At 44.6% G+C, this 56,941-nt stretch carries 59 protein-coding genes and 4 tRNA genes (2 of these 63 running past the window's edge); 40 read left to right on the top strand and 23 right to left on the bottom strand.

Annotation, left to right across the window (positions count from 1 at the left end; genetic code table 11):
* Both N746_RS0106140 and N746_RS0106135 read left to right on the top strand, forming a co-directional pair.
* On the top strand, positions 1-1,112 hold the 3' portion of the coding sequence (locus N746_RS0106140) for an ammonium transporter (RefSeq protein ID WP_029934853.1). Its footprint begins 106 nt before the window's first position; the window shows 1,112 of its 1,218 coding nt (coding positions 107-1,218); its start codon lies off the left edge, out of view; it ends in the stop codon at positions 1,110-1,112.
* A 79-nt stretch (positions 1,113-1,191) separates the two neighbouring features.
* Positions 1,192-3,600 carry a Lon protease family protein gene (locus N746_RS0106135; RefSeq protein ID WP_029934850.1) on the top strand — a complete coding sequence of 803 codons (2,409 nt, stop codon included), beginning with the start codon at positions 1,192-1,194 and terminating at the stop codon, positions 3,598-3,600.
* A 70-nt stretch (positions 3,601-3,670) separates the two neighbouring features.
* On the opposite strand, the gene N746_RS0106130 is transcribed toward N746_RS0106135, so the two are convergent.
* From N746_RS0106130 to dksA, 5 genes are all read right to left on the bottom strand, one after another.
* Positions 3,671-3,892 carry a hypothetical protein gene (locus N746_RS0106130; RefSeq protein WP_029934849.1) on the bottom strand — a complete coding sequence of 74 codons (222 nt, stop codon included), beginning with the start codon at positions 3,890-3,892 and terminating at the stop codon, positions 3,671-3,673.
* A gap of 102 nt (positions 3,893-3,994) precedes the next feature.
* Positions 3,995-4,606: a hypothetical protein gene (locus N746_RS0106125; protein WP_162173031.1), complete on the bottom strand. Its 612-nt coding sequence runs from the start codon at positions 4,604-4,606 to the stop codon at positions 3,995-3,997.
* Between the two features lie 5 nt (positions 4,607-4,611).
* Positions 4,612-6,267: a bifunctional aminoglycoside phosphotransferase/ATP-binding protein gene (locus N746_RS0106120; protein WP_051678546.1), complete on the bottom strand. Its 1,656-nt coding sequence runs from the start codon at positions 6,265-6,267 to the stop codon at positions 4,612-4,614.
* A complete protein-coding gene (gene gluQRS / locus N746_RS0106115) occupies positions 6,264-7,151 on the bottom strand; it encodes a tRNA glutamyl-Q(34) synthetase GluQRS (protein ID WP_029934843.1) in 888 nt (295 codons plus the stop codon). The genes N746_RS0106120 and gluQRS overlap by 4 nt, the downstream gene beginning before the upstream one ends.
* 8 nt (positions 7,152-7,159) lie before the next feature.
* Positions 7,160-7,588 (bottom strand): RNA polymerase-binding protein DksA, encoded by a 429-nt coding sequence (gene dksA, locus N746_RS0106110; protein WP_029934842.1) that lies wholly within the window; start codon positions 7,586-7,588, stop codon positions 7,160-7,162.
* Positions 7,589-7,850: 262 nt separating this feature from the next.
* On the opposite strand from dksA, the gene N746_RS0106105 reads away from it, so the two are divergent.
* A complete protein-coding gene (locus N746_RS0106105; RefSeq protein ID WP_029934840.1) occupies positions 7,851-8,612 on the top strand; it encodes an HAD family hydrolase in 762 nt (253 codons plus the stop codon).
* Between the two features lie 318 nt (positions 8,613-8,930).
* Complete coding sequence (locus N746_RS0106100; RefSeq protein ID WP_029934838.1) at positions 8,931-9,602, top strand: outer membrane beta-barrel protein; 672 nt, start codon at positions 8,931-8,933, stop codon at positions 9,600-9,602.
* A gap of 56 nt (positions 9,603-9,658) precedes the next feature.
* Here N746_RS0106100 and N746_RS0106095 read toward each other — a convergent pair whose 3' ends face one another.
* Together N746_RS0106095 and N746_RS0106090 are read right to left on the bottom strand one after the other, a co-directional pair.
* Positions 9,659-9,997, bottom strand: a complete 339-nt coding sequence (locus N746_RS0106095; RefSeq protein ID WP_029934837.1) for a HopJ type III effector protein — start codon at positions 9,995-9,997, stop codon at positions 9,659-9,661.
* Positions 9,994-11,283, bottom strand: a complete 1,290-nt coding sequence (locus tag N746_RS0106090; protein WP_051678545.1) for an FGGY-family carbohydrate kinase — start codon at positions 11,281-11,283, stop codon at positions 9,994-9,996. The genes N746_RS0106095 and N746_RS0106090 overlap by 4 nt, the downstream gene beginning before the upstream one ends.
* Before the next feature lie 74 nt (positions 11,284-11,357).
* Between N746_RS0106090 and N746_RS0106085 the strand changes: the two genes are divergently transcribed.
* The 5 genes from N746_RS0106085 (at position 11,358) to yjgA (ending at position 19,277) form a co-directional block, all read left to right on the top strand.
* Positions 11,358-12,257: a GGDEF domain-containing protein gene (locus N746_RS0106085; RefSeq protein ID WP_029934833.1), complete on the top strand. Its 900-nt coding sequence runs from the start codon at positions 11,358-11,360 to the stop codon at positions 12,255-12,257.
* Between the two features lie 135 nt (positions 12,258-12,392).
* The gene (smc, locus tag N746_RS0106080) at positions 12,393-15,887 is read left to right on the top strand and encodes a chromosome segregation protein SMC (RefSeq protein ID WP_029934831.1); all 3,495 of its coding nucleotides are present in this window, start codon (positions 12,393-12,395) and stop codon (positions 15,885-15,887) included.
* Complete coding sequence (locus tag N746_RS0106075) at positions 15,884-16,684, top strand: cell division protein ZipA C-terminal FtsZ-binding domain-containing protein (protein ID WP_029934829.1); 801 nt, start codon at positions 15,884-15,886, stop codon at positions 16,682-16,684. The genes smc and N746_RS0106075 overlap by 4 nt, the downstream gene beginning before the upstream one ends.
* A gap of 6 nt (positions 16,685-16,690) precedes the next feature.
* Positions 16,691-18,739 (top strand): NAD-dependent DNA ligase LigA, encoded by a 2,049-nt coding sequence (ligA, locus tag N746_RS0106070; protein ID WP_029934828.1) that lies wholly within the window; start codon positions 16,691-16,693, stop codon positions 18,737-18,739.
* Positions 18,732-19,277 (top strand): ribosome biogenesis factor YjgA, encoded by a 546-nt coding sequence (gene yjgA, locus N746_RS0106065; RefSeq protein ID WP_029934826.1) that lies wholly within the window; start codon positions 18,732-18,734, stop codon positions 19,275-19,277. The genes ligA and yjgA overlap by 8 nt, the downstream gene beginning before the upstream one ends.
* Before the next feature lie 22 nt (positions 19,278-19,299).
* Here the strand turns inward: yjgA and N746_RS0106060 are convergent, their stop codons facing one another.
* The 5 genes from N746_RS0106060 to N746_RS0106040 are packed head-to-tail and all read right to left on the bottom strand — an operon-like array spanning position 19,300 to position 22,127.
* A complete protein-coding gene (locus N746_RS0106060) occupies positions 19,300-20,205 on the bottom strand; it encodes a DMT family transporter (protein WP_029934825.1) in 906 nt (301 codons plus the stop codon).
* A gap of 31 nt (positions 20,206-20,236) precedes the next feature.
* A complete protein-coding gene (locus N746_RS0106055) occupies positions 20,237-20,740 on the bottom strand; it encodes an asparaginase domain-containing protein (protein ID WP_029934823.1) in 504 nt (167 codons plus the stop codon).
* A complete protein-coding gene (gene lexA, locus N746_RS0106050; protein ID WP_029934820.1) occupies positions 20,737-21,198 on the bottom strand; it encodes a transcriptional repressor LexA in 462 nt (153 codons plus the stop codon). The genes N746_RS0106055 and lexA overlap by 4 nt, the downstream gene beginning before the upstream one ends.
* A 20-nt stretch (positions 21,199-21,218) precedes the next feature.
* A complete protein-coding gene (locus N746_RS0106045; RefSeq protein WP_029934818.1) occupies positions 21,219-21,506 on the bottom strand; it encodes a YciI family protein in 288 nt (95 codons plus the stop codon).
* Between the two features lie 18 nt (positions 21,507-21,524).
* Positions 21,525-22,127 (bottom strand): septation protein A, encoded by a 603-nt coding sequence (locus N746_RS0106040; protein ID WP_029934817.1) that lies wholly within the window; start codon positions 22,125-22,127, stop codon positions 21,525-21,527.
* 100 nt (positions 22,128-22,227) lie between these two features.
* Between N746_RS0106040 and N746_RS0106035 the strand changes: the two genes are divergently transcribed.
* From N746_RS0106035 to pgl, 22 genes are all read left to right on the top strand, one after another.
* The gene (locus N746_RS0106035; RefSeq protein WP_029934815.1) at positions 22,228-23,052 is read left to right on the top strand and encodes a PHP domain-containing protein; all 825 of its coding nucleotides are present in this window, start codon (positions 22,228-22,230) and stop codon (positions 23,050-23,052) included.
* A gap of 97 nt (positions 23,053-23,149) precedes the next feature.
* A complete protein-coding gene (locus N746_RS0106030) occupies positions 23,150-23,773 on the top strand; it encodes an L-threonylcarbamoyladenylate synthase (protein ID WP_029934813.1) in 624 nt (207 codons plus the stop codon).
* Entirely contained in the window at positions 23,770-24,435 is a 666-nt protein-coding gene (locus N746_RS0106025; protein ID WP_029934811.1) for a site-2 protease family protein, read from the top strand. The genes N746_RS0106030 and N746_RS0106025 overlap by 4 nt, the downstream gene beginning before the upstream one ends.
* 1 nt (position 24,436) lies before the next feature.
* Positions 24,437-25,228 carry a segregation and condensation protein A gene (locus N746_RS0106020; protein WP_029934809.1) on the top strand — a complete coding sequence of 264 codons (792 nt, stop codon included), beginning with the start codon at positions 24,437-24,439 and terminating at the stop codon, positions 25,226-25,228.
* Positions 25,229-25,287: 59 nt separating this feature from the next.
* Positions 25,288-25,881 carry an SMC-Scp complex subunit ScpB gene (gene scpB / locus N746_RS0106015; protein WP_051678544.1) on the top strand — a complete coding sequence of 198 codons (594 nt, stop codon included), beginning with the start codon at positions 25,288-25,290 and terminating at the stop codon, positions 25,879-25,881.
* A 71-nt stretch (positions 25,882-25,952) separates the two neighbouring features.
* Complete coding sequence (gene rluB, locus N746_RS0106010; RefSeq protein WP_051678543.1) at positions 25,953-26,786, top strand: 23S rRNA pseudouridine(2605) synthase RluB; 834 nt, start codon at positions 25,953-25,955, stop codon at positions 26,784-26,786.
* 84 nt (positions 26,787-26,870) lie between these two features.
* Complete coding sequence (locus tag N746_RS0106005) at positions 26,871-27,101, top strand: MreC domain-containing protein (protein ID WP_029934806.1); 231 nt, start codon at positions 26,871-26,873, stop codon at positions 27,099-27,101.
* Between the two features lie 2 nt (positions 27,102-27,103).
* Positions 27,104-27,916 (top strand): hypothetical protein, encoded by an 813-nt coding sequence (locus N746_RS0106000; protein WP_029934805.1) that lies wholly within the window; start codon positions 27,104-27,106, stop codon positions 27,914-27,916.
* Entirely contained in the window at positions 27,909-28,706 is a 798-nt protein-coding gene (locus N746_RS0105995) for a hypothetical protein (protein ID WP_156018280.1), read from the top strand. The genes N746_RS0106000 and N746_RS0105995 overlap by 8 nt, the downstream gene beginning before the upstream one ends.
* A 55-nt stretch (positions 28,707-28,761) precedes the next feature.
* On the top strand, positions 28,762-29,664 hold the full coding sequence (locus N746_RS0105990; protein WP_029934803.1) for a prenyltransferase: 903 nt from the start codon (positions 28,762-28,764) through the stop codon (positions 29,662-29,664).
* Positions 29,665-29,712: 48 nt separating this feature from the next.
* A complete protein-coding gene (gene cysM, locus N746_RS0105985; RefSeq protein ID WP_029934801.1) occupies positions 29,713-30,609 on the top strand; it encodes a cysteine synthase CysM in 897 nt (298 codons plus the stop codon).
* A 2-nt stretch (positions 30,610-30,611) separates the two neighbouring features.
* Positions 30,612-31,400: a 3'-5' exonuclease gene (locus N746_RS0105980; protein WP_029934799.1), complete on the top strand. Its 789-nt coding sequence runs from the start codon at positions 30,612-30,614 to the stop codon at positions 31,398-31,400.
* A 7-nt stretch (positions 31,401-31,407) separates the two neighbouring features.
* Entirely contained in the window at positions 31,408-31,905 is a 498-nt protein-coding gene (locus N746_RS0105975; protein WP_029934798.1) for a CYTH domain-containing protein, read from the top strand.
* Positions 31,892-33,217, top strand: a complete 1,326-nt coding sequence (locus N746_RS0105970; protein WP_029934797.1) for a TolC family outer membrane protein — start codon at positions 31,892-31,894, stop codon at positions 33,215-33,217. Before N746_RS0105975 ends, N746_RS0105970 begins: the two co-directional genes overlap by 14 nt.
* 1 nt (position 33,218) lies before the next feature.
* Positions 33,219-34,733, top strand: coding sequence for an ABC transporter substrate-binding protein (locus tag N746_RS0105965; RefSeq protein ID WP_029934796.1), 1,515 nt, complete (start codon positions 33,219-33,221; stop codon positions 34,731-34,733).
* 107 nt (positions 34,734-34,840) lie between these two features.
* Positions 34,841-34,916 (top strand) — tRNA-Ala (locus N746_RS0105960).
* 27 nt (positions 34,917-34,943) lie between these two features.
* Positions 34,944-35,019 (top strand) — tRNA-Glu (locus N746_RS0105955).
* 2 nt (positions 35,020-35,021) lie between these two features.
* Positions 35,022-35,097, top strand: a tRNA-Gly gene (locus N746_RS0105950).
* A gap of 88 nt (positions 35,098-35,185) precedes the next feature.
* Positions 35,186-35,261: transfer RNA gene (locus tag N746_RS0105945), tRNA-Glu, on the top strand.
* Positions 35,262-35,472: 211 nt separating this feature from the next.
* Positions 35,473-36,921: a decarboxylating NADP(+)-dependent phosphogluconate dehydrogenase gene (gnd, locus tag N746_RS0105940; protein ID WP_029934795.1), complete on the top strand. Its 1,449-nt coding sequence runs from the start codon at positions 35,473-35,475 to the stop codon at positions 36,919-36,921.
* Positions 36,922-36,923: 2 nt separating this feature from the next.
* Positions 36,924-38,405: a glucose-6-phosphate dehydrogenase gene (zwf, locus tag N746_RS0105935; protein ID WP_029934794.1), complete on the top strand. Its 1,482-nt coding sequence runs from the start codon at positions 36,924-36,926 to the stop codon at positions 38,403-38,405.
* Positions 38,398-39,093: a 6-phosphogluconolactonase gene (gene pgl, locus N746_RS0105930; RefSeq protein WP_029934792.1), complete on the top strand. Its 696-nt coding sequence runs from the start codon at positions 38,398-38,400 to the stop codon at positions 39,091-39,093. The genes zwf and pgl overlap by 8 nt, the downstream gene beginning before the upstream one ends.
* A 29-nt stretch (positions 39,094-39,122) precedes the next feature.
* Here pgl and N746_RS0105925 read toward each other — a convergent pair whose 3' ends face one another.
* From N746_RS0105925 to N746_RS0105910, 4 genes are all read right to left on the bottom strand, one after another.
* Positions 39,123-39,656: a DUF2062 domain-containing protein gene (locus tag N746_RS0105925; protein ID WP_029934791.1), complete on the bottom strand. Its 534-nt coding sequence runs from the start codon at positions 39,654-39,656 to the stop codon at positions 39,123-39,125.
* The gene (locus N746_RS0105920) at positions 39,643-41,805 is read right to left on the bottom strand and encodes a RelA/SpoT family protein (RefSeq protein WP_029934785.1); all 2,163 of its coding nucleotides are present in this window, start codon (positions 41,803-41,805) and stop codon (positions 39,643-39,645) included. The genes N746_RS0105925 and N746_RS0105920 overlap by 14 nt, the downstream gene beginning before the upstream one ends.
* Before the next feature lie 99 nt (positions 41,806-41,904).
* Positions 41,905-42,726: a 23S rRNA (guanine(745)-N(1))-methyltransferase gene (rlmA, locus tag N746_RS0105915; protein ID WP_029934784.1), complete on the bottom strand. Its 822-nt coding sequence runs from the start codon at positions 42,724-42,726 to the stop codon at positions 41,905-41,907.
* 12 nt (positions 42,727-42,738) lie between these two features.
* Positions 42,739-43,023, bottom strand: a complete 285-nt coding sequence (locus N746_RS0105910) for a peptidylprolyl isomerase (RefSeq protein ID WP_029934783.1) — start codon at positions 43,021-43,023, stop codon at positions 42,739-42,741.
* 225 nt (positions 43,024-43,248) lie between these two features.
* Between N746_RS0105910 and dusA the strand changes: the two genes are divergently transcribed.
* From dusA to arsC, 4 genes are read left to right on the top strand one after another with little or no spacing between them, the layout of a single operon-like run.
* Positions 43,249-44,286, top strand: a complete 1,038-nt coding sequence (gene dusA, locus N746_RS0105905) for a tRNA dihydrouridine(20/20a) synthase DusA (RefSeq protein ID WP_029934779.1) — start codon at positions 43,249-43,251, stop codon at positions 44,284-44,286.
* Positions 44,273-45,892 (top strand): exodeoxyribonuclease VII large subunit, encoded by a 1,620-nt coding sequence (xseA, locus tag N746_RS0105900; RefSeq protein WP_029934777.1) that lies wholly within the window; start codon positions 44,273-44,275, stop codon positions 45,890-45,892. Before dusA ends, xseA begins: the two co-directional genes overlap by 14 nt.
* A 21-nt stretch (positions 45,893-45,913) precedes the next feature.
* Entirely contained in the window at positions 45,914-46,144 is a 231-nt protein-coding gene (gene xseB / locus N746_RS0105895; RefSeq protein ID WP_029934776.1) for an exodeoxyribonuclease VII small subunit, read from the top strand.
* A gap of 29 nt (positions 46,145-46,173) precedes the next feature.
* Positions 46,174-46,536, top strand: a complete 363-nt coding sequence (gene arsC / locus N746_RS0105890) for an arsenate reductase (glutaredoxin) (protein ID WP_029934774.1) — start codon at positions 46,174-46,176, stop codon at positions 46,534-46,536.
* A 271-nt stretch (positions 46,537-46,807) separates the two neighbouring features.
* On the opposite strand, the gene N746_RS0105885 is transcribed toward arsC, so the two are convergent.
* Positions 46,808-47,251 carry a hypothetical protein gene (locus N746_RS0105885; protein ID WP_029934768.1) on the bottom strand — a complete coding sequence of 148 codons (444 nt, stop codon included), beginning with the start codon at positions 47,249-47,251 and terminating at the stop codon, positions 46,808-46,810.
* 178 nt (positions 47,252-47,429) lie between these two features.
* Between N746_RS0105885 and N746_RS0105880 the strand changes: the two genes are divergently transcribed.
* Genes N746_RS0105880 through N746_RS0105865 form a run of 4 tightly spaced genes read left to right on the top strand, consistent with a single transcriptional unit; the run spans position 47,430 to position 52,256 of the window.
* Entirely contained in the window at positions 47,430-48,962 is a 1,533-nt protein-coding gene (locus N746_RS0105880; protein ID WP_051678541.1) for an RNA polymerase factor sigma-54, read from the top strand.
* Between the two features lie 48 nt (positions 48,963-49,010).
* Positions 49,011-49,943 (top strand): cupin domain-containing protein, encoded by a 933-nt coding sequence (locus N746_RS0105875; RefSeq protein ID WP_029934764.1) that lies wholly within the window; start codon positions 49,011-49,013, stop codon positions 49,941-49,943.
* Between the two features lie 15 nt (positions 49,944-49,958).
* A complete protein-coding gene (locus N746_RS0105870) occupies positions 49,959-50,687 on the top strand; it encodes a response regulator transcription factor (protein ID WP_029934762.1) in 729 nt (242 codons plus the stop codon).
* 33 nt (positions 50,688-50,720) lie between these two features.
* Positions 50,721-52,256 carry an ATP-binding protein gene (locus N746_RS0105865; protein WP_029934760.1) on the top strand — a complete coding sequence of 512 codons (1,536 nt, stop codon included), beginning with the start codon at positions 50,721-50,723 and terminating at the stop codon, positions 52,254-52,256.
* Here the strand turns inward: N746_RS0105865 and N746_RS0105860 are convergent.
* Complete coding sequence (locus N746_RS0105860) at positions 52,236-53,339, bottom strand: SPOR domain-containing protein (RefSeq protein ID WP_029934758.1); 1,104 nt, start codon at positions 53,337-53,339, stop codon at positions 52,236-52,238. The genes N746_RS0105865 and N746_RS0105860 overlap by 21 nt on opposite strands.
* A gap of 85 nt (positions 53,340-53,424) precedes the next feature.
* Between N746_RS0105860 and N746_RS10840 the strand changes: the two genes are divergently transcribed.
* Positions 53,425-53,586 (top strand): hypothetical protein, encoded by a 162-nt coding sequence (locus N746_RS10840; RefSeq protein WP_156018278.1) that lies wholly within the window; start codon positions 53,425-53,427, stop codon positions 53,584-53,586.
* Between the two features lie 8 nt (positions 53,587-53,594).
* On the opposite strand, the gene N746_RS0105850 is transcribed toward N746_RS10840, so the two are convergent.
* The 5 genes in view from N746_RS0105850 to alr are tightly spaced (at most 17 nt apart) and all read right to left on the bottom strand, a layout consistent with a single transcriptional unit that may run on beyond the window.
* Positions 53,595-54,011, bottom strand: coding sequence for a YchJ family protein (locus N746_RS0105850; protein WP_029936334.1), 417 nt, complete (start codon positions 54,009-54,011; stop codon positions 53,595-53,597).
* Positions 53,992-55,350: an MATE family efflux transporter gene (locus N746_RS0105845; protein WP_029934757.1), complete on the bottom strand. Its 1,359-nt coding sequence runs from the start codon at positions 55,348-55,350 to the stop codon at positions 53,992-53,994. Before N746_RS0105845 ends, N746_RS0105850 begins: the two co-directional genes overlap by 20 nt.
* Before the next feature lie 6 nt (positions 55,351-55,356).
* Entirely contained in the window at positions 55,357-55,695 is a 339-nt protein-coding gene (locus N746_RS0105840; protein WP_156018276.1) for a hypothetical protein, read from the bottom strand.
* Between the two features lie 17 nt (positions 55,696-55,712).
* Positions 55,713-56,312 carry an NUDIX domain-containing protein gene (locus tag N746_RS10835; protein WP_029934755.1) on the bottom strand — a complete coding sequence of 200 codons (600 nt, stop codon included), beginning with the start codon at positions 56,310-56,312 and terminating at the stop codon, positions 55,713-55,715.
* Positions 56,313-56,941, bottom strand: partial view of an alanine racemase gene (alr, locus tag N746_RS10830; protein ID WP_029934754.1) — the 3' portion only. 451 nt of this gene lie beyond the right edge of the window; only the last 629 of its 1,080 coding nucleotides appear in the window; the start codon falls outside the window, past its right edge; the stop codon is at positions 56,313-56,315.

Raw genomic sequence — 56,941 nt, 5'->3', positions numbered from 1 at the left:
AGCATAAAAACCAGGTAAACGCGCTAGTAAAAATTATGAGTGATTTGGGTGTGTCCACTATCGCTTATTTCTTTATTGGTTATGGTTTGGCCTATGGCGTGTTTTTAGGGTTTAATCTTGAGAATCAATTAACCCTAGCGATGACGGAAAAATCGGGCTATGACTTGGTTAAGTTTTTCTTTTTAATGACGTTTGCGGCGGCTATTCCGGCGATTGTGTCAGGTGGTATTGCGGAAAGAGCGCGTTTTTATCCACAATTATTGGCGACGTTTTTTATTGTTGCGCTGATTTATCCCACCTTTGAAGGCATAGCCTGGAATGGTAACTGGGGTGTGCAAGGTTGGCTAGAGATGCAGTTTGGTGCGCCATTTCATGACTTTGCTGGTTCGGTTGTGGTGCATGGTGTGGGCGGTTGGATTGCGTTGGTAGCGGTGCTTTTATTGGGCGCGCGTCTAGGGCGATATGATCGTCAAGGTCAACTTAAAAACGCGCATCCGCCATCCAGTATTCCATTTTTAGCCTTAGGCGCTTGGATTTTAACGGTGGGTTGGTTTGGCTTTAACGTCATGTCTGCGCAATCGGTCGCCGGTATTCAGGGGCTTGTAGCGGTCAACTCATTAATGGCGATGGTGGGTGGTATTTTGGCGGCGACCTTTATCGGTAAACAAGATCCGGGGTTTGTGCATAACGGTCCTTTAGCAGGCCTGGTGGCAATTTGTGCGGGTTCGGATGTTATGCATCCATTAGGCGCGCTAGCGACCGGTTTAATTGCGGGCGCGTTATTTGTTAAAGCTTTTGTTTGGACGCAACAGCGTTTGAAAATTGATGATGTATTAGGTGTGTGGCCGTTACATGGTTTGTGTGGTGCTTGGGGTGCGATTGCGGCTGGGATTTTCGGTTCGGCCGCCTTGGGTGGTTTAGGCGGTGTTTCCATCTTCTCGCAAATTATCGGAACCCTATTAGGTTTAAGTTTAGCCGTGATTGGTGGCTTGATTGTTTATGGCTTAATTAAGCTATTTATTGGTATTCGTCTAACGCCTGAACAAGAATATGAGGGCGCAGATATCAGTATCCACCGAATCCGTTCAAACCCGCATCATGATCAAATGTAGTTTATTGCACTTTTTTTGATTTTTTAGTACCAGGGCGGCGCTCGCTCCCTGGTTATTTTTTGGTTTTTTCGGAATAACTATGCGCAAACTTTCTGCAGATCAGCTTTATCGTTTTACTCACATCGATTCTTCGGCTTTTGCCAGCCACTCGTCGGATATTTATAACTTTATGCAACGCTTTCATCCGCGTGCTTATCAGTCATTAAATTTCGGACTTCATTTAAAACGTAATCATAATCACATCTTTATTATGGGCGAGCCGGGCGTAGGTCGTATCGGTATGACCAAAGCGATGCTAATGAAAGCAGCTGAAAATAAGCCAATGCCGGATGATGTGGCACTGGTGGCGGATTTTAAAGAAAGTCCGAAAACCAAGTATTTATATTTTCCAGCTGGGAGTGGTTTTAAGTTTAAAGCCGCCATTGAAAGCTTTATTACGCAGCTAAAGAATCAATTGCCAGTGGTTTTTGATGGTCACGCCTACCAATTACGCTCGCAACAATTGGAACGTAAACTTAGCGCGCGCCAAGAAGAAGTATTAGCGCCTGCATTTGAGTTAGCCGAATCGCTTGGTGTGGATGTTCAGCAGACTGAAAATAATTTCGTTTTACATGCGATTGTCGACGGCGAAAAAATGCGTTTGAGTGAACTTAAATCTTTGGATGATAAGGTGCAAAAGCATTTTACCGAGGCTTTGGATAAGGTGGAGGCGGCTTTAAATGAAGGCTTAACACGTTTTCCGACCATTCAGCATGAGTTTATGGATGCGGGTAAAGAACTCAACACGCAGGTGGCGAGCGAACACATTGAACCCTTGATCCTTAACTTGAAAAAAGACTTTGGTGTGAATGACGAAGTAAACCAGTATTTGGATGAGCTTGAACAAGCCGTGGTCGCCAAGTTGCACTTGTTCTGGGATCAAAGCGCTGACCAGGTTACCACCAGCGGGTCGGCACAAATGACCATGGATGAGATTTTGGCCGAGCAGCAGGGTATGAGCCAGTTCGGGGTCAACTTATTGGTGGATCACCGTGGTTTGAATCACGCGCCGGTGATTTATGAGCAAAATGCCGCGATGCCAAAATTATTTGGTTATGCAATCAACTCGGCGGCCTCAAGTGCATCTGGCGATACTTTGAGTTTGGCGATGAATCATCAGGCCGGTTTGCTCCAAAAAGCAAATGGCGGCTATTTAATTTTAAGTATTCAAGCGATTTTGAAAGACCCTGAAATCTGGTCGAGTTTGAAAGCTTCCCTCATGTCGCGCCAATTGAGTTTTGAGATTCCATCTTCAAACAGCGTCGTGCCTTATCATCTACCGGATTTCCCGCTTGGATTAACCTTAGTGTTAGTCGGCCAGTCGGCGCATTTTTATGCGCTACAAGAAATTGACGCCCAGTTTGGTCGTTTGTTTAAGGTCCAAGTGGAGTTTGAGGTTGAGTTGGAACGTACGCCGGATCATGAGTTGGCTTTGGCGCAGCAGTTAGCGAGTGAAATCGAATCTTGGGAAGACTTGCCAGTCGATTTATCCGCGTTTGAGCGTTTGATTGAATACGCATCACGCATGGCGGAAGACGAAAACCGTCTTTACACCAATAAAGCCATTTTGCGTGATGTATTGGCGGAAGCGAATGCGTTTGCACGCGCGAATAATGAAGACAAGGTTACGCGCGAAACGATTGAATCAACACTAGCGCAGCATGAGTTTCATACCGGTTTAATGGAAGAATATTACCACCGTGCGATTGTTGAGCAGCAAGTGTTGATTTCAATGCAAGGCGAGCATATCGGGCAGGTGAATGGTTTGACGGTATTAACCGTTGGGCGTCAGTCATTTGGTCAGCCGGTTCGTATTACCTCGCAAGCTTCTGCGGGTGATGAAGGTGTGGTGGATATTGAGCGTGAAATTGAAATGGCCGGACCTATCCACTCCAAAGGTATGTTGATTTTATCAGGCTATGTGCGTGGCCGTTATATGCGTTATCGCGCGCTAGGCTTTAGTGCTTCAATTGTCATTGAGCAGAGTTATGAAGGCATCGAGGGTGATAGTGCGTCGTCAGCCGAGTTATATGCGCTATTGTCTGCGATAGCTCAAGTGCCGATGCGTCAAGATTTGGCGATGACGGGTTCGGTTAACCAGTTTGGCGAGATTCAGCCAGTTGGCGGCATTAATGAAAAAATTGAAGGCTTCTACAAAGTTTGCGCCGCGCGCGGTTTAACCGGCCAACAAGGTGTGGTAATTCCTGAAGCGAATGCGCGACATTTAATGTTGAATGATGAGGTCCGATTAGCCGTCGAGCGTGGCGAGTTCCATATTTATGCGATCAGTCACGTAGATGAAGGTTTGGCGTTATTTAGTAACTTACCTGTGGGCGAAGCCGACGAGCAGGGTGAATTCCCAGATGGCAGCTTTAATGCCAAAGTGATGCATGCATTAGAGCGGATGAATGAAAAAGATCGAGATGAGCACCGCGATGATCATCGCTAATTCGTTTTGTTGGGTTGAAGACTAAAGCACCAGGCCTGGTGCTTTAGATGATTAAGCAGGGTTTTAAGCGTTAAGCCATGACATCAATTAAGCTGCCGAGCATTTCATCACTGGTTTTGATTACTTTAGCGTTGGTTTCAACTAGGTTGGCATCCAGCTTATGCATAATCAAAGGTTCAGCTTTATCCGGCACATTTGGGCTGGCAATTTTTTGACTGTTTAACTCAAGGTTTTTAAGTCCGGTTTGTATGCCTGTGTAGGCATTGTGCATTGCCGATCCAGAAATATTCATATCAATATCCTTAATTTCATGCCTGTATAATCCTATCTTAAAACCGCTTAGGCTAGAAAACAAGTCATTATTTAGTTGCCGCTTTAGTTGGGTTAAGCCAACTTAGAGTGCATTGTTTAATGGGTTCGCGTTTTCAGCATCGTCTTCGTTTTCTTGTTTGGCTACGTAAGGATCCGTGCTAATTTCATATTCAATAAAAATAGGCGCATATCGATCACTACCGACTCGATCTACTGTAATGCGAACCTCGTCATCTTGCCAAACAAACGAAGCATAACTTGGTAAGCCGTTCAAACTTTTTCGAATCACTTGGTTTGGCTGACCATAGGTTTCGATGAGTTGGCGTGCGACCTGTTGGGTTTCCACGTCTCGATAATCGTTATTAAAGTGGTTGCCAGAGCGGCGTAAAAGTCGTTTAGCGGAGACCACCTTGCCATTCGCATCATAGCGAAACTGCACATAATAGCTGTCACGCAAATTGGAGTAAGCAAAAAATTTGTCCATGTTATGGTGGTCTGCCGTCGCTCGATCCTGTTTAAAACCACCTAGGTTATTCAAATGCGCACGTACTGATTTCATATCGGCTTCGGTTAGCTTAATGCCTAATAGTTCAGCTTGTTCAGGTGGGGTTTGGGCTAGCGCAATAGGAGACATTAACCAGCCCAGCCAGCCCAGATTAAAAACCAATGCCCATTTAAATGAATTTAAAAACATGCGACTCATCCACTAATTTCTTTAACTAAAGACGTTATCGGCTGATCTAGATAATCCTTAAGCAAGGGTAACGCGTCACCCATTTTAATCCTGAGAGATTTTTCGCTGGCTAAGGGCGCTTCGTACTGGTGAAGTTGATGACGCATGACAGCCGCATTGGCATCAGAAGGATCTTGGTTGAGTTGTTCGCGCTCTGCAATCCGCTGTTCAGCTAAATCTTCATCCGGTTCTAGGCTGATAATTAAATAAGGGCGTTGAGCTGATTCAGCCATTTCGATAAAACGTTCACGGTGTTTGGCTTGCAAAAAGGTCGCGTCGGCCACCACGCTTAATCCCGATTGTAAAGCTGATTGGCAGGCCTGGTATAAGGCTTGATGAGTGGCTTGATTCATATGCGGACTGTATAAAACGGATTTTTCAGCATCTGAAACTCGTGTAGTGTTTTGGATGCCATATAGGCGTTTACGTTCGCGATCCGAACTGATCACCAAGGCGCCGAGTTGCTGATGAATTTGTTCGGCATAGTAACTTTTGCCCGAGCCCGATATGCCTTGCATAATAAACAGGGTGGGGTTAGCTTGGTGCAAATAGGCATAGTGTTCGGCTAAATCAATATAAGCCACCATGGTGTTTAAAACATAACGCGCTTCGGCGGATTCTGGATCGAGTTGTTGATAACGTAAACCGGTGATTTTGGCACGCACTAACGCGCGATAGGTTTGATAAAAACGCAAAAGCACCAGGCCTGCATAATCGCCAGTTTGTTGTAAGTAGCGATTTAATATTGATAAGGCCAGCGCGGGTTTTTGACGATAATCCAAATCAATCAACAAGAAAGCCAGGTCACTTAAGGTATCAATCCAACGAAATTGATCGTTAAATTCGATGCCGTCAAATAACACGGGTTGATCGTCAATCAGCGTAATGTTGTCGAGGTGCAAATCGCCATGACAAGCACGCACATGGCCTTGTTGTTGACGTTGCTCAATCATTGGGGCTAATAGCGTGTGCTGGTTGCGAGTCCAAAGTTCTAATTGGTTGAGTCGGTTGCGTAAGGCTAGGCAGTCGAAATCAGCCTGTGTGGTTTTAAGGTGCGGGCAATCCAACAAAGCCATAAGAGAAGGGAAGTTATCCGTCATGGGTTCCAATACACAAGCTGGCGAGCCTAAAAAATCGCCCGCCGGGATAGATTCAGCTTGTTGGTGGAGTCGAGCGATGGCCAAGGCTAATTGACTGACTTGTGAATTCGATAAGGCCGTGTGTAGCAAATAACGGCTGAGCACTTTTTCGGGATCAAATTGATTCATCTTGACCAAGTAATCGGCTACCACCAGGCCTGGTTGTTGTGTCCAACTGATTTGATCGGGTTGTTGCGGGTGTTGATAAACTGGAACCACGCCTAAATAAAGCTGAGGTGCGGTGCGACGATTTAGTTCGACCTCCATCTCACAAAATCGTTGGCGCTGTGCCAGCTGAGTAAAATCTAAAAAACCAAAGTTGACGCGTTTTTTGAGTTTATAGGCATATTGACCGGTTAAAAACACACAGGAAATATGAGTTTCAATGCGCTGCACCTGTTCGCAATTTTCTGAAAAATTCGTGGGCTCACTCAGCCAATTAATTAGGGCTTGGTTAGCCTGGTTTATTGAGGTAATGCTCATACTTCGATCATGCCTTTTGCGGGAACCTTATGTAAATCCCAGTGGGTTATCGCCCAGCGCCAAATTTCATTTAAGCTGGCGTATTTTAATTCTAAAGGCGGGGATTGATTTAAAAAGTCTAATACTTGCCATATTTGCATAACCGCTTGGTTTGTATCAATCGCTGGGCTGTGTGCCGATTTGCTATATTTTATCTGCTGTGGCGTAACCGCAACCGGGTGGTGGCCGTACTTTAGTGATTTGTCAGCCAAGGCTTGGCAAATTAAGGTTTGGGCGAAACAGCTTTGCAATAAATCCGAACCGCGAATCACATGCGTCACGCCTTGCGCCAAATCGTCCACTGCACAGGCCAAATGATAACCCATATAACCATCGCGGCGCTTTAATACAAAATCGCCCAAGTCTTTTGAAGGATTGATGCTTCGATCGCCCTGAATTAAATCCGTTAGGCTCATAACATCATTTGGCACTTTAAACCGAACCGCATATTGATCGGATGGCGTTAAGCCACGATCACGGCAATAACCGTCATACAGGCCGTCTGGGTTGCGCGCGAAAATTTGTTTGCGTGTGCAATCGCAACAAAAGGCGTGTTGTTGCTGAATGAGTTGGTCTAATGCCTGAACATAGCGGGATTGAGATTGGGATTGGGATTGAGACTGGTATAAAACATCACGATCCCATTCAAACCCAAAGGCGTCAAGTTGATGCAGGATCTGCGATATGGAAGCGGTCACAACTCTAGGTGTATCGACATCGTCAATACGGACTAACCATAAACCCTGATTCGATTTAGCATCCAGAAAACTGGCGGTGGCGGCAATGAGTGAACCAAAATGAAGCGGCCCCGATGGGGTCGGGGCAAACCGTCCGACATACGTCATGAGGCGATTTATGCAACGCCTTGTTTTTCACGAATCTCTTGTTGACGCTTCATTTCAACAGTCATATCAGCGGTAGGGCGCGCTTCCATGCGGCCTAAACCAATTTCGTCACCACTGATTTTGCAATAACCGTAATCACCAGTTTCAATTTCTTTCAGCGATTTATCAATTTTGGAAATCAATTTACGTTCACGATCACGTGTACGCAATTCCAACGCAAATTCTTCTTCTTGGGTCGCACGATCGTTAGGATCGGCTGGGGTGGAAGAATCACTTCGCAAATGGGTTACGGTTGTTTCCGCTTCATTAATTAATTGTTTTTTCCACGCTAAAAGCTTGTTACGAAAATGCGCTTTCATGTTCGCACTCATGTATTCTTCACCTTCCTCTGGAACATAGGGAGGATAATCTTCAATAAAGCTGCTTGACTGTTCCATAGAACTCTCCAAATTTTCTTATTTTTATATCAAGTTTAATCGATGTGACTACTAATAAATATCGGCAATCAAGCCAACTTTTAAACTTGACGACGTTTTATATCAGGTTTTTTTCGTCACCACAAGCTTAAAAAATTCCAAAAATTTCAATTAAGTGGTAGAGGATTGGTTGCTTTCGTTTGCCAAGCTATTAATAAAGCTTGAATTTAAGGTGTTTTTAACGCAAAATCCGGGCGTTTTAATCAAAATAGAGGAATATTTTATGGCTACATTAGAAGCCTTATTGTTTGATGTGGACGGAACCCTAGCGGATACCGAAAAAGACGGGCACCGTGTCGCCTTTAATATGGCCTTTAAAGATGAAGGACTGGATTGGGAATGGAGCGAAGCTTTATACGGTGAACTGTTAGCGGTGACCGGCGGTAAAGAGCGTATCAAGTATTATCTTGAAAAATTTAATACCGACTTTGAAAAGCCCGCTAACTTTGACGAGTTTGTTAAAGGTTTGCATGCCTCTAAAACCAATTTTTACACCCTGTTAATGGCCGAAGGCAAGATTCCTTTACGTCCAGGTGTCGAGCGATTAATTAACGAAGCACGTGACGCGGGTATGCGTATTGCGATTGTTACCACTACCACACCCGAAAACGTCACCGCTTTGTTATCAAATACTTTGGGTGGCGAATCGATCAAGTGGTTTGAAGTGATTGCGGCAGGCGATATCGTACCAGCCAAAAAACCAGCGCCAGATATTTACGATTGGGCATTAGAACAAATGAATTTAAAGCCAGAGCAGGCGATCGCGTTTGAAGATTCACGTAATGGCATATTGTCTTCTAAAGCTGCAAATTTGAAAACGATTATTACCATTAATGGCTACACCGCCGAAGATGATTTCTCAGAAGCCGAATTGGTACTAGATCAAATGGGCGAGCCAGATCAACCTTTTCAAGTGTTGTCGGGCGATGCAAATGGCCAAACTTATCTAGACTTAGCCCTAGTCAAGTACGTCCACCAAGCTTAATCCTGCCTAACCACCAGGCCTGGTGCTGCTACCAGGCCTGGTTCTTTATATTTTTTTTGTAAAAACTCATTGAACTTCCTATCAAATTCGTCTACTTCGACCTAAATTGGCTTCAAAAGATAGTTCAGCAATGACAGAGACCTTTTCAGCTTTATTATTTGAGTGTCAGTGCGCAGGCGTTGCGAGTCCTATGATGACCAGTATAAGAGAAGTTTGACTAGTAAATTTTGTCAAATCAGGCATAATGCCCGCCTGAATATATGCTTTAGTATTTATGCCTATATTCTGTATAAAATTTATAATATACGAGGAAGATAGATGAAAAGTAATTTGATTTTGGGTGGTGTTTTGTCTCTTGGCTTAATAATCTCGGCTCCTGTGTTAGCTGCTGAAAAATGGTATGTTGGTTTGGGTTTAGGTTCTGCCGGGTATGAAGATAATGCTGAGAAGAATTTAGATAGTATGTGGACATATCATGAAAGCAATTTAGAGTCTCTAGGTATAGCGGAAATTGAGCAAAAGCCTTCTGGAGTTTTTAACATCTATGCTGGTCAATGGTTAACAGACTCACAAGGATTTGAGTTTGGCTATTTGGGGGTTAATAGTGTTGAATCTGATGGTACAACTGAAAGCTGGAATTACGCTGTTCGGTACGATCTAGATGGCTCTACGGATGTCTTTTATGCGGCTGCACTGCTAGCCAGCAAATTTGAAAATAAGTCTAGGTTATACGCGAAGTTAGGGTTTTATCATGCAACCACAACTGAAAAAGTAAAAATTAGTGGCCGTGATACAGGCATTCAAATTTATAGTAATTCAGAGAATAATAGTAACCTTGGTTTTTTACTTGGGTTTGGTTATAACTATGAGATAAATGAGAAGTTTGGCTTTAGAGCAAATTACGACTATTTTCCTTCAGCGCTTGATGGTGATTTGTACGAAGGCAACATTTCAGCCTTAACACTTAGTTTGAACTACAAGCTTGATTAACCCCCGCCTATAACTACCAGGCCTGGTGCTTCTACTAGGCCTGGTTTTTTATATGTTTACTTCTTTTCCAGTGCTTGTCCTTTAAATTCAATACCTTGCCAGCCGGTTTTCATAAAGTTACGAATGTTTTGATGATCTTCGCCATTTGGATGGAGTAGCACATCTTGGGTGTAAAAATCACCAAATGCATTTAAGGTGTCGGTTTCACATAGTTGATGAAGTTTAGCGAAAGCGAAAATTTTGCACGAGCCGTTATTGGTGTCGGCTTCATTTAATAATTCGCCATTTTTGAAAGCGGTGGGAGTGAAATTGTATTCAGAATCAATAACATCCATCACTTGTTTAAAATCCACAGGGTGTCGATTCAGCGCGGCGATTAAGTCTTCAAGCGTCATAGTGTGTTTCCTTGAATGGTAGTAGGGTTAATCAAACAGGTCACGCCAAAAGCGGCCGACTGTGAAATTGGTTTAGCGATTGTAGCGGGCAATCTTAAAGCGCGCAACTGGCACCAGGCCTGGTTGTGTGTGCCACCGCCCACCGCATAGAGTCGGTTGAGCTTCGGTGCGCCGAGTGATTTGAGCTTGCGATAGGCCAGGGATTCGACTGAGACTAGGCCTTCTATTAAAGCCTGTAAAAGTTGTATGTCGGTATGGGTTTTGGGGATGATGGGTTGTAAATTGGGGTCTGCAATTGGAAAACGCTCGCCCGGTTGGTTGAGTGGATAGCAGGCTAAACCGGTTGGTTTTTGTAGGTTTAACTGTGGAATTAGTTGTTCTAACTGGTCTAAACTAAAATGCGCTAATAATACCGCGCCGCCGGCATTGGATGCGCCGCCAACTAACCATTTATTTTTTAGTTTGTGGCTGTAAATGCCATATTCCGCCGTAAATAAAGGCGTATCCGACAATTGTTTAATGGCCAGTGTTGAACCCAGTGCAGTGACCGCGTCGCCAAGTTGATTGGCACCCGAGGCCAAAAAGGCCGCGATGCTGTCTGTCGTGCCAGCAAACACCTGACAATTTTGCTTGAAGTTCCAGCGTTTAACCAGTTGTTCCGTGACTTGGCCGATGAGTGTACCGGCGGGTACAACGTTTGGTAACTCAAATGGACACAAATCCTTCACCCAATCCGGCCAAGCTTGTTGAATGGAGTCATAGCCAAGTTTTAGCGCATTATTTTCATCGGTGACACCGAGCAGACCGCACAGTTGGAAGTTGACCCAATCAATTTGGTGTTGAATTTGTGCTGTATGAGGATGATGATCGGCCAACCATAATGCTTTACTCAAGCTGCTATTGGCACCCTGTGCAGCCGAGTTTTTGGGCGCGTGTTTTTGAACGATTTCAGCTTTAATTTGCGCTCGGCTGTCGTCGTACATCAAGGCATTGCATAGGGTTCGTCCTTGTGTATTGCTTAATAGTACGGTGGAAGAGGTCGCATCGGCAATGACTTGATTTATATATGGTGTGTAGCCCGCTTGATTGATCTGGTCAAGCAAGTCGTTAAAGGCGTTTAGCCAAGCCGATGGATTTTGCTCACTTTGCCTGTCTTTACGTTCTGGAAAGGGAAGCGTTACATTAAATTGGTGGATTTGAGTCTGGTCGCGCACGATCGCTGCCCGAATACCACTGGTACCCAGGTCAATACCGAGTATTAAATTGTCATAAATGGCATTTTTCATATGAGGCTAAATTTGAGTATTGGCATCCAATAAGCGTATTATCAATACAGAGGGTTGTGTAAAAGGAGTTTAGCATGAATGCACATTCTCAGCCGTTGGGTTCGTTGCTACGAAAACGCGTTATTTTCGCTTTTATTATCTCGTTGATCGTGTCTTTGAGCGTGACGGGACTGATTTCCTTTGGCTTGATTTTTTATCTGCTAGGAGATGCCGCAAGCTTTGAGGCGGTGGTCAATTATCAAGTGTCTATTTTTATTATCCCGTTGTTTCTTATCGTGTTTGTCATGCTGTTCTTTTTGATTTCTAATGCCTTAATTCGTCCGTTTATACGTGAACACTTGGTGCGTCCCTTGCGGAGTTTGAGCTCTGAAATCAACATCATGCGATTTGATGATGTTTCTAAAATGGTCCCTAAAAATTACAAAGTCTATGAAGTTGAAAAAATCTATCATGCTCTCGAAACACATATTCAAGATTTTCATAGTATGTATGATAAGTTTGATGCGCTGATGTTGACCGAACACAAAACCGGTTTGTTACGTCGGGCGCATTTGCATGAGTCTTTACGCCATGAAGTGTTTTTGGCACAACGCTTTAAACGTATTTTTTCGATCGTGATCGTTAAAATCAAACAGCTTAAAGATCCAAGTCACACGGCAGACGAAACTGTTCAGTCTTTTACGCAACAATTAAAATCCAGTACCCGAAATATAGACATGCTTTTTTACATTAGTGATCGTTTGTTTATATTGGTAGCGCCTCAAACCGGTTGCGAAGAAGTCAATATCTTGGCATCTGAACTGGCTAACAGGATTCAGAAATCACACCGTAACGAGCAAGATTTTAGCTGTCAATTTGAAATTGGGTGTGCCACTTATGGAGAAGCCCAAGGCATCACACCTAATGAGTTATTACATTCGGCGATGAGAGATCTCCATCAAATTATGCCTTCGGTGCAAAAGAATTTAAGCTGAATGATCATAAGGGGTGTAGAACATGTCAGCTTAAATTCATCCAATCTGAAAGGTTTCGTAATTTTGCTCCCAGCCATAGCGTTCCCCTTTATAATATCGACTTTCAATTAAGCTAGAACATCACAGTAGCCCTTCATGCGCTTAAAACTTATTAAAATTGCCGGGTTTAAGTCTTTTGTTGAAACCACTCGATTGGTTTTAGCCAGCGATTTGGTCGGCATTGTTGGGCCGAATGGTTGCGGCAAATCTAATACGCTCGACGCGGTGCGCTGGGTAATGGGGGAAAGTTCGGCGCGCGAGTTGCGCGGCGGCGATATGAACGATGTGCTGTTTAATGGTACCGATAAACGTAAAGCTGTCAGCCAATGTTCGGTAGAACTGATTTTTGATAACGAATCCGGTCTGGCGGGTGGTGCTTATGCCAGTTTTGCGGAGATTTCGGTTAAGCGCGTGCACCATCGTGAAGACGGCACCCAATACTTCTTAAACCAGCGCAAATGCCGCCGTCGTGATGTGATCGATTTGTTTAATGGCACCGGCTTAGGGCCGCGAAGTTATGCCTTAATCGGGCAGGGCAATATCAGCCGCATTATCGAAGCCAAACCCGAAGATATGCGGGTATATTTTGAAGAAGTGGCTGGGATCGGGCCCTATCGTTCACGTCGCAAAGAAACCCTATTACGTTTAGAACGCACGCGTGAAAACCTGGCGCAGCTTGCGGTGCTCAACGAAGCTTTAAGCGATCAAGCCCATCACCTTTCTATTCAAGCTGAAAAAGCGCGCGATTATCAACAAGCCTCCCAGCGTCAACAAGTACTAGAGAAAAGCCTGTATTATCAGCAATGGCAGAGCTTACACCAACAACTCGATCAAGCTCAGACGCAATTGCGCGATGCCGAAAAAACCTTTGCTAATTCCAAAGCTAACTGGGATAAAGCCCAAACCGCATGGATTTTAGATCGCCAAAAACTGCCGGCTTTGCAAGCCGAGGTCGATCAAGCTGAAGCGGAGTTCCATCGCCTGGATAAGCTGGTCGATAAACTGCAGCAGCAGCAAAATTTTGCCGATCAACAAGCCCAGCAATGGCAAGCCCAACAAAGCCTGAATCAACAACAGCAAGCGCAACGTCAAGCGCAACTTGAAAGCTTGCATGCTCAGTTTCAACAAACGGAAGAAGACGCTGAAGCCTTGTTGTACGAGCAAGAACGCCTAGACGAAGAGTTGGAGCATTTGGAGCAGGCCTGGTCGTCGCAACAAGGTTTAAAACAACAACAAGAACAGATTCAACATCAAGCGCATTGGCAAACCCAACAGCTCGAACAACGCTTAAAGCAAGCGCAGCATGAATTGGCGCGCCACGAGCAAAGCTTTGAGCATTTGCAACAACAAATTGAGTTGACAAACGATAGCTTGGATCGAGTAAAAGCGTCAGCCGGAGACGATCAAATAACGGATTTAAGTGCGCAACAAGCGCCACTTAAACAAGCTCAACTCGACTTATCCGAGCAAATTACGCAAGCCCAGCAAACTTTAACCGAAACCGAACAAAGACTAGACCAAACACGTCAGCAAAGCCGACAATGGCAAGCTGAACAGCAACGATTGCAAAGCGAACGACAAGGCTTGCAAAAACTCCAGGCTAGTTTGTTAAAAGGCTTGGAATCAGACCAGGACAGTGTATTACAAGACTATGCTGGTCAATCATTGCTGAACTGTTTAAAAGTTGATGCCGAATGGCAGTTGGCGGTAGAAGCTTGGCTGGGAGCTCGTATTCAGGGCGTGATTCTAGACCAGGCCTGGTCATTCGAGGAACATGCCGATTTACCCAGCTTGCCATTATTAGCTTGGGAAGTGACTCAGAATGAATGGCCTGAAGACATAAGCCACACCTTAGCCAGCAAAATCCAACAACCAGGCCTGGTGAAAGCGTGGGCTAGCTCAATTCGCTTGCGCACCTCTCACCAAAGTCTGCAAGCCGACTTAGCCGAACTCGACCACCAGGCTTGGTTGATTGACCAATCCGGCGTGCTTTATGCCAAAAATGCGATTGTTCAACCGACCAGTTCATCGCTGGATGGGGTATTGGAGCGTCAAAATCAAATTGATGAACTCTTGCAATTTGAGCAAACCATTCAGCAACGTTTAAGCGAAGCTGAACCCGATATAGAAGCCCTGATTCAGCAACAGCAGGCTCAGCAACACGCGCTTGAAGTCTTAAAAGCGGAACATCAGCAAGCCGAGCGCGAATGGCAGCGGTTAGACGATCAGCGTCAACATATATTAAGCAATCAGCAAAAGAATCAAAAAACCCTAGAGCATTATCAAACCTCATTAAATGAATTGGCACAGAAACAGGCGCAATTGCAAAAACATAAACAAGATTTAACGTTTGATATCGAGGCGTTAGAAGAGCAACTTGAACTTCATTCTGAGCAGGAAGATCAGGCCGATCAAACCCTGGCAGAAACTCAGCAAAAACTGCAACCGATTCAGCGTGATCGCGAGCGAGTTCAATTGCAGTTGCAACGTCTAGAACAGCAGGTAAATCAAAATCAACAAAGCCAACAAAATTTGCGTTTTCAAACCCAGCAATTGCAACAACAGTTGACCCAAGACCAAATTCAAGCCGACTTAGTGGCGCAGCATTTAGCCAGTTCGATCAAAGTCGATCCACAAGAACTAAGTCAACAGCAAAGCCAATTGGAACGCGTGAGCGGGCAGCTGGAGTTACTGCAAAGCCAATTGATTAAACAGCAACAAGTGACCGAAGCGGCACAACTAGAGGCCGAAACGGCGCAAGCCGCACATCATCAAGCCGAACAAACTTTAGTTACCTGTCAGTTGCACTTGCAGAATGGTCAGCAGCAGATTCAAACCCTCAAGAAAACGCTAGAGTCGGAAGGTTTGGAAGCGCACGAACTGGCACAAATTCGGTTTGAACAAGAAGACATCGATCAACTCGAAACCGAGTTAAAGCAGGTTAAATTGCATTTAACCCGATTGGGTGCGGTCAATATGACGGCGATTGAGGAATATGATGAAGTCAGTAGCAAATTGGAGGCTTTACAACACCAAGTAGCCGACTTGGAATCGTCGATTGAGACACTTGAAGAAGCCATTACCACGATTGATGAAGACAGTCGCCAGCGTTTGGTCGAAACCTTTGAGCAGGTTAACCAATCATTTAAAAGTTTATTTCCCAAACTGTTTCAAGGTGGTGAAGCCAGTTTATCTTGGCAAGATCCACAACAGGATCCACTGGAAGGCGGGGTCGTGGTGATGGCTAGACCGCCCGGAAAACGTAATGCACGTATTCAGCTTTTATCTGGTGGTGAAAAAACTTTGGCGGCCTTGGCACTTATTTTTGCGATCTTCGAACTCAAGCCTGCACCTTTCTGTATATTGGATGAAGTCGATGCGCCACTGGATGATTCGAATGTTATTCGGTTCTGTGGGCTAGTCAGAAGCCTATCGGAGAAGGTACAATTCATCTTTATTACACATAACAAAACCACCATGGCGTTAGCAAAACACTTAATCGGGGTCACGATGCACGAGCCCGGAGTCTCAAGACTCGTTAGTGTTGATTTAGAAGCGGCCGTGGAGATGATAGGAGAGTCGGGTCAATGAATGAGTTACAGCAAGTATTGCTGGTGTTTGCGGTTATTGTGGTGGTGGGCTTGTATTTATTCAGCCGCCAGCGCAACCAAGAGTCTGGACAAGACCAAGATTCAAGTCAAGATCAGGCTGACTCAAACATCTCATCGTCTAATGATCCCTTAGAGACGGTTGATCTGCCAGATCAACCAAATTCGCATCCGACTCAAACTACCTCAACATCTCCTAGAGCAGATGCGGTTGCCGGTTTTGAGCCGGAAGATTATGTACCCGAAGCCCAAGCAAAATTGCCGTTTGGGGAGGACTTTGAATTAACACCCCCTAATATTGAACCAGAAGTCGAAACCGATGACACGCAACCAGAGGAGCTTGAACTAACTCAACCAGGCTCTCTAACACCGCGTCCACCTCAGGTATTTGCGATTTTAGTCTTGTCATCACATCAGGAATTCTCTTTAAACCAAGTCAGCCAGACCTTAAGGTCAATTGGATTAAGTTTTTCAGACAAAGGCACCTTTGTTAAAAAAACCAATCAAAAGATTACGTTGCAAGTCGCCAATATTATGGAGCCGGGCTTATTTCCGGCTGAGCCAGTTGAAGGTTTAACCACACCCGGCGTTGCATTAATCACTGAGCTGCCTTGTGCTGTGGTTGGTTCTAAAGCGATTGACGATTTGATTATGACGGCTCGTCGTATCTCTCAGCGTTTGAATGGCCGTATGTATGACATGCAGCGTCATTTATTGCGTGAATCCGATTTGCAGGCGATGCGTGAAGCGGCCTCAGAATTTGAAGCGACGAAAACCTAACCTACCATGCCTGAACAATCTATTGAACAGACCTTGTCTCAACTCAAACAACAGATTGAGGCACATAATTATGCCTATTATGTGTTAGACAACCCCACCATTAGCGATCCGCAATACGATGCACTTTATCGTCAACTAATCGAAATAGAACAAGCTCATCCTGAGCTGGTTACCCCAGATTCGCCAAGTCAGCGAGTGGGTGATCAAATTCGTGGCGGCTTTAAAGAAGTACGCCATCAAGTGCCGATGTTGTCCTTGGATAATGCGTTTGATAACGACGAACTCGCCAGCTTTAATCAACGCGCGCTTGAACGTTTAAAATCAGCCGAATTGTTAGCCGATAACCAGTTAATAGAATATGCTGCCGAACCAAAAATGGATGGCTTAGCGATTAATTTGCGTTACGAACAGGGCGTGTTAGTGCAAGCGGCTACGCGGGGCGATGGCTTGGTGGGGGAGGATGTGACGCATAATGTACGCACCATTCGGTGTATCCCTTTAAAACTGCGTGGAACCGACTGGCCAGAGGTGTTGGAGGTGCGCGGCGAAGTTTTTATGAACAAAGCCGCATTCGCTAAAATTAACCAATCCCAACTGGATAAAGCGGACAAGGTGTTTGCCAATCCACGTAACGCGGCGGCGGGTTCATTACGCCAACTCGATCCCAAAATCACCGCGCAGCGGCCATTGAGCTTTTTTTGCTATGGTTGGGGCGCGATCAGTGACGATTGGTCAATTCCAGAAAGCTACACTTCAGTCATTCATCAATTGCACGAATGGGGTTTGCCAACCAATCCGCTGGCTAAGTTAGTCGCCGGACAACCAGGCCTGGTGGCGTATTATGATGATTTGTTAGCCCAGCGTGATGGGTTGGATTATGAAATTGATGGCATCGTCTATAAAGTCGATCAAATTGCTTGGCAACAACAGCTAGGTTTTACCTCGAAATTCCCGCGCTGGGCGATTGCGCGTAAGTTTCCTGCGCAGGAGGTTTGGACGAAGCTGCTGGGTATAGATATCCAGGTCGGACGCACAGGCGCGCTCACGCCTGTTGCACGCCTTGAACCTGTATCGGTAGCGGGTGTGACGGTATCCAATGCCACCTTGCACAACCTAGATGAAATCCAACGCAAAGATGTGCGTGTCGGTGATACCGTAATTGTGAGGCGAGCGGGCGATGTGATTCCTGAAGTGGTCGGTTCAGTGTTGAGTTTGCGTCCAGACAATACTGAGTTGTTTGTGATGCCTAAAGCTTGCCCGGTGTGTGCGTCTGACGTGGTTAGAGAGTTGGATAAAGCCGTGTATCGCTGCACTGGCGGTTTGTTTTGCGCCGCACAGCGCAAACGTGCGTTAGAGCACTTTGTTTCGCGCAAAGCCATGGACATTCAAGGTTTGGGCGATAAACTGATTAACCAGCTTGTAGAAGCCGATTTAGTGCATCATCCGGATGATTTTTATGGCTTAACGCTAGCACAAATATCCGGTTTAGAGCGCATGGCGGAAAAGTCGGCACAAAATGTTTTGGATGCGATCCAAGACTCAAAACAGACTAGCTTTGCGCGTTTTATTTATGCATTAGGCATTCCAGAAGTAGGCGAAGTCACCGCCAAACAACTGGCGCAGCACTTTAAAACCCTGGATGCGTTAAAAGTTGCGGATGTCGAAAGCTTAATTGAAGTGCCCGATGTCGGTGAGATTGTCGCCAGTCATATTCGTGACTTTTTTCAGCAAACGCATAACCTCGAGGTCATCGACGGCTTATTAGCCGCAGGCATAAATTGGCCAGAGGTGGCGTCTAACCCGCCACAAACCGATTCAGCGTTTAATGGCAAAACCTGCGTGTTAACCGGTAGCTTAGAGCAGATGACACGTGACGAAGCCAAACAAATATTAGAGTCCCTCGGCGCAAAAGTCGCCGGTAGTGTGTCGGCCAAAACCGACTATCTGATTGCCGGTGAAAAAGCCGGCTCCAAATTAACCAAGGCCGAACAGTTGGGCGTAGCCGTGCTCACCGAAGCCGAATTTATCGAATTAGCAGGAGTGCAAAATGGTTAGACCACGCAACGTCAGTAAAGGAACCCGCAAAAAGCCGGTTTCAGACTGGGAGCAAGAAGAATTTAGCAGTCGTACCGACATTAAATTAGCCGCCCAACATGTGACCGATATTGGTATCCAGCTGGGTGAATTGAGTGAAAGTGCGATCAAAAAGATGGGCTTGCCGAGTGAGTTGTTAGATGCCTTGCTGTTACTTAAGCGAATGGATCCAGGCCCAGCGATTAAACGTCAGCGTTTGTTTATTGGCAAATGGCTACGTCAACACGAGGAGGAGTTGGCTGAGATTAAAGCCCAGCTGGAAGAAATTGAACAGCGTGCTAAGCAACAGAACCTACATTTCCAAAAGCTAGAACGTTGGCGTGACCGCTTAATTAGTGAGCAGGACGATGCTTTAAACGAATTTATGCAAGACTTTCCGCAAGCCGATCGTAACCTCATTCGTCAACACATCCGTAACGCGGCCAAAGAAGCCGAAATGGAAAAACCGCCAAAATCGGCACGTGCTTTATTCCAATATCTAAAAGGTTTGGAATGGTAGCCACCAGGCCTGGTGGTTATTTTTAGTCGTTTGTTTCTAACAGACGTTTTTGTTTGAAGTGGCGTTGAATGGTGTTAAGTTCAAATAGGGCGAGGCCTAATATCACCAGGCCTGCACCAAGCCAGATAGTTAAGCTGAGTTGTTCGTTGTTGACAAAGTAGCCTAACAGCAGGGCAAAAATGGGTGTGATCATCGGGATCATGCCTAAGCGAATCGCGTCCATGTGTTTTAATACGTAGTAATACAGCACAAATCCAAGCACTGAACCAATAATCACTAAATAGCCAATCGCGATACTTGAGCGTAGCGCTAAACTCGGCCAGTTAAATAATATGCTGGGGTTAAACAGAATATAGGCTAAGCTGGTGATCCAAAGTGCACCAGCGACCACATGGATCGCGGGGATATCGTGATTGGTTTTTTTAACCAATACGGTGCTGAGCGAGTGGAAAAATGCGGCTAGTATGGCGACCGCCAAACCCGTTATTTGTAAACTAGCCTGTTGAGTGTCTAAGTTGGGCGCAAATACCAATAACAAACCCGCCATGCTGATAAAAATGCCGAGCAACTTATTGAGTGTGAGTTGATGGCCAATCATTAGATAGTGCACCAGTAAGCCAGTCATAATTGGGTTCAGCCCCCAGATTAACGCAATCCAGCCCGACGGCATGGTTTGCGCTGACCAGTAGATTAAGGTCATGCCGCCTAATAAGCCAATCGAGGCGGAGGCGTAGACTTTAAGTGCGGACCAGCCAAATGAAAAGCGTCGATCGGTAAACCAAAACACTAAAGGTAAAATCACCAGCGCGCTTAAGCCGATGCGCGCGGCGACACCAAAAAACCAGTCGGCTTCGCCGCTCCAACTGATGGCTAGAGGGGTGGTGGTCCAGATGGCGATCACCATCAAATAGGCTAGGAATACACGCATTTAAAGATCTCTTGCGAGCAAGTGGATTAGATTAATGAGCTTCAAACACGCCAAGCTGGCGGTTCTTTTTAACTTGGTGAGCCTTGAAAAGCTGGGCGTTCATGCAGACATACACACCAGGTCTGGTAGTTTGCACCGCCATCAGCGCCGCGCCTAAATTAAAGCTGGCGTCGGATTCGGCTAATCGAAAGGGTCGCATCGCTCCGGTTAACACAATGGTTTTTTGTAGGCTGATTTGATCGACTAAATGCTGCTCTAGATATTCGGCCGTTTGGGTAAGGGTATCGGTACCATGCGTAATCACGATGAGCCTTTCTGGCGCCTTTAAACAGGCGTTTAAAATGCATTCTCGGTCGGTTTGAGTCATGTCTAGACTGTCTTTTAACATCAGGGTTTCAAGCCGTAAATTGAGTTGGTGACGGGCTTGTTTTAACAGCTCTGGTAGGTAGCTTTGTGCAAAATCCAGTTCGCCACTTAAAGCGTTATAGTCTTTATCAATGGTGCCGCCGCAGGCGAGTAGGGCGATAGCCTTCATGATTGACGCAAAATACCGCGCACGATACCTAAAATCTGGATATCTTCGTTTTTTAGGATAATCGGGTTCATGTCGGGGTTGGCCGGTTGCAAACGCACGCCGGTCGATTCGACATAGAGTTTTTTCATGGTAACTTCTTCATTATTGATGCGAACCACCACCGACTCGCCGTTTTCAGCGGAATTGCGGCGCTCGATAATCACGATGTCGCCATCTTCAATATTTTCATCAATCATCGAATTGCCTTTCACTCTTAAGGCAAAGGTTTCTTTTTTAACCAAGGATTGCGGCACGGACACGGTATCGTAGTCGAGTTCCATTTGAATTGGGTCACCCGCAGATGTCCAGCCGAGCAATGGGATTTCGACAAAATCGACGTCCAATAATTCCAAGGGTTCGGTTTCTTGGAATTGCAATTTTTGCTGACGTTTTGGAATCAAATAGGCTACGTTGGACATCTTAAGCACTCCTGATCAAATTATTTAGGAAATACCAGCTTAAAGGGTTTAACGTCGACATAGTCATACACACCTTCAAGCATATAAGGATCGGTTTCGGCCCATTTGCTGGCCTCCTCAAAACTATCAAACTCCGCTACAATTAAACTGCCGCTAAAACCTTCGGAGTTTAAGTTTGGGTTAGGGCCGGCTAACATCAAACGGCCTTGCGTATAAAGTTCTTCTAATCGAGCAACATGAGCCGGGCGCGCTTGTTGTCTGAGCGGCAGACTGTCTTCAACATCGTAGGCAAAAATTGAGAAAAGCATAGCCATTCCTTTTTCTGATTAGTCGGGTTTAGTGCGATTCGTATCCGTAGAATCGGTTGACGATTCTGTAGACTCTGTCTCTTCATCATTCGAAATTTGAGTATAGCGGCTAATATAAAGACCTTGCAATAAAATAAAGGCAAAGGTTAAGCCCATTAAGCCAAAGAGTTTGAAGTTAACCCAGGCATCCAATGAGAAGTTGTAATAAACCCACAAGTTAATCAGACCGCTGAAAATGAAAAACCCAATCCATAAATAGCTCAAACGAATCCAGATTTGATCCGGCAGTTCAATCATCGCGTCCATCATTCGGCGTACAATGGGTTTGTTGCCCATCACATAATGACTGGCTAAGAACACCAACGCAAAGCCCCAGTTTACAATCGTCGGTTTCCAGGCGATAAAACGCTCATCGTGCAATAACAAGGTCGCGCCGCCTAGCAATACAATCAACCCAAGCGTAATGAGGTGAATTTTTTCAACGCGTCTATGGCGCGCATAAAGATAGGAAACCTGAATAATGGTGGCGACAATAATCACCCCAGTAGCCACATAGATGTCATACATCTTATAAGCGATAAAGAATAAGAAAACGGGAAACAGGTCAAATAATAATTTCATAAGCTTGGGTGTCATTCACTTCAAAGTATTCGGGCTAAAAAACTGGCTTTCGTCAGTCTCGACTAATAGAATGGCTCATTCTAAAGGGGAACTCACTAGAATGAAAGTTGATTTTCATTGTCATACACGCGCATCCGACGGCACTTTGCCCCCACAAGAACTAGTGGATTTGGCAATTGAGAAGCAAGTTGATTGGTTGGCGATCACCGATCACGATACTACCGCCGGCTATGAACAGGTCAAAGATTATGCAGCGCAACAAGGTTTACGCTTAAGCTCGGGCGTAGAGGTGTCTGTGTTGTGGCAAAACCGCACCATTCATATTGTGGGTTTGAATATGGATGTATCAAACCAGCCATTCCAGGCTATGTTGTCTGATATTCGAGATTTGCGTTGGCAACGTGTGGCTCAGATTAATGAAAAACTTATGAAACGCGGACACCCATGCATGATGGCTCGTTTAAAAGAAATGGTAGGTGAGGGTGTAGCTGGCCGACCGCATGTGGCTCAAATATTGGTTGAGCGTCAATATGTGAGTGGCATTTCTCAAGCATTTGATAAATTTTTAAAAACCGGTCGATCCGCGTTTGTAAATGCGCAGTGGCCGGCGTTAGAAGACGCAGTAAAGCTTATTGTGGATGCGGGCGGTATCGCAGTAGTAGCGCATCCAGGGCAATATAAACTTACCAGTCGAAAGTTGAATTTAATGCTGGAGGCTTTTTCTCATGCCGGTGGACAAGGCTTAGAAGTGGTGACCTCGCCTAACCGAACATCGGAATCAGTAGGCATGGCGGATCGTGCGAAACGCTATGGTTTTTATGCGTCTATGGGCTCGGATTTTCACAGCCCAGAACATCGTTGGCGTAATTTAGGTTGGCTCGCTGAATTACCCGATGGTGTCACGCCGATATATGAGGCTCTTTAATCATTTTAGGGTGTGTAACCTGTACCAGGGCCCGGTATTTGCTTAATTTCCTACCGAAAGCGTTATAATTTCATTATTCAAACAACGGTTAAACTACATGTCGACAGATTGCTTATATATAAACATTCACCCTGAAAACCCACAGCCACGCTTGCTAGAGCAGGTGGTTGAGGTGCTTAACAAGGGCGGTTTAATTGCTTATCCAACGGAGTCGGGCTATGCATTAGGCTGTTTGCTGGATAATAAAGAAGGCGCGGATCGGATTCGTCAGATCCGTCAATTATCCGACAAGCACGATCTTACTTTAATGTGTAACGACCTGAGTCATTTATCGCACTACGCCAAGGTGGGCAATGTTCAGTTTCGCTATCTGAAGGCGAATTTGCCTGGGCCTTACACCTTTCTTTTGCCCGCTAGCCGTGAAGTACCGCGTCGTATACAAAACCCGAAACGCAAAACGATTGGTTTGCGCATTACACCCAATAAAATTACTCAAGATTTGCTCGGGTATTTTGATAAACCTTTAATGACCGCCAGCTTAATTTTACCGGGTGAAGAATTGCCCATGACCGATGGCTGGACAATTAAAGACACATTAGGTCACGCGCTGGATGCAGTGTTAGATGGCGGCTTCAGTGGTTTTGAGCCCACCACCATAATTGACTTTACCGAAGAAGAACCCGTGCTGGTACGTCAAGGTCAGGGAGTGTTTAACGAATGATGGCGTTAGACCAGTTAGATTTAATGCAAAAACTGGCGGTTTGGGCTTTGCCGGTTTTGTTTGCAATTACGTTGCATGAAGCCGCACATGGCTGGATGGCGGAGAAACTTGGCGATAAAACCGCACGCATGTTAGGTCGAGTGAGCTTAAACCCCGTCAAACACATTGACCCAATCGGTACGATTATAGTGCCAGCGGCGTTGTTGTGGTTTGGCGGTTTTATATTTGGTTGGGCGAAAGCGGTACCGGTGACTATGAAAAACCTGCGTAATCCGCGCGTGGACATGGCGTGGGTGGCGATAGCCGGCCCGGCGGCGAATTTGTTAATGGCATTATTGTGGGCGCTAGTGTTAAAAATCGGCTTTATGTTGATTGCCAGCCAACCCGGTGTTGGCCAGTTTATGATTTATTCGGGCATTGCTGGCGTCAGTATTAATTTGATTTTAATGATATTAAACCTGTTACCGATTCCGCCACTGGATGGCAGTCGAATTTTATCAGCGTTTTTACCCAGCCAATGGGCGTGGCAATATAACCGGCTTGAACCTTATGGGTTATTCATTTTATTGGGGATGCTGTTTTTTGGTGTATTAGGTCCGATTTTAATGGGACCTTATGGGTTTATACAGCAGTTAATTTATCAAGTGTTTGGTGTGATTTAGTATGCAAGCCACACAGCAGCTCTTACTGCCGTTGGCGATTGTGCAAGGTGAGCCCATGGTGAATTTGCCTAAGGGGTTATATATTCCACCGAATGCGCTAAAAGTGCTACTCACCGATTTTGAAGGGCCTCTGGACTTACTCTCGCACCTGATTCGTACCAATAAGTTCGATATCCGCGATATTCCAGTGTTTGAAATCGCGCGCCAATACCAGCAATACATTGGTTTAATGCAGCAGTTAGATATTGAGCTGGCGGGCGAATATTTGTTTATGGCGGCTTGGTTAACCGAAATCAAATCGCGTTTGTTATTGCCCAAGCCGCCTAGCTTGGACGATGATGACGAGGAAGAAGACGATCCGCGAATTGAACTGATGCAAAAACTGTTGGAATACGAAGCCTATCAACAAGGGGCGCGCTGGTTGGACAGTTTGAAAATTGTCGGACGCGATGTTTGGCCAATTGCAATTGAAGTCGAAACGCTACCGGAAGTGACCGCACAAATTGATCTGGATGATCTGAATATGGCGTTGCAGAACGTGATGCAACGCGCCTTAGCCAAAGTCGCACACCAGGTTAGCGAAGAGCCAATTGAAATCAGCGATAAAATTGAGTGGGTTTTAAGCCAAATCAGTTTAGAACCTGTTTCGATTCTGGATTTACTGGTCGCTCAAGAGGGTAAACCAGGCCTGGTGGTCACGTTTATCGCCGTATTAGAGCTTTGGCGACAGCAACAAATTGAGTTACAACAAGACGAAGCCTATGCGGATATTTCGATTCGTCGAGCGGCCTAAAATTTTCACTTCCTTAACGTTCAAAGTAGTTTCTAACCCATGACACAAGTGTTCTATTCATGACTGATAATCAACAAATGCTTTATCCAATTGTGCAAGCCCTGGTTTTTAGTAGCGATCAACCTTTGAGCGCGCAAACTTTATTTGAACTTTTGCAATTGGAATACCCCGATATTGAATTGGCCGATGTACAAGGTGTACTGCTTGAAATGAAACAATCCCTGGCTGGTTCGGGTTTGGTATTAGCTGAGGTTGGTGAAACGGTGCGTATTCAAGTCGCGGATGATTATTTGGATTGGGTGTATAAACTTTATCAACAAAATCCACCTAAATTATCGCGTGCTTTGTTAGAAACTCTGGCGATTATGGCACATCGTCAACCTATTACACGCTCCGAAATTGAAGCGATTCGTGGTGTGTCGGTAAGTTCTCCAATTATGGCTCAATTGAAACAGCAGGGTTGGATCAAGGCTTTAGGTCAAAAAGATGTACCCGGTCACCCAACCTTATGGGGTACAACCCCCAAATTACTCGAAGACCTAGGATTATCAAGTAAACAGGCCTTGGTCGATCAGCTCGAAACAATTGTTCAGCGTTTTATTCAAGAGCAGGAACAAGCGCAAAGTCAAAACCGTATCGATTTGGATTTATAAATTCCACGCCGCTCGTGTAATGGTAAAATCCATCCATTAATAACAAACTCAGTAAATACGTAAAGGTTGTCATGATTACAGGTGAAAAGCTTCAAAAAATTCTCGCACGTGGCGGTTATGGTTCGCGTCGTGAAATTGAGCGCATGATTGAACAAGGCCAAGTGCAATTAAATGGCCGCACAGCCAAATTAGGTGATCGCGCGACAGAAACCGATAAAATTCAAGTGCGTGGTAACAGTGTTAAATCGACGCGTTTGGTTAAACAGCCGACCGAAGTTCTGCTTTATCACAAACCCGAAGGCTTGGTTTGCACACGCTCGGATGAAAAAGCTCGCGATACGATTTTTGACCAACTACCGCATATAAAAAATGGACGTTGGATTACGATTGGCCGTTTGGATATTAATACCAGCGGACTATTATTGGTCACCAATAATGGTGAATTAGCAAACCGTTTAATGCACCCATCTTATGAAATTGAACGCGAATACGCGGTGCGTATTTTCGGTGAGGTTACTGAGGAGATGCTCACCAATGTGCGTCAAGGTGTAATGTTAGATGACGGCTTGGCCAAATTTGACCTGGTGTCTCGCTTACCCTCAGAAGAAGATGCGCAAAATCAATGGTACCGAGTGGTGTTAAAAGAAGGGCGCTATCGTGAAGTGCGTCGTTTATGGGAATCGCAAGGGGTTCAAGTGAGTCGTTTAATGCGTACACGTTATGGCGATTTCAGTTTGCCGCGTAATTTGCGTCGTGGTAAAACCCAAGCTTTAAACTGGATGCAGGTTAACACTTTGCTTAAAAGTGTGGATTTACCGGGCGAAGTTCGTCCTGATTTGCGCGGTCAAGTAGCGATCAAACAAACTAAAAAAGCACCAATTAAACCGACTCGTCGGGGGCGTTAAACTGTATTTTTGGATGACCACTAGGCCTGGTGCTATCAATCGAAACCTGTGATTTGTTTTTAATTCAACTTTTAGGAGATTGAGATGTTAAAAGTCGCGTTTTTTGCATTGTTTGTTGCATTGCTGGCTTTGGTTATGTATGCCTATGGGCCGGATTTAATTCAACTTCAAGAGCTAAGAGAAACCAATCAGGCGTTGAGTCAACAGGTTGAAGACTTGCAGGCCGAATTGGCCCTGAGTCAGCTTGAACAAGAACGCTTAAAAGAAGCGCTCGCCAAGCATGATGCATCTAAAATGAATCGGCTTTATGAGTAATTATGATTAAATCTGTGACAAACTGGTTTGATCGTTATCCTAAAAGCACGAGCCTGCTGCTAACTTTGTTAATAGGTGGCAGCTGGTTACTGGGGTTTAAATATACTGAGCCTTGGTTGCAAAACTGGCATTTGCCGCTATTTGGTGGGGTATTTTTGCTGGCGATTTTTATCACTGTCTATCGTGCCACGCGCCAACTTAATTTATATTTAGCCAGCGTCATTACCGATCATCCTTGGGTGCGTTGGGTAATTGAGGCGCGATTAAGCAGTCTAGTGATTGCCTTATTATTGGCAGGTATTTTGACGATTAGTGCGATGGTGCTTGTCTATACCGCTTCGGGTTATCCCACTGCATGGATTCTATTATCGGGTTTGACGATTGTGACCTTGCTGATGATTAAATTGACATTTCAGCGTTACGTTAAAACCGCGATTCATGATTTTAGCCGTGCCTATATCAGCGTGTTGATTGGAGCGCTTTATATGTTGGTGATGCAACTCACGGTTAATATGCGTTGGCCACCAATGCGTTTTGAACCCATGAGCGTTGAACTGCTCGAATTTGTGCGCGCTAGTGTGAATCATTCTGAAATACTGTTTCAACATATCGCACGTACCGCTATGTACATCGAGCACAATATTTTGGCCTTAGCCCAAATTGATGGCTTCAGTCCATGGTTAGTCGCCGTGACCTTGTTATTAACCACCTCCATTGTGCCTTTTATGGCGTTGGCGTTATTTATCCGATCAGTGTATGAAGGCGTGGTAGCACTACGTCCGAATACCCAAATAAAATATGACATTCATGTTTAAATTCATTTCTTTAGTTTTTGTTATTTATACCTTTTTAATGATTAGCCCTCAGGCATCTAGTTTAGTTTTATCTTCTGATTTATCAGCATCGGATAGGGCTTGGATCGGCGAAAAAATCTTTCAAAATGAAACGGCTGGTAAAGTAGAAAACCTGACTTTTTGGAGTCCGAACGAAGAATTTCCGTCTTTTGGAATAGGACATTTTATTTGGATTCCAAAGCATGTTGAAGTGCCTTTTGAATCGACTTTTGTCGAGATGGTCGCGTTTGTTTCGCAAAGCGTGTCAGCGCCAAAATGGATTCAACAGCGCCATGCTCCATGGGTGGATAAAGCCGAGTTTGACCAGGCATGGTGGTCGGAAGACATGCAGACCTTACGTGAATGGTTAGTTAAAACCAAGCCCCAACAAACCGCGTTCATTATGCAGCGTTTTGAAGCACGGATGGCGCGCTTATTAAGCGACTTACCAAAAGAACAATCTGTTAAAATTCGCGCCAAAGTTCAAACCCTAAGCCAAACCCGAGCCGGCTATTTCGCCTTAATTGATTACGCCAATTTTAAAGGCTTCGGCGATCATCCAGCTGAACGCTATCAAAACCAAGGTTGGGGCTTGTTACAAGTTTTACAAATCATGCCGTCTACATCAAACCCAAAATTAGCGCTGCAAGATTATGCTCAGGCGGCAGAAACAGTCTTAAGACAGCGCGTAAAGAATGCGCCGATTGAACGTAATGAACAACGTTGGATGCCCGGCTGGGCTAAGCGCGTAGCAAAATATGCAGTTGAATAAAACACAAGTGAATCACCAGGCCTGGTGCTGGTTAAATAGGAATATTTGATTTTATATGACTTCAGTTTTTAATGCCGTTATCCGCAGTATGCGGCCGCCATTTTTATTATTAAGCATTTCCGTTGTTTGTTTGGGCGGCGCTTTAGCTTGGTATGCAGGCGCTGATTGGTCGAATGGCTTATTTAGTTTGATTATGTTGGGCGCATTGGCCGCCCATGCCAGTGTGAATTTGCTTAACGAAGCGCATGATGCGCGTTCAGGTTTGGATAACTTAACCCAGCGTACCGCCTTCAGCGGTGGCAGTGGATCGTTGCAAAACACGCCTCAAGCACTCAAATGGGTTGAGGCCTTAGGCTATATCATGCTGGGCGTGGTGATCAGTATCGGTTTGTTTTTTATCTATTTGCGCGGCTGGGGATTATTACCGCTGGGTTTGTTGGGGATTTTAGTGGTGCTGAGTTATACACCTAAACTAACCCGTTCGCCTTGGTTATGTTTGGTTGCTCCCGGCTTAGGCTTTGGCCCTTTGATGGTGATGGGCACTTATTTTGTGATGATGGGCGAATACAGCTGGCTGGCGTTTGGCGTGTCTTTGATTCCGTTCTTTCTGGTGAATAACTTGTTATTGCTCAATCAGTTTCCAGACCTAGAAGCCGACCGGCAAGTAGGGCGGCGTAATTTGCTGATTTCAGCTGGTCTGCAACGCGGTGCGTTAGTATTTCGTTGGTTTTTATTAGCGGCTTTTTTAACCCTTCTGTTATTGGTCGCGTTAGAATATTTGCCTTTGTGGGCGTTACTAGGTGGTTTAAGCCTGATTTTGGCTGTGCCTTTGTATTTTAAAGTCAGCCAGTATTTTGATGACCTAGATCAGTTACAACCGGCTTTAAAGTGGAATGTGATGCTGAATTTATTCATGCCGTTATTGCTGGCTTTGGGCTTGTGGTTGGCTGGATCGTGAATTCACAACAAAATAACGTATTCGTTGGACAGTTTAATAGGAGCTAGCATGTCATTTAAAACTCTGATGGACACCGTCGGTAACACGCCTTTGGTTCAATTGCAGCGTTTGGTGAACCCGACAACCGGCTCGGTGGTATTGGTGAAGCTCGAAGGTAATAATCCGGCGGGTTCAGTGAAAGATCGTCCGGCTTTAAATATGATTTTACAAGCCCAAAAACGCGCTGAAATTAAGCCTGGTGATACCTTAATTGAGGCCACCAGTGGTAATACCGGTATTGCCTTAGCGATGGCGGCGGCTACGCTTGGTTATAAAATGATTCTGATTATGCCGGATAATATGAGTATTGAACGCCGCGCCTCCATGGCCGCTTATGGCGCAAAATTGGTTTTGGTAACCCAAGCTCAAGGTATGGAAGGTGCGCGCGACATGGCGCTGGCGATGCAAGCCAGAGGCGAAGGGCGGGTATTAAATCAGTTTGCTAACCCTGATAATCCGCTCGCACATTATCATTCAACCGGCCCTGAAATTTGGCGCGATACTCAAGGCAAACTGACACATTTTGTTAGTGCGATGGGTACAACCGGCACGATTATGGGTTGCTCAATGTATTTGAAAGAACAAAACCCAAATATTCAAATCGTTGGTGTTCAGCCGACTGAGGGCGCGTCCATTCCGGGTATTCGACGTTGGACGAAAGAGTATTTGCCTGACATTTATGATGATAAACGCGTGGACCGCATTATTGATATGCCACAAAATCTGGCCGAAGAAACCACGCGTCAACTCGCCATCCAGGAAGGCATTTTTGCCGGCATTTCTTCTGGCGGCGCAACCGCGGCGGCACTGCAGCTTGCCAACGAGCTTGAAAACGCGTTAATTGTGAGCATTGTTTGTGACCGTGGCGATCGTTATTTGTCGACCAATGTGTTTCCGGCGGAGTGAGTATGCAACCGGCTTTAATTTTTGATATTGAAACCGTACCGGATCTTGCTGGCGCACGTCGCGTGTTTGACTTGGAAGGTTTGTCGGACGCAGATACTTTGCAGGCGATTAATTTAAAACGTCGAATTGAAAGCGGTGGTGAGTTTCAAAAACACTTTTTGCACAAAATCGTCGCCATATCCGCCGTGATGAAAACCGGCGACTCGGTTAAAATTTGGTCAATAGGTGATGTCGACAGCGACGAAAAAACTTTGATTGAACGCTTTTTTGAAGGCATTGAACGTTTTAAACCCACGCTTGTGTCCTGGAACGGTGGCGGGTTTGATTTGCCAGTATTACATTATCGCGCTTTATTACATGGTATCAGCGCCCGCAGTTATTGGGATATGGGTGATTTTGATCGAGATCGAAAATGGCATAACTACATCAGTCGATTTCAGTTTGCGCACATTGATTTAATGGATGTGATGGCGGGTTATCAACCTCGCGCGGTGGCGAAATTGGATGAGATTGCCCAGTTGCTGGGTTTGCCCGGCAAAATGGGTCTGAGCGGCGCAGGCGTATTGGATCAGTATTTGGCTGGCGATATTAAAGGCATCCGGGACTATTGCGAGTTAGACGTGATTAACACCTACCTGGTGTATTTGCGTTTTCAATTGATGCGAGGCTGGTTTACGCCTAGCCAATACCAACAAGCCTGCGATGAGTTAGCGCAAGTTTTACTTAACCCCAATCAGCCCCATTGGCAGGCCTACCACCAGGCCTGGTTGGGTTTAAATAGCGATAATTAGGATAAACATGGCGCGAGAAATAGAACGTAAATTTTTATTAGCTAATGAAACATGGCGGCAATCGGTTAAAAAGCAAACCCGTTTTTTACAAGGCTACCTGAATCAAATTGAGGAAAGTTCAAGCAAAAGTTCGGTGCGAGTCCGCATTGAAGGTGAAGTCGCAAACCTCAATATCAAAAGCTTAGAAATTGGTTTAAGTCGGGATGAATATGAGTATTCAATCCCGTTGGCGGATGCGGAAAAAATGCTTAAAAAACTGTCAGTTGGGCCAGTTATTGAAAAAGTTCGTTACTTGGTTGAGCATGCAGGAATGACTTGGGAGATTGATGAGTTTTTTGGTGATAATGCTGGGTTAGTGGTGGCCGAAGTTGAGCTCGAATCTGAAACTCAATCTTTAAGCTTGCCGCCTTGGGCTGGCGCAGAAGTGACACATGACGTAAAGTATTACAACATTAGTTTGAGCAAACACCCCTACAAGGAATGGACTCTCGATGAGAAGCGTTAAACACTGGGCATTAATCAGCGCGATGAGCGCGGGTTTACTCACCTCTTTACCGAGCCAGGCGGCACCAGGCCTGGTGGATATTTACCAAATGGCGTTATTGCATGATGCGCAATTGGCGCAAGCTCGAGCGCGTTATGACGCTGAGCGCGAAGTCATGACGCAAGCCAGAAGCTTACTTTTACCCAAAATTGATGCACGTGCCACCCTGCAACAAAATGAAAGTAATTCGGATAGAAACACAGGAAGTGATCAGATTTTATCGGTTAGTTTAGAGCAACCTTTATTTAATCGCGAAGCCTTTAGTCGCTACGACCAAGCCAAATACCAGTTGGAATCATCAGAAATCACTTATCGTTTAGCTCAGCAAAGTTTAATAGAACGCGTTTCTAGCGTGTATTTTGATGTATTGCTGGCTGAGCAAAATCTAGCTTTGGCGACCTCTAAGCAAGAAGCGGACAAAATTCAGTGGGAAAAAGCGCAAGCTTCATCCGATGTCGGCTTAGCCAGTCGTACCGATGTACTGCAAGCGCGCTCAGCCTATGACTTATCAATCTCGACGCGTATTAATGCCGAAAACACCCTAGATAGCGCCTATGAGGCCATGACTAAACTCACCGGTAAACCGGTTAGACAAATCAAGCAATTGGTGTTGGATGTGGCCTTGCCCAAGTTAAACATGGACAAAACCGCGTTAGAACTTAAAGCCGAAGTTGATAACCTGCAGGTGCGTTTAGCGCAGCAAGATTATTTGGTTGCGTCGGAAGAAGTTGAAGCGCAAAAATCCGGTCATTGGTTTAATGTATCCTTGAATGCGCAGGTCAGTGATACAAGCTATTCTGGTTATAATACAACCGGTTTTACGACGCGTTTGGATAACCAAAACACCTCAGTCGGTATTACTTTGAATGTCCCTTTATACCGGGGCGGCGCAACCAGTTCACAAGTATCAGAAGCGCGTTTTAATAGCCAAGCGGCTAATATATCCGTGCGTGATGCGCGTGAGCAAGCGCGCTTGGATGCGCGTGTACAAGCTCAAAACTTACAGCGCGGCTATTCGTTAGTGGCCGCCTTACGTGAAGCCGTTAAATCAAGTGAAGCCTTTGTTGAAGCAGCAGAAGAGGGTTATCGAGTGGGATTGCGCAATTTAATTGATGTGGTTACCGCTCGGGCGAACCTATTCGATGCACAAAGCAACTTAGCCGAAGCCTTACATAACTTGCTGTTAACTCAGTTGCGTTTGCAAAATACCTTAGGTGAACTAAATGTTGATCACTTGCGTGAAATTGACCAGTTATTGAGTAACCCAAGTTAATATGCCAAATCCGATTAAACGCCGAAGCCTGTTAAAAAGCAGTCTTGGCTTGCTGGCGGTTTCACCCTTTTTAAGTGGTTGTGAGCGACCAAGCCAGGCGAATCAAATACTAGTGGGTGTTACCACGCGCCCACGAATGCTTGATCCTAGGCGCGCAACCGATGCCTTATCAAGTCGTGTGAACCGATTGCTGTATCGTCAGCTAATTGATTTTAATGAGCGTTCTGAACCGGTGCCGGATCTGGCCGATTGGCAGCAACTTTCTACTCAACATTATCGTTTTACCTTACGCGAAGAATCCGTATTTAAACATGGCAAGCCTCTGAATGCTGAGGATGTCGCGGCTACTTATCAGAGTATGTTAGAGGTTTCGTTTGGATCACCACATCGTGGGCCACTTAAACATATTGCACGTATTGATGTAATTAATGATAAAACACTCGAGTTTCATCTAAGCGAACCGGATTCTTTGTTTGTGGGGCGTCTTACTTTGGGTATTTTGCCAAAAGACCTGATTGAAGCGGGGCATGACTTTACCGATCGTCCGTTTGGTTCGGGGCAAGCTGAGTTTATTGAAATGAATGAACAACGCCTGGTTTTACGCCGTCCTGATCAAGTTGAATTGCATTTTATTGTGGTAAAAGACGCGATGGTTCGGGTGCTTAAACTCCAAAAGGGCGAACTGGATTGCCTACAAAATGATTTATCTCCCGAGCTAGTAAACTATTGCGAATCACAACCAGGCCTGGTGGTAACTTGGCAAAAGGGCACCAGTTATTCCTATATAGGTTTTAACTTTGATGATCCATTGCTTAGCCAAGCCGCTTTGCGAGAAGCGATTGCTTATACGATTGACCGACAGCAAATTATTGAGGCCATTTTTAACGGCCAAGCTCGTTTAGCTGGTGGTTTACTAGTACCAGAACATTGGGCGGGTAATTCTGAGTTAAGTGGCTGGCCGCATAACCTGGATAAAGCGCGTGCCTTGATCGCGCAGGTGGATTATCTGGGTAAAGATGAGGGTAAGCCACTGGTTTTGAGTTATAAAACCTCAAGTGATCCAACTCGCATTCGGCTGGCGACCTTATATCAAGCGCAATTAAAACGCGTAGGCATTGATTTGCAAATTCAAAGCTACGATTGGGGCACGTTTTATAGCGATATCGTACAAGGTCGCTTTCAAATGTTTGGCTTGGCTTGGGTGGGCATTAAAAGCCCAGACATTTTCCAATATGTATTTGCCAGCGATGCGATTCCGCCTAATGGTGCAAACCGGGGTCGCTATCGAAGCGAGCAAGCTGATCAAATAATTCAGCAAGCTGTGCAAGCCGATTCGGTTGAGGAGCAGGCGGCTCTTTATCAACAATTACAGGCACATTTACAACAGACTTTACCGATTTTACCTCTTTGGTATGAAAACCAATATGCGGTGACGCAACGCCATTTACAAGGATATCAATTGTTTGCCGATGGTCGCTTAGATTCGTTGTTGTGGGTGCAAAAGAAAGTCGGCTAAGAGTAGGGCGCAAATGCCGGTCTGATCGAAAAGTTTTTTTGCTGTTTTTACTAAAAACCGCTTGACGCTGGCGGTGGAGTCTTTATAATACGCCGCTATCAGCTTGAGGGGCTATAGCTCAGCTGGGAGAGCGCTACAATGGCATTGTAGAGGTCGGCGGTTCGATCCCGCCTAGCTCCACCAATAACCCCAAGTTTGATACAAAAATTTGTCCCGTTCGTCTAGAGGCCTAGGACACTGCCCTTTCACGGCGGTAACAGGGGTTCGACTCCCCTACGGGACGCCATTGCGGGAATAGCTCAGTTGGTAGAGCACAACCTTGCCAAGGTTGGGGTCGCGAGTTCGAGTCTCGTTTCCCGCTCCAAATTTTGTTGAATTGAATAGCCTAGGCTGGTTTGTAATAAACCCTATTCAGTTTGACCTAATCCATGCTTAGCATGGAATACAAATACGTCCCGTTCGTCTAGAGGCCTAGGACACTGCCCTTTCACGGCGGTAACAGGGGTTCGACTCCCCTACGGGACGCCAACACTAAAAGCCCGAGTAAACTCAGTTTACTCGGGCTTTTTCATTTCTACGGCTTTAATTTCCCAAATCTTATGGTACATTTATTAACAGAATGACGTTCAGTCAAGGTTGATTTCCTTCCGTTATTGGTTATTTTAAAGTTAAGCTCGTTTTCTAATTTGTCATTACATATCATCAAAACTATGCTCAACGCATACAAAGGAAACGTAATATGTTTCAAGCGGATATGGCCTTAATCGGCCTGGCGGTTATGGGGCAAAATTTAGTCTTAAATATGGCCGACCATGGTTTTAAGGTCACGGTTTATAATCGTTCATTTGATAAAACCCAGACTTTTATAGACGGCTCGGCAAAAGGCAAAAGCATTCAAGCGGCCGAAACTCTAACCGATTTGGTCAATTCCCTGTCTAAACCGCGAAAAATTATGTTGATGGTAAAAGCCGGTTCGGTGGTCGACGACTTTATAGATCAGCTGACCCCCTTATTAGATGCGGGCGATATCATTATTGATGGCGGCAATTCGCTCTACACTGACTCGACACGTCGGACACGTGAACTGGGTAACAAAGGCTTGTACTTTATTGGTACAGGCGTATCTGGTGGTGAAGAGGGCGCGCGTTTTGGGCCGTCGATTATGCCAGGCGGTCATCCAGAAGCTTGGCCTTTTGTTAAACCCATATTTCAAGCGATTGCCGCCCAGTCGGATGGCGACGCGTGTTGTGAATGGGTGGGGCCAGAAGGCGCGGGTCATTACGTCAAAATGGTGCACAACGGTATTGAATATGGCGACATGCAGCTAATCTCAGAGGCTTATCAACTTATGCGTGAAGGCTTAGGGATGAGCGCGGACGAATGTCACGAAGTCTTTAAAGAATGGAATCGTGGCGTATTGGATTCGTATTTAATTGAAATTACCGCTGATATTTTAAGTTTTAAAGATACAGACGGTGAGCCTTTGGTGGATAAGATTTTAGATGCGGCCGGTCAAAAAGGTACAGGTAAATGGACCGGAATAAGCTCACTTGAAATGGGGATTCCGCTCACATTAATTACTGAGTCTGTGTATGCGCGTTGCTTATCGGCGTTAAAAAATGAACGACTGCAGGCCGCTAAAATTTATCCTCGAACCTTACCCACCGTTGAGGTTGAGCGTGAGGTGATGTTACAGGCGATTCACGACGGCTTATACGCCGCTAAAATCATTTCTTACACCCAAGGCTATATGTTGATGGCGCAGGCCGCTAGCGAGTTTAAATGGCCGCTTAACTATGGCGGTATCGCTTTAATGTGGCGAGGCGGCTGTATTATCCGCAGTCGGTTTTTGGGCGAAATAAAAAGCGCATTTGATAAACAGCTGGATCTCGCGAATCTATTACAAGCGCCATTTTTTGAACAAGCGATTAAAGAAGCCGAATCTAATTGGCGTCATGCGGTGATTTTTGGCGTACAAAACTCGATCCCAACGCCCGCCTTAAGCTCGGCACTGGCTTTTTTCGACGGTTATCGCAGTGAACAGGTGTCGGCCAATCTGATTCAGGCGCAGCGTGATTATTTTGGCGCACATACTTATGAACGTGTTGATCGTCCACGTGGGGAATGGTTCCATACTGATTGGGTAGGTTCAGGCGGAAATATCCGTTCTAGCACCTACGAGGTGTGATTATGACCACGCATTGCACTTATGTGATTTTTGGCGCGACTGGCAATCTATCGCTTAGCAAATTGCTACCCGCGTTCTACCACTTGGAAGAAGTCGGGCGTTTAGATGAAGGGGTCAAAATCGTCGCCATTGGTCGGCGTGATTGGCAACGAGAAGATTGGGTTAAAGCCTCGCGTGAGGCGATCTTCCCATTGGCACGCGGTGGCATCAAAGATGACTTGTTTGAAAAGTTTAGTCAGCGATTGGATTATTTTAAAGCCGATATTGATGATCTTGAAAGCTTTGAGCGCTTAGCGAGTTATTTTGAGTCCAACCAGTTTTCAAAAAATATGGCGTTCTATCTGTCTATTAGCCCAAAAGACTTTGCCCAAGTGGTCGAAAATCTAGGTAAAACTAAATTACTGAATGAGCAGAATGGCTGGAAGCGGGTGATCTTTGAAAAGCCGTTTGGTTATGATGTCGACAGTGCAAAAAGTCTTCAAATTCAACTCAATAAGCAACTTGATGAAAGTCAGATGTATCGAATTGACCATTACCTAGGCAAAGGCATGGTACAGAATTTATTGGTATTTCGATTTGCGAACTTGCTGATGGAGCCGCTTTGGAACCGCAACTATATTGATCATATCCAAATCACTCATGCCGAAGCCAAGCCCATTGGCCAGCGCGCCGGTTACTACGATGGTAGTGGCGCATTACGCGACATGATTCAAAGCCATTTATTGCAATTGCTCGCGCTGATTGCGATGGAGCCACCGGCTTCAATTGAAGCGGAAGCTTTACGCGATGAGAAGGTGAAATTACTAAAATCTATACGCCCCATTGCCAAAAGTTCGGTTAATGCACAAGCTTATCGCGCGCAATACGCAGCGGGCGAAGTTGAAGGCAAGCCGGCGGTATCTTATTTAGATGAGCCAGGTGTCTCTGCGGATAGTGTTACCGAAACCTATGCGGCTTTAAAATTGTATATCGAAAATTGGCGCTGGGCAGGCGTTCCGTTTTATGTACAAACGGGTAAGAATATGCCAAAAAATCAGACACTTATTTCAATCTGTTTTAAACATCCGCCGAAACAATTCTTTCGCGATTCGCAGGTCAAAAAGATGGATCCAAATTGGTTGGTGTTTGGGATTCAGCCTGAAGAAACGATTCGGATTGAAATGACGGCTAAAAAACCCGGCTTGGAAATTAATACTCAGCAAATAAGCCTCGATGCCTTTATGCACGAACCAGGAAGCTTGAGAAGTGATGCTTATGAGGACTTGTTGCTGGATGTGATCAAGGGCGATCGTTCATTATTTTTACGTTACGACGAAGTTAAAGCCGCCTGGAAAGTGGTGGACCCGGTGTTACAGGCTTGGTCAAGTGAGCGTGGCTATATTGATACTTATGCGTCAGGGAGTTGGGGGCCAAAAGATTCGGTGAAACTGTTTGATCAAGCTGGTCAAACTTGGCGTTATTCTTTGGAACCTGAACATGAGTGATTTACCCGAGGGTTGGTTGTTATTTGATGAGGCCGAAAGTCTGGCTCAACAGGCGGTTAAGTTGATTATAAAAACCGCAGAGCAGGCGATTGCGCAAAGAGGCGCGTTTCATCTGGTCACGGCAGGTGGCACCACACCTAATCGTTGCTACGAGTTGTTACGCGAACAAAAGCACCAGGCCTGGTCGAAATGGTTTATTTATATGGGTGATGAGCGTGTATTGCCGCTGGATGATCCAGAGCGTAACAGCTCGGCTTTGCACCAGGCCTGGTTGTCGTCCGTGCCTATCCCGGCTGATAATATTAAGATCATTCCTGTCGAACTTGGACTGGAGCGTGCTGTTGCCTTATATAATCAAACCTTAGCATCGGTAGGGCCGTTTGATTTGGTAATGTTGGGCATGGGAGAAGACGGTCATACCGCAAGTCTGTTTCCTGGTCACGATAATTTGCTGGAAAGTGCCGATGTGATCGGAGTCAATAACTCACCTAAACCACCTTCAGAAAGAGTGAGTTTAAGTTATCAACGTTTAGCTAATACGCACGTGATGCTTAAACTCATTAGCGGTGTTGGCAAGCATGCAGCAGTGACAGCTTGGTTAAATCAGCAGCCTTTACCCATTAATCAATTAGCATCGGATCAACAAACCTGGGTATATATTGATCAAGCAGCTTATTTAGGAGCTTAGAACGGCTTTAATTTATTAAGCTTACAAAGCTATTTGGTGTTCGGTTTAGATTGTTTTGGCTTGGCTTTTCGCCATTGAATACGCGGCAAGCGCATAAAGCGAATCGCTAAATATAAGACAGTACCCAATAGTGTGCCGGTAAAAATATTGCCGAACCAAAGGGGTATCCAGATTTGCGGCAATACTTCGATCATCCAACCCCAAACACCGACCCCATCCGTGACTTCAATATTTCGAACTGTCGGCCTATCTAATAGGCGAGCCCCCACAATATATCCAAAACTCCAAATTGGCCACATGGTGAGCGGATTGGTGATCCAAGCGAGGGCGACCGCCAACGGAATGTTGGCTTTTGCGTAGTAGGAAAAAATCGCCGCGAGCGGCATTTGCAAAGGCATGGGAATAAAGGCGCAAAATACGCCGACAAAACCGGCTTTGGCAAAAGTATTGCGGTCGCCACGCCAGAGATCGCGGTTTTTTAGTCCCGGAAATTTTTCATTTAACCAACGGCTGTATTTGATTGCGCGAATGCCTTTTAAGATACCTAATCTAATCGAGCGCATCCGTCACCTCATGCTGCTCAATACTGACTTCTTCAATATTTGGCAGGGCTTCTAATTGATCCAGTAGCTGACCTAAGTCGGTCGATTCACTAATTTCGAGTTCCATTTGCATATCTACTGTGCGTTCCTGACGATCGGTTTGAGTATCTGAACGAACTAAGTTGACATCAAACTCCGTTAACTTAGCCATTACATCGCGCAATAAGCCTTTGCGATCAAAAGCTAAAATATGCAAGGTCATCATAAAGATATGTTGCTGGTCGGATTGATTGCTCCAGCGCACATCAATTAAACGCTGTTTATCACTATCAGATAAATTCAATATGTTCGCGCAATCCACACGGTGAATCGTGATGCCACGTCCACGTGTGACAAACCCCGTAATTTGATCGCCTGGTTTGGGTTCACAGCAGGGCGCAAGTTGTGTACGTAAATTGGGTGCGCCGACTACAAACGGCTGAATTTCTTCGGTTGGAAGGCTAGCGGGTTGAGGTGGTAAAGCCTGTTTGGCTTTTAAATTAGGTTGAATACGCTTTTGAATTGCATTTAAAAGCTGACGTTCATTTAATTGGCCTTTTCCCAAAGCTTCAAAGAAGTCTTTTTCGGCCTCTAGGTGAAAGTGTTCAGCGATGGTTTTTGCCGTGATTTGGCGGGCATTTAAGCGTTTAATTTCACGTTGAAATAATTGTTCGCCAGATTCAATATTGGCGTCTTTGTTGCGTTTATTAAACCAGTTTTTAATACGAGTACGAGCACGGCTGGTTTTGATGTAACCCAAGTTTGGGTTGAGCCAGTTTCGATTGGGTTCGCCGTGCTTAATGGATAAGATTTCTACTCGGTCGCCGGTTTTTAACGCATAGGTTAATGGAATAATTTTGCCGTTTAACTTAGCGCCTCGACAGCTGTGACCTAAATCGGTATGGATGGCATAAGCAAAGTCGAGCGGCGTCGCGTCTTGCGGTAGAGTGATGATCTGATTGCTGGGCGTTAATACATAAATGTTTTGGCTTTGCAGTTCCATACTAATTTCGTTGAAAACTTCGGAATCTGACCGGTTTTCAAGCAGTTGGCGCATGCTGTTAATACTAGCCTCTAGGTTTACATCATGGCCTTTGCCGCCTTCTTTATATTTCCAATGCGCAGCAATACCGTGTTCGGCATGTTGATGCATGTCGTAAGTCCGGATTTGAATTTCAACCGTTTTGCCTTGCGGGCCAATAATGACGGTATGAATCGACTGATAGCCATTTTCTTTTGGGGTGGCAATGTAGTCATCAAATTCATCACGAATGAAATTCCATTTACTGTGAACCAAGCTTAAAGCCCGATAACAGTCGGACACGTTTTGCACATAAATACGCAATGCGCGCAGATCATAGAGTTCGTCCAAATCCACCTGCTTTTTCGACATCTTTTTCCAGATACTATAAATATGTTTGGGGCGACCGGAAACTTCGGCGATCAAATCTTCGTTATCTAGTAACGATTTCAGCGTAACGGTTAAATCGTGAATGTAGTTTTCACGCTCGGTGCGTTTATCGGCGAGTTGCTTGGCAATGGCTTTATAGGTATCGGGATGGAGGTAACGAAAAGATAAATCTTCCAGTTCCCATTTAAGTTGAGCCATCCCCAAGCGGTTGGCGAGTGGGGCAAAAATCAGCTGGGTTTCTTCGGCAATTAAGCGGCGTGTGCTTTCATCTTCTACTTTTAAGTGTCGCAAGCGGGCCACGCGATAACCCAGTTTGACCACCATAATACGAATGTCGGAGGTCATAGCGAGCAGCATTTGACGCAAACGCTCGGTTTGAATTTCGTCGCCATGGGCATTCACATCAAACTCTTTAAAATTGTTTAAGCGACGAATGCCTTCAACCAGTTTGGCGGTATTTTTTCCAAACTTGGTCTCAAAGTCGGCAATGGTGTAAAGCGGCTCTAAATTCAGGTCGCTGATTAAGGTCGCAATGTATGTGTCGTCGTCAAGATTTAAGCTGAGCAACACATCCATGGCTTCTAAGCTCGATATTAAACGACGTTCGGGTAGATATTGCGATTCCAATGCCAATTTACAGGCTTGTAATAACTCAGTCGAAAACTGATCGGGATTACGCTTGGGAAACAAACGTTGAGCTAAGTCGAGTTCAGGCGTCATCTTATACGTTCTATCATTAAATTAAGCCAATATGCTAACAGATTTGAACTTTAAAAGGAGCCACCAGGCCTGGCGGATGGGCTAAATGTCAGTATTTACTTAATTATTGGTTTTTTGCTGAACGTTAATTAAGAAGTCCGCTTTCACTTTAACCAGTGATTGCGATAGGTTTTGTTTTTGCTCAGGATTAAGCTTCCAACCAAATGGCGTCATGTTAAGCAAGTTCAGACGGTCGGTTTCGGTATCAAGTGTCATGTCGTAGCTAAGTTTATGCTGATTGATCAGTGCAAAGCCTTGAACCGACTCAGGGGTTTCATCATGCGCTAACGGCTGACTATAAATGGCTTGTTTTAATTGGATTAAATGATTGGCTGCGGGCTGTACGGTGATTAACCAACCACCAGGCCTGGTAACACGGAAAATTTCTGAGGCTAAAGAGGGTGCGTAAATTCGCATTAAACCATCAAAGGATTGGTCGGGAAAAGGTAAATCATAGGCACTCGCGACACAAAATTGAATGTGTTTGTCTCGTTTCGCCGCATAACGAATCGCATCTTTGGATATGTCTAATCCCCAGACTTGGGACGCTGTTTGTTGACGCAGGGCGGCTTGAAGTCGGGCACTATAATAGCCTTCGCCACAGCCTAAATCCAAAATTTGTGGTGTTGGAATGGTGCCAAGGTGATCCATAAACAACTGGTTTAGTTGGTCAGATAATGGCTGATAAAAGCCGGCATTGAGAAAATCTCGACGGGCTCGCATCATATCGGCATTGTCGCCAGGGGATTTTGAACGTTTGTTTTGAACGGGCAGGAGGTTAACATAGCCTTGTTTGGCAATGTCAAAGCTGTGACCTAAATCACAGCGCCATTGTTGCCCATCTTGCTCAAGCGGGTGTTGACAAAGTGGGCAACGATACATAGTTAAGCTGACTTATTCTGTACGGCTGGTGACTTCTAGCAAGTGATAGCCAAACTGAGTTTGAACTGGGCCTTGTACCGTATTAACCGGCGCACTAAATACGACCTTGTCGAATTCAGGAACCATCATACCTGGGCCAAATTCACCTAGCTCTCCACCTTGAGCGGCCGATGGGCAGCTTGAGTGTTGCTTGGCGATGTCGGCAAAGTCGGCGCCGTCTTCAATTTGCTTTTTTAAGTCTAAACATTGTTGTTCGGTTTCAACCAATAGGTGACGAGCTGATGCGCGCTGTGCCATAGTTATTTCCTTATGTCTTAGGGGTCAATGTCAGCGTGAATTTATTGCACGCTATTCGAGCGCGTAATACTACAATGAAACGCGTAAAAGTCCAAATCAAACCAATTTAATCACACTGTCTGTCAACAAGTAGGGCTCAGAATTGCATGTTAATGCATCTTAATGGATAATCTCAGTCTTTAATTACACGACTTAAAGTGACCTGTGAACAAATCTTTTAACTCAATGTCTTCAAATATCAGCCCGCATCGATTTGCCGTTGCTCCCATGATGGACTGGACCGATCGTCACTGTCGTGTTTTTCATCGTAAACTCAGTCACCAGGCCTGGTTGTATTCCGAAATGGTAACGACTGGTGCGATTATTTATGGCAAAAATCTACCGCGTTTTTTAGGTCACGATGAGCAGGATGCCCCTGTTGTATTGCAGCTAGGCGGCAGTGAACCGGCTGACTTAGCGCATTGTGCTAAGTTAGGTGAAGAGTGGGGCTATAACTCGATTAATTTAAACGTAGGTTGCCCGAGTGATCGAGTGCAAAACAACCTAATTGGCGCGTGCTTAATGGCACACCCTAAGTTAGTCGCCGACTCTGTGGCCGCAATGAAATCAGCTGTGTCCATTCCAGTGACGGTCAAATGTCGTGTTGGAATTGATGACCAAGAAGACCTAGACACCTTATTATCCTTCATCGGAGGCCTGGTCGAAGCGCAGGTGGATGGGGTGATTATTCATGCACGCAAGGCTTGGCTACAAGGTTTATCCCCCAAGCAAAACCGAGACGTGCCTCCGCTAAATTATGATTGGGTACATGAAGTAAAAAAAGCCTTCCCGGCGCTCGAAGTCATGATAAATGGTGGGATTGCCACTCCGCAAGCAGGCCTGGTGCATCTTGAATCCTACAGTCAGTTACCAGCTGTTGACGGGGTGATGTTGGGGCGCGCGGTGTATGAACAACCTTATTTATTGGCCGAGGTGGACGCGTTATATTATGGCGATGAGCATGCCATCAAGACGCGAGAAACAGTACTAGAGAGTATGTATCCTTATATAGAAGCGCATCTTTCGTCTGGCGGTCGTGTCAACCATGTTAGCCGACATATGATGGGATTATTTCACGGTCAACCGGGTGGACGCTTATGGCGTCGGCACTTATCAGAAAATGCCTTTAAACCGGGCGTGGGAATAGAAGTATTGCAGCAAGCTTATGCTTTGGTTCAACAAGCGACTGAGCGACGTATGGAGTCTCAAGATGCTATACCTTGATGTGCCTTATCCCGACAAAGATTTAGCCAAGCAGCAAGGGGCTGGCTGGGATCCACTTAAACGCAAATGGTATTTGCCGGACCCTGATCAAGTGGATTTAAGTTTGTTTTCACAATGGCTTGATTCTTCAAACCAATCAGATTTGAGTGGTCAAAATGCCATTGTTGATTCGCAAACGGCTTCGCTGGATTTGAGTTTTGATTCGGTTACTCTGTCTTCAGAGGAAGAAACCGAAGCTAACAGTGTCAGCTTGTCGCAATTGTTAAATCAAGTGCAGACCAAGCTAAAAGGCGCGTTTCCAAAAGCTTTATGGGTGAGGGCGGAGATTGCGAATATTAATGAGCGACGTGGCCATATTTATTTAGAACTCAGTGAAAATAACGACCAAGGTCAAACCTTAGCGTCGTGTCGCGCCATGATTTGGGCATCAAATGCCAGTCGCTTATTAAGCCGATTTGAGCAGGTGACCGGCAGTGCTTTGCAAGACGGGCAAAAGGTCTTAATTCAGGTCGGGATTAACTTCCATGAGAAATTCGGCTTTTCATTAGTGGTGGAAGACCTTGATCCAAAATTTACCTTGGGTGAGATTGAAGCAAATTTAATTGCTATTCGTAAGGAATTGATAAAACAAGGAATTTATCAGTCTAATAAACAAATTCCATTTCCGGCTGATTTGTTTAGAATCGCGGTGATTTCACCACCAAATGCGGCTGGATTGGGTGATTTTCGTGCCGAAGCGGATGCGCTTGAATACTATAATTTATGTGAGTTTGTTTATTTTCATAGCAGCTTTCAAGGCGAAGCGGCCGTGAGCGAAATGCTCAGTGCGCTGGATGCCTTTAGCGGCATTCATCAAAAAAACCCGTTCGATGCCTTGGTTATTATTCGTGGTGGTGGTGCTAAGTTGGATCTAAACCCTTTAAATCAATTGGAGTTAGCCAAAGCAATTACAACCCAACCTTTACCAGTTTTAACCGGCATAGGACATGAGCGAGATAACACTATATTAGACGAAGTCGCCTGCCTAAGATTTGACACACCCAGTAAAGTGGTTGCCGGTATTTGGCATCGAATTGAAAACAGCGCAAAACAAGCGACGCAAAATTGGCAACAAATTGAACGCCTGAGTCAGCAGCAATTGCAGACAACGCAAGCTCAGTTACAGCAACTCAAACAACAAATTGACTATTCACAAAATCGTAACTTGACGCATTGGAAAACCCAGCTGGAACCCTTATATACTCAAATTAAACACACTAGTCAGCAATGGGTTAGTAGTGAACGAGCAAGTTTAGATTATCAATTGCGACACATTATAAGCCAAGCTCAGCAACCGATTAGCCGGTCAAAACAACAGATAGAGAGCAACCAACAGCTAATTGAGCAGAATGCTAAAAGGGCGATTAGCTTCTTTCGCCAACAGCTTAAACAAACTATGGGGTTTATTTTGAGTTCAGGACCACAGTCGCAGCTTAAACGCGGTTTTGCTATGGCTAAAACGCAACAGGGTGCGCCGATATCAAGTGCAGCTCAAGCTCAATCTCTAAGCCAATTTAGAGTTGAGTTTCAGGATGGATCGGTTCAAGTACAACCACTAAAGAGTTAATTAATTAGGAGTCTAGTCAAGATGACGGCTAAAGTTCAAACCAAAGCGTCTACAAAAGCGGAAAGCTTTAAACAAAATTATGCGCGTTTACAAGAGATTGCCGAGCAATTAACCCATGCGGAAGAGGTTGATATTGACCAATTAGTACCGATGGTTGATGATGCCAGTCATGCCTATCAGGTGTGCAAATCACGTTTAGACGCGGTTGAAGCGGCCTTAAATAAGCGTTTAGATAAAGATAGCAAAGAATAAAGAATAAAAAAAAGATCAAGGATAGGTTTATGACAGCCAAACAAGCCCGCATTTACCACAACCCTATGTGCTCAAAAAGTCGAGGAGCTTTAACCTTATTGCACGCCAATGGTTATGAAGTTGAAGAAATACGTTATTTAGAAACACCGCCAAATACTGAAGAACTTGATCGGTTATGCCAATTATTAAACTGTCAGGTGACGGATATTATTCGGACAAATGAAGTTCTATTTCAAGCCATGGGTTTAAATGTAAACGACGAACGTGACCACCAGGCCTGGTTAGAGATTTTAAGTAATCATCCAAAGCTGATTCAAAGACCAATTGTGGTGATTGGTGAGCGAGCCGTTATTGCTAGACCATCGGAAACGGTGACTCAGTTATTTTCTTAACCACAAGTAGGCGGGCTTAGTACCTACTATTATGCGTCCTTTTTTTATTTATTGAATTTAACATAATATACATTATGCGAATAATTGATAAGGTTTCCCCAGATCTGGAATAACGCTATCTACATGATAAATAATCTAAAAATCCCGATATTTTTTTATAATGCATTTCTCTAAAATTACGATTAATCTTTTTGTATTATGCATACATAAAAAAACCAGCATTAAAGCTGGTTTTAGAATTAATAGAGCTTAATCGAGACGAAAAATGCGCCTAACTCCCCATACCCATATCAATAACAAAATAAGCAAACAAAGACACGATAGCTAATAGAATTGGAATCCATGCCTTTTCCTCTTTTTTAATCATGCCATAAACCCCAGACACAAACGCCGTTACTGCAGCAATCCATGAAATGGGTGGAATCACAACAAATAGAATGGCTAAAATACCGGCTACCATACCAAAAGTGGTCGCATTTCCAGGTTTATATTTGTTGGTGTTGCGCATATCATCAGGTAATGATTTGCTTGAATTTAGGCGCGCCATAATGGCATTTGCATCAGACACAGTGAGTTCTTCGGATTGTTGAATTTCCTCTTCACGCATTCCGATAGTCACTTTACGTTGGCGAATTAATTCACGAACTAAGTCGTCCCAATTTGCATTTTCATCAAGCTGATCAACAAGTTGCTTTACTTCAAGTTTCATTGACATTTTTGTATCCTCCCAAGACTTTTTGACGTTGTCGTTACGTTTTCATTAGTTTTCGATTATTATATCGGCAACTCTGTGCTTTAGGGGTGAATTTGATACTTAGACTGTATCCGTTTGTCTGGGTTTTATTGTTAGAATAAGACCAGACTATTCTGATGAATTAAAGGAGTGTTTGTAGATGGCAATGATGCCAGGTTTACAAATAAATATTGGCCAACAACTTAAATTGACGCCACAGTTGCAACAGTCAATTAAGATATTACAGTATTCCGCTCTGGAGGTTCAGCAGACGATTCAAGCGACGCTTGAAACCAACTTTATGCTTGAGGTTGAAGATGAGTTGATCGATGAGTTTGATAGCTCAGATGAATCGCGTGATAAAGACGCGCCTGAAGATTCTGATTCTGATAGCCCATTGTCCACAGATAGCGACTTAAAAGCCCTGGATATTAATGATGATGTCAACCATGCTGACGATGCCTACAGTGCTGATTACACCTGGGATGACCTGTATAGTGATCGCCAAACCACCCCTTCCTCATCTCAAACCAGCAGTTCACAAGACTCTGATGATTACACCGCACCGGAAAATTACACCGCCGAACAAGTTAGCTTACATAGTCACCTAAATTGGCAAGCCGATATTTATGCTTGGCCATCCGATAGCTTCGCCACTATCGCTTCGTTCTTAATTGATGAAATCAATGACGAAGGTTATCTCCATGCACCACTTGAATCTGTACTCAACTCAATCCAACAAAATGAGCCTTCATTAAAAGTAAGTCTCAAAGATCTAGAAGCCGTGTTAGAAATTGTTCAGCAATTCGAACCTTCAGGCGTCGGTGCTCGTTCAGTACAAGAGTGTTTACTTTTGCAACTCAAATCTATGCCGAAAACGCCCTACTTTGTTACCGCTAAGCAATTGATAGAAGAGCACTTTGATTGGTTGTCCTACCACGATCATAAGCGTATTAAGAAAGTGTACGGGCTAGATGATGCTCAACTTGATGAATTGCTTCGTAGTATCCAGTCACTCAATCCGCGTCCGGGCCGAGAGTTTTCGGTTACCCAGGCCGATATTGTCGTGCCGGATTTACGTTTGTTTCGTTCACGCCAAGGTTGGGTGGTTGAGTTGAATGCGGATGCTTTTCCTCGATTAACCGTAAACTCCACTTATATCGATTTAGCCAGTAAATTAACCGATAGTGAACAAGCACGAAAAATCAAAGAGCAATTACTTGAAGCGCGTGGTTTGATTAAAAGCGTGCAGAGCCGTGGAGAAACCCTATTGCGGGTTGGACGTTATATTGTAGAAAAACAACACCGTTTTTTTGAAGAAGGTGAGCAAGCCATGCAGCCTTTAGTGTTACGTGAGGTAGCTGAAGTTCTAGAGTTGCATGAGTCGACCATTTCACGCGCCACCAATCAAAAATATATTCAAACACCGCGCGGTACCTTTGAGCTAAAATATTTCTTTTCAACTGGCGTTAGCCAATATGGCAGTGACGATCAATCGGCGATTGCGATTAAAGCGCATATCAAGGAGTTAATATCTCAAGAAGAGGCCAAAAAGCCTTTAAGCGATAATAAATTAATGGAATTATTGGAAGAAAAGGATATTAGTGTCGCTCGCCGAACGATTGCTAAATATCGTGAGGCTTTAGGCATCCCCTCCTCTAGCGAACGCAAAAAACTGCATCGCTTTCGCTAATATAATTAGCCGCATAAACATAGACCCTTTAATAGCGAGATAAATCCTATGATGAATAGACAACCTATCGAACAAGTTCAGCAAGCAGCCCAACAAAAATGGCAACATCAGGCTGAGTTTAAAGAGTATATGTCAGCTGTAAATCCGCCGATGCCAAAAATTGATGTGATTGATTTTCCGCACAGTTTGCATAAAGATGGCGCGACACGCATTATTCCGTTCGATCTAAAGGCGCAGCTGCAAACCAGCTATGATGCGACCACACCCAACTTGATGGCGAATTTTATACGTATTAGCGACGGCACCAGTATTCGCACCGATGCCAAAGCTACCTCGCAAATGTTTTATGTGATTCGAGGCAAAGGGCGTACTCAAATGCAACATGGCACAATTGAGTGGAACGAAGGTGACTTGTTTACATTACCGGCTGTGCCTGATGCTTTACACAGCGCAACAGCCGATTCTGCGCTTTATTGGGTACACGATGCACCGTTATTAAACTACTTGGGCGTACAGCCGACTGAGCAACGTTTTGAGCCAGTACTTTATACCAAACAACGCCTACATGAAGAATTAGCCAGAGTTCGAGCACAAGGCGAAGGTCGGAATCGCACCGGTATTTTGTTATCTAACCCGAACTTTCCATTAACCATGACTTTAACGCACACGCTTTGGTCTTTATATAATGTTTTGCCGAAAAAAGTCGTTCAGAAGCCGCATCGTCATAATTCCATCGCGATCGACTATTGTGTATCAGCGGGTGAAAACACCTACACAATGATTGGTAAAGAATTGGATGAGAACGGCCAAATAGTGGATCCGATCCGTGCCAACTGGGTTGCTGGATCGGTGTTTATTACGCCTCCAGGCTGGTGGCACTCACACCACAACGAGTCGGATGAAGATGCGATTGTGTTGCCTATTCAAGATGCCGGCTTAATTATGAATATGCAGATCCTTGATTTTCAGTTTGTTAAATAACCAGGCCTGGTGATCATGCAATCAGAGCATGAGACTTATTGTGTGCTGATAGTTGAGGATGACTTAGCGCAACTTGAAAACTTACGCGTGGCTCTTTCACAGCAGCCAGGCCTTGTTTTAGAAGCCTACCAGACTAAAACGGATGTTCAGCAACGCTTTAAACAGCAGTTACCTGATTTGTTTATTGCGGATATTATTTTGGGCTCTGATAAGGATGCGGGCTTTGATTTAGCGCGAGAGTTACAATCCTATCAGCGCCCTATTCCAATTATATTCCTGTCTGAGCGTCAATCTGAATTTGATATTATGCTCGGTCATGATTTGGGAGCGGTTGATTATCTGCCTAAACCCGTGAGTTTAGCGGTATTACAACGCAAAGTGACGAATATACTGCGACTGACAAAGGGGTCAAATCACGCGGTTTCACAAGCGCCTTCAGATCAAACCACTAGTCAGTTATCAGGTTTGGTAATTGATAAGCCAAACCTCAAAGCCTATTGGCAAAATCAGCTTTTGGCATTAACGATTACTGAACTTGAAATGCTTGAACAATTTGCTCAACAGCCGGCGGGTTCAGTGATTTCTTACCAGCAATTACAGGCCGCAACACAAGGTGTGGTGGAACGTAATACAATCAATACTCATATCTGTCGAATTCGACAAGCGTTTAAACAACATTCCCCGAATTTTGATCAAATTCATAACGTTTACGGACGAGGATATAGCTGGCGAGATGCAAATTAATACCACTAATTCTAGTTTAAGAAATGACAGATTATGAAACCGCCAAACCTTCCCTTTAAGTTTACGATTCGACGTCGTTTAGTACTCCTGCTTTTAATGCTGGGTTTGTTACCGCTTCTCGCCTATCGGTTTGCGATGGACTTTCAACACTTGTTACTTGAGCACCAAGCACGGTTGCATCAGCATACGGTACAAAACCTGGCACTGATTTTAGAGAATCGTCCGGATCTATGGGGACAAACTCAGGCTGCTGGTCAAGTTCTGTCCCATGTTGATTTGCATAGCAGTTCAATTTGGTTAGTTAACCCACAAGGTCAAACCAACTATGTAATGGGACAATTGGCCAAACCAATTCCACAATCAACCCCGATTTTTGAACAGTTAGGTGCGCAAGTTATTGGGCTAGTCGGTCGGCTTTCGGGTCAAGTTTTGCCTTACCCTTTTCCACAAAGCGAAAAACCCGAACTCACCTTAATAAAGATGGCGTTAAAAGGCCAACCCAGTCAACAATACCGTACTGATCAACAAGGTAAACCAGTTAGCTTAATGTCGGCAAGCCCACTCTATCTTGATAAACAACAAGTGGGCGCAATTGTATTTGAGCAAAACCTCGACACGATTTTTAATCAAACCTTACGCCACTTTCATTATTTGGTTGGTTTAGGCAGTGTGTTAATGCTGTTAGTGTTATTGGGGGTTTGGTGGTATTCACGCTCTTTATCCAATCGCATTGTGCGCTTGAGTAATGATGTAACCAGCAGTTTTGAATTAGAGACCCGCCAATGGCAACCTCATGTTTTAAAACGCCCTGAACCTTATGCAGATGAAATTACAGACCTACGCCAGAACATACTAGAAATTCTTCAGAAAATAGCCAGTTATGAGCGTTATCTAAAACAATTGCCAAATAGTTTACGTCATGAATTACACAACCCGATTAATCGCTTAAGTGCGAGCTTAGAGCTTCTCAGTTTAGAATCCGATCATCCAAGGATTGAGCAAGCTCAACAAAGTCTGCAGCAACTTCAGCGCATCATCCAAGCTTTATCAGAATCATCAAGCTTAGAGCAAAGCTTACAAAATCACCGCTTAATGTCACTCAAAGTTACACCTAGACTGCTTAACTATTTTGTTGATGTGCAATCGAGTCAAGCACCAGGCCTGGTGGTCATAGAGAATCAATTATCTAAACATGATTTAACTATAAAAGCCGATGGTTTTTTGCTAGAACAGCTTTTAGATAAATTGATCGACAATGCCTTATCTTTTAATAATGCAGCTTGTCCGATTCGAATTCGTTTAGCAAACACTGCTATGAAAATAAGTATTGAAGTGATTAATTGCGGCCCACTATTGCCGGTGGGTTTTGAAACGCAGATATTCGAAGGCATGGTATCCATGCGGCTGCCAAGTGAAACAGAGGAAACACATTTAGGCTTGGGGTTATATCTGGCACGATTGATTGCAGAGTTTCATCAAGCTGATTTGCAAGCCAGCAATTGGAAACAAGCTGACCTGCAAGGTGTGTGTTTTAAATTAAGTTTGAATCTACTCAATTCGACTAGTTAAATCACGTACTCGACGAATCCAAGGTGAAATTTTGGTCTCTTCTTTCACCTGGATTGAGGCTTGGTTGGCTTCTGTGCGCTGACTATAAGTACCTAGCACTAATACATAACTCTGTTTACCGTCACGTATCTGTGGAATGATTTGCGCATTCTTAATGTTTTTATTCTCAATAATTTTCTCAATGCCGGCACGTTCTTGCATGCTAGCAAGTTGTAAAACATAGTGTTCCGGTGTTTGTTGTTTTAACCAACTTAAACCCTCTTCTTTAGCGGATTGGGGTTCAACTAGACGAACTAACTTTTCTTCAACTCTAGGCACACTTGGTTCTTTCGGTTCGGCCACGGTCGGCTCATTTATTGTCATCTCATTTTGAGTGGTTTCTGGTTCATCAGACGTTAACCCCTCCAAAGCAACCCCTGATTGTTTAAGTTGATCCACCAAACCTTGTAAACGTGATTCCATTTGGCGCTCTAAAGTTTGAGTGACATCGTTTAATGCATTCGGGTTTAAACGTGGGCGTTGATTCTGCATGTTAGCTTGTAGGTGCTTTATACCGCTTAGTTCTTGCTCGTATTGATCTAGACGCGCAATCACTTCTTCAAAAGCCTCAGAGTTTCCACCCTGTTCAACTGTTTCTCGAAGCGCAACCATATCTTCTTGCAGTTGAGCCATAGTTTCGATGGTTTCGTTATGAATATTGCTCATTTGCTGCAAGTCTTTCTGAATCGTGGTGTAGGCAATGTAAACCACTCCGATAACCGTCAACAGCAAAGACAACATAATAATCACCCCAAAAAAAGACACTTTATTATTGGGTGTGTTCATTGGTGGTTTGTTTGAAGCGGGCCGACTTTGTTGTCTGTAAGAATCACGTGAACTGCTACTGCTAGATGGTGCATTTTGAGATACAGGCATAACTTGCTCCGCGGCGTTTAGCCAATCGTTTAAAGTATGGGGACGCGCTTCGTTGGTAGACGCGCTCGATGATGGTGAACGTTTCGTTGAAATCTGACTGGCTTGAGCTTCGATCGCTTCGAGCAACTTGGCGCGCTCTTTCTCAAGTTCTGAAATTGTTTGTGCCATAAAATCTTCCCAACTGCCTCAATGGTGATGTGAATTAAGTTTTTTATTGTAGAATGTAAGCCATAAAAAATAAATGGAAATTTAAATGGCTTCGATTACTTTGGATCAAGTGCTGGATGCACTTTTACTCATGTTAGTTTTAACGGTTATCAGCGTTACCATCGTTGGAGCACTGATGTTTGGTTTATATCGTTTTTTTAAAAATAGAAAAGACGAAAAACCGAACCAATCTAATAAATCTGAGTAACAACGACTCTAACTTATAATCTCACCGCTAAGATAGCACCATTGGCCGTTCGAGTTTCGTTGAAATTGACTGATTTCTCGCATTTCTTCTAGCTTTTCACCATGTTGATAAAATGCACCGAACTCAACCGTGCCAATGGCATGCTTTTCTAATCCCATATGTGTCTGGTAAATAACAAGCTTTAGCCAATTAGGCTGATCAGTTAAATCCAGATCGTTGGGTCGCGTAGTGTCACACCAACTCTTTAGTAGATAATCCGTTAAACCCAAACAAAACCCACTAAATCTTGATCGCATTAGGGCTTCAGCGGTTAAAGCCGGTTGCGTTTTATTATGTAAAGGTTGGCAACAATCCGAATATTTCTTGCCTGAAGTACAAGCGCAACCTTTAGAAGATTTGGGTAAACTATTGTTTGAATTCAACATGTTGGATCATCCAGCGTAAGCGATATATTAATAAAATGGCGGCCATAGCTAAACCACATACAATGCCAAGCCAAAAACCAAATACCCCCATGGTCGCACCAAACGGATTAAAGAAAGCCAGAATATAGCCGCCACCTAAGCCAATACCCCAATAACTCATCAAAGTTACCCACATAGTAACTTGTGTATCATGCAGCCCTCTAAGTGCGCCAGCCATTGCAACCTGAATCGCATCAAACACTTGATAAGATGCGGCAAATAAAAAAAGTATCAAAGCAATCTGCACAACATCCGTATGTGAAGTATATAGGGCTACTATATTTTCTCTAAAGCTTAAGGTGGATAAAGACAAGATAATACCAAATAACAAAGCTAGCCCTGCCCCAGTATAAATACTGCACAGTAGAGCGTCGCGGTTTTCTTGACCGTAGGCTAACCCTACTCTTACCGTCATCGCCATAGCTAAACTCAGCGGTAACATGAATAATAAAGATGTAAAGCTCATAGCCACTTGATGCGCACCAATCACGCTTGTGCCTAAGGGTGCAATAAACAAAACAATAAAACTAAACATGCCTACTTCAAACAACAATGCAAAAGCCATCGGTAGGCCAAGCAGCAAAATCGGCTTAAAGCCGGTTAACCAATTCGGCCAAACTCTAGTTTTTGCGCGGTAGGCCTGTGTTTTAGCGGAAAAACGCACATAAACCCAGCCCCCAATCAACATCGACCACATAACAATTGCTGTCGCGACACCACAACCGACCGCTCCCATGCCCTCTATTGGTCCATAACCGTAAATAAATAAGGCATTTAGCGGAATATTCAAAAATAACGCGCCCAAACTTAATGTTAAGGTTGGCAATGTGATCCCCAGGCCTTCCCAAAAGAATCGATAGACTTGAAACAGTGCGATGCCAGGTAAGCCGAATGCCGCCCAAAATAGATAGTCTTCGGTCAAAGAAAACACTTCGGGTGTTAGGTTCAGTAGGTTTAGTAAAGCTTGCGGATTCATTAAAACTAGCATACTGGCGATGCCCAATGGTAAAGCTAGCCATAAACCTTGCGCTAGGTTATAGCCAATTTGCTCGACTTTATTTTGACCTAAATATCGTGCCGTCATTGGCGTCATCGCTAACAGGATGCCGGTGGTAAAAATAAAGACTGGCAGTAATACACTGGAACCTAGGCCAATCGCCGCCAAATCGGCCACCCCAACCCAGCCAGACATAATGGTATCCACAACACCTAGGCTGGTTAAAGCAAGTTGGGCGGTAAAAATAGGTAGAGCCAAACGAATCAGCTGTTTAATTTCAGCTTTAATAGCAATGAATGTCATGAGATTTTAAGGCTTATCTGAAGGCGGTTGATCATTCTGAGACGAAGGATCAAATTCCACCTCATGTTCTTCAGGAGGTAAAGTTAGTTTTTGGGGGGCTACAAAGATAATGAACCATTTAATTGACCAATACACAATCGCATAAATTACAATCGCCAAGGCTAAGACCAAAGGAAACCCTATTAAAGCATCCAACAATTCAGTTTCGCCTTTAATCATACGCGGTAAAAGTTGCTGCGCTATGATCGTGTAATATAACCAGATTACGGACGCAGCTGAACTGATTAGAACCATTATCTGATGCAGTCTTTTGCTGGGATGGGCATAACGAAATAGGTCAAGCATGGCTGATACTCAGTGGTTTAGGAGGCTAAACGTTGAAAAAAAAGCCATTGTAACCCAATGATGGTACTGGCTACATTAAATTCCCCATTCAGTAGTTGTTGTTTAGCTTGATCAAAGGGATACCTGATAATTCGAATATCCTCCACCTCATGTTCTAAACCCGAGTATTCAGCCACTTGATCGCTGTCTAGTTCGGCCGCATAAAGGTGTAAAATTTCGCTTGAACCGCCTGGGCTGGGGTAAAACTGCGTTATGTATTCAAAATTATTTAAAGCGATCCCCGCCTCTTCTAATACTTCGCGTTCACATGCTTCTAATGCAGTTTCACCTTCGTCAATCATACCGGCAACCGGTTCGATCAACCAGGCCTGGTGGTCGTCTTGATTTTTGTGAGCTTGATCTAATGCGCCTGCTCGGCACTGCTCAATTAAAACCACGCATTGTTTAGCTAAGTCGTAAAGTAAAACAACCACCGCTTGGCCTCGATTGAATAGTTCACGCTGTATGTTTGGGCTCATGCCACCTTGATAAAGACTGTGCTGGAAATCGACTAATTCAATTCTAAAGAATCCTTGATAAGCGATTGTTTTCGAATGAATATTAAGTGTTTTTTTCAATTACTGAACCTCACTATTCACTTCAACTATGGGCACGCGTTGGGTAATACCACATAAGAGTTCATAACCGATTGTACCAGCCGAGTCAGCAATTTCGTCCACACTTAAACCGTCTCCCCACAAGATCACTGGATCGCCAATCTTTACCGTGTCTGCAAAGTCGGTTAAATCTATCGTAATCATATCCATGGAAACACGACCGACAATTTGAGCACGTTCTCCATTAACCAAAACGGGGGTACCGCTAGGCGCATGACGAGGATAACCATCACCATAACCCGCCGCAGCCACACCAATTAAACTGCGGCGTTCAGCTTGCCATGTTTGACCATATCCCACCGCCTCATCTGGCTCAATCCATTTAAGGCTGATAAGTTTCGTACGAAAAGTGAGTACGGCACGGAATTGAGTTTGCCACTTATTTAAAATACCTGCGCCATATAACATGATGCCAGGACGAACCCACTCAAAATGCGCCTGCGTTAGGTGTTGCACGGCTGCTGAGTTAGCAAAACTTCTTGGGTAGTCAAGGTTCTGAGTCATTTGTTCAAAAACTGCAAGTTGTTTAGCCGTAAATTCGGCGCTCTCACTCGCACTGGCAAAGTGAGACATCACATGCAAACTGATCC

This window comes from Thiomicrospira pelophila DSM 1534 (assembly GCF_000711195.1).
GTDB classification, from domain to species: domain Bacteria; phylum Pseudomonadota; class Gammaproteobacteria; order Thiomicrospirales; family Thiomicrospiraceae; genus Thiomicrospira; species Thiomicrospira pelophila.
Note: the sequence above shows the minus strand (reverse complement) of the source record. Positions and strands in the feature narration are given on the sequence as shown.

Bases quoted from the DNA above. Each gene is read 5' to 3' on its own strand.
- N746_RS0106135 (WP_029934850.1), top strand. From the start codon at position 1,192: ATGCGCAAACTTTCTGCAGATCAGCTTTATCGTTTTACTCACATCGAT.
- N746_RS0106130 (WP_029934849.1), bottom strand. From the start codon at position 3,892: ATGAATATTTCTGGATCGGCAATGCACAATGCCTACACAGGCATACAA.
- N746_RS0106125 (WP_162173031.1), bottom strand. From the start codon at position 4,606: ATGTTTTTAAATTCATTTAAATGGGCATTGGTTTTTAATCTGGGCTGG.
- N746_RS0106120 (WP_051678546.1), bottom strand. From the start codon at position 6,267: ATGAGCATTACCTCAATAAACCAGGCTAACCAAGCCCTAATTAATTGG.
- gluQRS (WP_029934843.1), bottom strand. From the start codon at position 7,151: ATGACGTATGTCGGACGGTTTGCCCCGACCCCATCGGGGCCGCTTCAT.
- dksA (WP_029934842.1), bottom strand. From the start codon at position 7,588: ATGGAACAGTCAAGCAGCTTTATTGAAGATTATCCTCCCTATGTTCCA.
- N746_RS0106105 (WP_029934840.1), top strand. From the start codon at position 7,851: ATGGCTACATTAGAAGCCTTATTGTTTGATGTGGACGGAACCCTAGCG.
- N746_RS0106100 (WP_029934838.1), top strand. From the start codon at position 8,931: ATGAAAAGTAATTTGATTTTGGGTGGTGTTTTGTCTCTTGGCTTAATA.
- N746_RS0106095 (WP_029934837.1), bottom strand. From the start codon at position 9,997: ATGACGCTTGAAGACTTAATCGCCGCGCTGAATCGACACCCTGTGGAT.
- N746_RS0106090 (WP_051678545.1), bottom strand. From the start codon at position 11,283: ATGAAAAATGCCATTTATGACAATTTAATACTCGGTATTGACCTGGGT.
- N746_RS0106085 (WP_029934833.1), top strand. From the start codon at position 11,358: ATGAATGCACATTCTCAGCCGTTGGGTTCGTTGCTACGAAAACGCGTT.
- smc (WP_029934831.1), top strand. From the start codon at position 12,393: ATGCGCTTAAAACTTATTAAAATTGCCGGGTTTAAGTCTTTTGTTGAA.
- N746_RS0106075 (WP_029934829.1), top strand. From the start codon at position 15,884: ATGAATGAGTTACAGCAAGTATTGCTGGTGTTTGCGGTTATTGTGGTG.
- ligA (WP_029934828.1), top strand. From the start codon at position 16,691: ATGCCTGAACAATCTATTGAACAGACCTTGTCTCAACTCAAACAACAG.
- yjgA (WP_029934826.1), top strand. From the start codon at position 18,732: ATGGTTAGACCACGCAACGTCAGTAAAGGAACCCGCAAAAAGCCGGTT.
- N746_RS0106060 (WP_029934825.1), bottom strand. From the start codon at position 20,205: ATGCGTGTATTCCTAGCCTATTTGATGGTGATCGCCATCTGGACCACC.
- N746_RS0106055 (WP_029934823.1), bottom strand. From the start codon at position 20,740: ATGAAGGCTATCGCCCTACTCGCCTGCGGCGGCACCATTGATAAAGAC.
- lexA (WP_029934820.1), bottom strand. From the start codon at position 21,198: ATGTCCAACGTAGCCTATTTGATTCCAAAACGTCAGCAAAAATTGCAA.
- N746_RS0106045 (WP_029934818.1), bottom strand. From the start codon at position 21,506: ATGCTTTTCTCAATTTTTGCCTACGATGTTGAAGACAGTCTGCCGCTC.
- N746_RS0106040 (WP_029934817.1), bottom strand. From the start codon at position 22,127: ATGAAATTATTATTTGACCTGTTTCCCGTTTTCTTATTCTTTATCGCT.
- N746_RS0106035 (WP_029934815.1), top strand. From the start codon at position 22,228: ATGAAAGTTGATTTTCATTGTCATACACGCGCATCCGACGGCACTTTG.
- N746_RS0106030 (WP_029934813.1), top strand. From the start codon at position 23,150: ATGTCGACAGATTGCTTATATATAAACATTCACCCTGAAAACCCACAG.
- N746_RS0106025 (WP_029934811.1), top strand. From the start codon at position 23,770: ATGATGGCGTTAGACCAGTTAGATTTAATGCAAAAACTGGCGGTTTGG.
- N746_RS0106020 (WP_029934809.1), top strand. From the start codon at position 24,437: ATGCAAGCCACACAGCAGCTCTTACTGCCGTTGGCGATTGTGCAAGGT.
- scpB (WP_051678544.1), top strand. From the start codon at position 25,288: ATGACTGATAATCAACAAATGCTTTATCCAATTGTGCAAGCCCTGGTT.
- rluB (WP_051678543.1), top strand. From the start codon at position 25,953: ATGATTACAGGTGAAAAGCTTCAAAAAATTCTCGCACGTGGCGGTTAT.
- N746_RS0106005 (WP_029934806.1), top strand. From the start codon at position 26,871: ATGTTAAAAGTCGCGTTTTTTGCATTGTTTGTTGCATTGCTGGCTTTG.
- N746_RS0106000 (WP_029934805.1), top strand. From the start codon at position 27,104: ATGATTAAATCTGTGACAAACTGGTTTGATCGTTATCCTAAAAGCACG.
- N746_RS0105995 (WP_156018280.1), top strand. From the start codon at position 27,909: ATGTTTAAATTCATTTCTTTAGTTTTTGTTATTTATACCTTTTTAATG.
- N746_RS0105990 (WP_029934803.1), top strand. From the start codon at position 28,762: ATGACTTCAGTTTTTAATGCCGTTATCCGCAGTATGCGGCCGCCATTT.
- cysM (WP_029934801.1), top strand. From the start codon at position 29,713: ATGTCATTTAAAACTCTGATGGACACCGTCGGTAACACGCCTTTGGTT.
- N746_RS0105980 (WP_029934799.1), top strand. From the start codon at position 30,612: ATGCAACCGGCTTTAATTTTTGATATTGAAACCGTACCGGATCTTGCT.
- N746_RS0105975 (WP_029934798.1), top strand. From the start codon at position 31,408: ATGGCGCGAGAAATAGAACGTAAATTTTTATTAGCTAATGAAACATGG.
- N746_RS0105970 (WP_029934797.1), top strand. From the start codon at position 31,892: ATGAGAAGCGTTAAACACTGGGCATTAATCAGCGCGATGAGCGCGGGT.
- N746_RS0105965 (WP_029934796.1), top strand. From the start codon at position 33,219: ATGCCAAATCCGATTAAACGCCGAAGCCTGTTAAAAAGCAGTCTTGGC.
- gnd (WP_029934795.1), top strand. From the start codon at position 35,473: ATGTTTCAAGCGGATATGGCCTTAATCGGCCTGGCGGTTATGGGGCAA.
- zwf (WP_029934794.1), top strand. From the start codon at position 36,924: ATGACCACGCATTGCACTTATGTGATTTTTGGCGCGACTGGCAATCTA.
- pgl (WP_029934792.1), top strand. From the start codon at position 38,398: ATGAGTGATTTACCCGAGGGTTGGTTGTTATTTGATGAGGCCGAAAGT.
- N746_RS0105925 (WP_029934791.1), bottom strand. From the start codon at position 39,656: ATGCGCTCGATTAGATTAGGTATCTTAAAAGGCATTCGCGCAATCAAA.
- N746_RS0105920 (WP_029934785.1), bottom strand. From the start codon at position 41,805: ATGACGCCTGAACTCGACTTAGCTCAACGTTTGTTTCCCAAGCGTAAT.
- rlmA (WP_029934784.1), bottom strand. From the start codon at position 42,726: ATGTATCGTTGCCCACTTTGTCAACACCCGCTTGAGCAAGATGGGCAA.
- N746_RS0105910 (WP_029934783.1), bottom strand. From the start codon at position 43,023: ATGGCACAGCGCGCATCAGCTCGTCACCTATTGGTTGAAACCGAACAA.
- dusA (WP_029934779.1), top strand. From the start codon at position 43,249: ATGTCTTCAAATATCAGCCCGCATCGATTTGCCGTTGCTCCCATGATG.
- xseA (WP_029934777.1), top strand. From the start codon at position 44,273: ATGCTATACCTTGATGTGCCTTATCCCGACAAAGATTTAGCCAAGCAG.
- xseB (WP_029934776.1), top strand. From the start codon at position 45,914: ATGACGGCTAAAGTTCAAACCAAAGCGTCTACAAAAGCGGAAAGCTTT.
- arsC (WP_029934774.1), top strand. From the start codon at position 46,174: ATGACAGCCAAACAAGCCCGCATTTACCACAACCCTATGTGCTCAAAA.
- N746_RS0105885 (WP_029934768.1), bottom strand. From the start codon at position 47,251: ATGTCAATGAAACTTGAAGTAAAGCAACTTGTTGATCAGCTTGATGAA.
- N746_RS0105880 (WP_051678541.1), top strand. From the start codon at position 47,430: ATGGCAATGATGCCAGGTTTACAAATAAATATTGGCCAACAACTTAAA.
- N746_RS0105875 (WP_029934764.1), top strand. From the start codon at position 49,011: ATGATGAATAGACAACCTATCGAACAAGTTCAGCAAGCAGCCCAACAA.
- N746_RS0105870 (WP_029934762.1), top strand. From the start codon at position 49,959: ATGCAATCAGAGCATGAGACTTATTGTGTGCTGATAGTTGAGGATGAC.
- N746_RS0105865 (WP_029934760.1), top strand. From the start codon at position 50,721: ATGAAACCGCCAAACCTTCCCTTTAAGTTTACGATTCGACGTCGTTTA.
- N746_RS0105860 (WP_029934758.1), bottom strand. From the start codon at position 53,339: ATGGCACAAACAATTTCAGAACTTGAGAAAGAGCGCGCCAAGTTGCTC.
- N746_RS10840 (WP_156018278.1), top strand. From the start codon at position 53,425: ATGGCTTCGATTACTTTGGATCAAGTGCTGGATGCACTTTTACTCATG.
- N746_RS0105850 (WP_029936334.1), bottom strand. From the start codon at position 54,011: ATGTTGAATTCAAACAATAGTTTACCCAAATCTTCTAAAGGTTGCGCT.
- N746_RS0105845 (WP_029934757.1), bottom strand. From the start codon at position 55,350: ATGACATTCATTGCTATTAAAGCTGAAATTAAACAGCTGATTCGTTTG.
- N746_RS0105840 (WP_156018276.1), bottom strand. From the start codon at position 55,695: ATGCTTGACCTATTTCGTTATGCCCATCCCAGCAAAAGACTGCATCAG.